Genomic DNA, 57130 nt, shown 5'->3' with positions numbered 1-57130 from the left:
GCGCGGGGACGTTCATCGGGATGCCGGCCTTGACGGCCGCCTGGCGCGCGGGGATCTGGCCGGCCCCGGCCTGGAGCACCTGACCCATGATCACGTACTGCACCTGGTCGCCGCCGATGCCGGCCCGGTCCAGGGCCGCCTTGATGGCGAACCCCCCGAGGTCTGCACCGGAGAAGGACTTGAGGGAGCCGAGCAGTCGGCCCATGGGCGTACGGGCGCCCGCGACGATCACTGAGGTGGTACCGGTCGTTCCAGACATGAGGCACGGCCCCTTGGGAGGTGAGGGTGTGAACGAGGGTTTACTTCGAATGTACTGAGCGGTACTGCCCACGTCACCGGGCAGCCGGTGTGATCGCGCGCACGTTGCGTAATCACCCCTGCGAGCGCTGCACTGGACCCATGCTGACGCGAATCGACCACATCGGGATCGCCTGTTTCGACCTCGACAAGACCGTCGAGTTCTACCGTGCGACGTACGGATTCGAGGTGTTCCACACCGAGGTCAACGAGGAACAGGGCGTGCGCGAGGCCATGCTCAAGATCAACGAGACCTCCGACGGCGGGGCCTCCTACCTCCAGCTCCTGGAGCCGACCCGCGAGGACTCCGCGGTCGGCAAGTGGCTGGCCAAGAACGGCGAGGGCGTCCACCACATCGCCTTCGGCACCGGGGACGTCACGGCCGACTCCGAGGCCATCCGCGACAAGGGCGTACGGGTCCTGTACGACCAGCCGCGCATCGGTTCGATGGGCTCGTCGATCACGTTCCTGCACCCCAAGGACTGCCACGGCGTGCTCACCGAACTCGTCACTTCCGCCCCGGAAGGCACCACCGCCCACTGAGCCCGCACGGTGGAGGCCGGACCTCCGGATACTCGGCCCGGTACAGTGGGCGGTTCCGGGCCGGGGTCGGGTCGGGGCCTGGGACCCACGCCCCTGTTTTGATCTGACACCATTCACCGGGGGCCCGTCCGCTGTTACTCGCGGTCGGACGGCGCTCGTACGGGCAGTGTTCGCGACCAGGGGACGGATGGGACCGCGCAGTGCGGGGCTACGAACGCCAGGAGAGCCAGAGCCACCGGCCTGACGACCACCTCTCGCGGTTCGAGGCCGAGATGGAGCGGCTGAAGACCGAGCGGGAGAAGGCCGTTCAGCACGCCGAGGATCTCGGCTACCAGGTCGAAGTGCTGCGCGCCAAGCTCCACGAGGCGCGCCGCAATCTCGCGACCCGTCCCGCCTACGATGCGGCGAACGTCGGCTACCAGGCCGAACAGCTGCTCCGCAATGCCCAGATGCAGGCCGAGCAGCTGCGCACCGACGCCGAGCGCGAGCTGCGCGACGCCCGGGCCCAGACCCAGCGGATCCTCCAGGAGCACGCCGAGCACCAGGCGCGTCTCCAGGCCGAGCTGCACGCCGAGGCCGTCAATCGCCGCCAGCGCCTGGACCAGGAGCTGGCCGAGCGCCGGGCCACCGTCGAGTCGCACGTCAACGAGAACGTGGCGTGGGCCGAACAGCTGCGCGCCCGCACCGAGTCGCAGGCCCGCCGGCTCATGGAAGAGTCCCGCGCCGAGGCCGAGCAGGCGCTCGCCGCGGCCCGCGCCGAGGCGACGCGCATCGCCGAGGAGGCCCGCCAACGGCTCGGCGCCGAGGCCGAGTCGGCCCGCGCCGAGGCCGAGGCCACGCTGCTGCGCGCCCGCAAGGACGCCGAGCGGCTCCTGAACGCGGCCTCCACGCAGGCCCAGGAGGCCACCTCCCACGCCGAGCGGCTGCGTACGACCACCACCGCCGAGGCCGACCAGGCGCGCCAGCAGGCGGCCGAGCTGAGCCGGGCCGCCGAGCAGCGGATGCAGGAGGCCGAGGCCGCGTTGCGCGAGGCGCGCGCCGAGGCCGAACGGGCCGTCACCGAGGCCAAGGAGGCCGCGGCCAAGCAGCTCGCGAGCGCCGAGTCCGCCAACGAACAGCGCACCAGGACCGCGAAGACCGAGATCGCCCGGCTCGTCGCGGAAGCCACCAAGGAGTCCGAGACCCTCAAGGCCGAGGCCGAGCAGGCGCTCGAGGACGCGAAGGCGGAGGCCGAGCGGCTGCGCACGGAGGCCGCCGAGTCGGCGCGCTCCAGCGCCGCCGAGGACACCGCGGCCCAGCTCGCCAAGGCCGCGCGCACGGCCGAGGAGGTGCTGACCAAGGCGTCCGAGGACGCCCGGGAGACCACCCGCAAGGCGTCCGCGGAGGCCGAGCGGATCCGCCACGAGGCGGAGGCCGAGGCGGAGCGGCTGCGCGGCGAGGCGGCCGAGCAGGCCGACGAGCTCAAGGGCGCGGCCAAGGACGACACCAAGGAGTACCGGGCCAAGACGGTCGAGCTCCAGGAGGAGGCCCGCCGGCTGCGCGGCGAGGCCGAGCAGCTGCGCGCCGAGGCGGTCGCCGAGGGCGAGCGCATCCGGGGCGAGGCACGGCGCGAGGCCGTGCAGCAGATCGAGGAGGCGGCCAAGACCGCCGAGGAGCTCCTCGCCAAGGCGAAGGCCGACGCCGACGAGCTGCGGACGACCGCGGGCAACGAGTCCGAGCGCGTACGCAATGAAGCGGTCGAGCGGGCCAACACGCTGCGCAGGCAGGCCGAGGAGACGCTGGAGCGCACCCGCGCCGAGGCCGAGCGAATGCGCACGGAGGCCGAGGAGCAGGCCGAGCAGACCACAACGGACGCCGAGCAGGCGGCAGTTGAGCTCCGCGCGGAGACCGAGCGGGCCATAGCGGCCCGTCAGGCCGAGGCCGCCGAGGAACTGACCCGTCTGCACACCGAGGCCGAGCAGCGCCACGCCGCCGCCGAGCAGGCCCTCACCGACGCCCGCGCCGAGGGCGAGCGGATCCGGCGCGAGGCCGCGGAGGAGAGCGAGCGGATCCGCACCGAGGCCGCCGAGCGCATCCGTACGCTCCAGGCGCAGGCCGAGCAGGAGGCCGAGCGGCTGCGCACCGAGGCCGCTTCCGATGCGGCGACCGCCCGTTCCGAGGCGGAGAACGCGGCGTCCCGGCTGCGCGCCGAGGCGTCCGCGGAGGCCGAGCGGCTCAAGTCCGAGGCGCAGGAGACGGCCGACCGGATGCGTGCGGAGGCCGCGGCCGCCGCCGAGCGCGTCGGCGCCGAGGCCGCCGAGGCACTGGCCTCCGCCCAGGAGGAGTCCGCCCGGCGCCGCCGCGAAGCCGAAGAAACGCTCAACTCGGCGCGCGCGGAAGCCGATTCGGAGCGCGCCCAGGCCCGCGAGCAGAGCGAGGACCTGCTCGCCTCCGCCCGCAAGCGGGTCGAGGAGGCGCAGGCCGAGGCGCAGCGGCTCGGCGAGGAGGCCGACCGGCGCGCAACCGAGCTGGTGTCGGCGGCCGAGCAGACCGCCAAGGACGTACGGGATTCGGTGTCCGGGCTCCGCGAGGAGGCCGAGCAGGAGATCGCCGGTCTGCGCAGCGCGGCCGAGCACGCGGCGGAGCGCACCACGACCGAGGCGCAGGAGGAGGCGGACCGGGTCCGCGCCGACGCGCACGCCGAGCGGGAGCGCGCGAGCGAGGACGCGGGCCGGGTCCGGGCCCGTGCCCAGGAGGAGTCCGAGGCCGCCAAGGCGCTGGCCGAGCGGACCGTCGCGGACGCCATGGCCGAGGCGGAGAAGGCCCGTTCGGACGCCTCCGAGTACGCGCAACGCATGCGCACCGAGGCCTCCGACGCGCTCGCCTCCTCCGAGCAGGACGCGGCCCGCACCCGGGCCGAGGCCCGCGAGGACGCCAACCGCATCCGCTCCGACGCCGCGAGCCAGGCCGACCGCCTGGTCACCGAGGCGACGGCGGAGGCCGAGCGGCTCGCCGCCGAGTCGACCGCCGAGGCCGAGCGCCTCACCACCGAGGCCCAGCAGGTACGGGTCGAGGGCCAGGCCGAGGCCGACGCGCTGCGCGCCGAGGCCCGCGAGGAGGCCGACCGGGTCACCTCCGCGGCCCTCGCCGAGGCCGAGCAGGTCACGACGGCCGCCCGCGAGCAGGCCGAGCGGGTCACCAGCAAGGCCGAGGCGGACGCCGAGCGCACCACGAACGAGGCCAACGCTTACGCCGAGTTGGTCACCACCGAGGCGCGCGCGGACGCGGGTTCCACGCTGGGCGCGGCCAGTGCCGAGGCCGAGCAGACCATAAACGAAGCCCGCGCCGAGGCCGACCGGATCCTCGACGAGGCACGCCGGGCCGCCGACAAGCGGCGTACGGACGCGGCCGCCCAGGCCGACCAGCTCATCGCGGAGGCGAGCGGCGAGGCCGAGCGGCTGCGCGCCGAGGCCGCCGACACGGTGGGCTCCGCCCAGCAGGCCGCCGAGCGGATCCGGGCCGAGGCCGAGAAGAACAAGGCCCGTACCGAGGAGGCCGCGGAGAAGACCCGGGCCGAGGCCCGCGAGGAGGCGGACCGGCTGCTCGACGAGGCCCGCACGGCCGCCGCCAAGCGGCGTGCGGACGCGGCCGAGCAGGCCGACCAGCTCATCAACAAGGCCCAGGAGGAGGCGCTGCGCGCCGCCACCGAGGCCGAGGAGCAGGCCGACACGATGGTCGGCGCGGCCCGCAAGGAGGCCGAGCGGATCGTCGCGGAGTCGACGGTCGAGGGCAACTCCCTGGTGGAGAAGGCCCGTACGGACGCCGACGAGCTGCTCGCCGGTGCGCGCGCGGACGCCACCGCCATAAGGGAGCGCACCGAGGAGGTGCGTTCGCGCACCGAGGCGGAGATCGAGGAGCTGCACGAGCGGGCCCGCCGCGAGAGCGCCGAGCAGATGAAGTCGGCGGGCGAGCGCGTCGACAAGCTGGTGAAGGCCGCCACCGAGCAGGCCGCCGAGGCCGAGGCCAAGGCCAAGGAGCTGGTCTCCGACGCCAACTCCGAGGCGGGCAAGGTGCGTATCGCCGCGGTGAAGAAGGCGGAGGCGCTGCTCAAGGAGGCCGAGACCAAGAAGGCCGAGCTGATCCGCGAGGCCACCGCGCTGCGCGACGAGGCGGCCGCCGAGGCGCGCCGCACGGTCGAGGAGGGCAAGCGCGAACTCGACGTCCTGGTACGGCGGCGCGCCGACATCAATGCCGAGATCTCCCGCGTCCAAGATGTACTTGAGGCTCTGGAGTCGTTCGAGGCGCCGGGCGGGGGCGGCAAGTCCGCCTCGGGCGGTGGTTCCTCCGCAGGTGTGAAGGCGGGTGCCGCCGCTGGAGCAACTCGTTCGAGTGGCAAGTCCTCCGAGGGGTAGCCACTCAAAAGGCTGGACATTCTCCAGATCAAACCGGCATCCGCTCGATGACACGCCGCTTGGGCCCCTAGGATTCCCCCTATCACCTCACCGGTCTCATTCGACAGGAACCCCATGAGCGACACTTCCTCCCCCTTCGGCTTCGAGCTCGTGCGGCGTGGTTACGACCGCGGTCAGGTGGATGACCGCATTACCAAGCTCGTCGCCGACCGTGACAGTGCTCTGGCACGGATCACTTCTCTGGAAAAGCGCATCGAGGAGCTCCACCTCGAAACGCAGAACGCCCAGGCCCAGGTGAACGACGCGGAGCCGTCGTACGCGGGTCTGGGTGCGCGTGTCGAAAAGATCCTGCGGCTCGCCGAGGAAGAGGCGAAGGACCTGCGCGAGGAGGCCCGCCGGGCCGCCGAACAGCACCGTGAGCTCGCCGAGTCGGCCGCCCAGCAGGTGCGCAACGACGCCGAGTCGTTCGCCTCCGAGCGCAAGGCGAAGGCCGAGGACGAGGGCGTACGGATCGTCGAGAAGGCGAAGGGTGACGCCTCTCAGCTCCGTTCCGAGGCGCAGAAGGACGCGCAGTCCAAGCGCGAGGAGGCGGACGCGCTCTTCGAGGAGACCCGCGCCAAGGCCGCCCAGGCCGCCGCGGACTTCGAGACGAACCTCGCCAAGCGCCGCGAGCAGTCCGAGCGCGACCTGGCGTCGCGTCAGGCCAAGGCCGAGAAGCGCCTCGCGGAGATCGAGCACCGCGCGGAGCAGCTCCGCCTGGAGGCCGAGAAGCTGCGTACGGACGCGGAGCGCCGGGCGCGCCAGACCGTGGAGACCGCCCAGCGCCAGGCCGAGGACATCGTGGCCGACGCCAACGCCAAGGCGGACCGGATCCGTTCGGAATCCGAGCGCGAGCTGGCGGCGCTCACCAACCGCCGCGACTCGATCAACGCTCAGCTGACCAACGTCCGCGAGATGCTGGCGACGCTGACCGGTGCGGCCGTGGCCGCCGCCGGCTCCCCGGTCGACGACGAGCCCGTCTCGCGCGGCGTCCCGGCGCAGCAGTCCCGCTAGTCCCCGCAGCCCTTCCCCCGTGGGCTGCGGTCGAGGGTCGCGAAGCCCCCTGCCACTCCGGTGGCAGGGGGCTTTGCGCACCCTTAGCGTGGTCGCATGATCGAGCTAGAGGGCCTCACCAAGCGCTATGGCAGCAAGGTCGCCGTCGATCACCTGTCCTTCCAGGTCAAACCCGGTGTGGTGACCGGATTCCTGGGGCCCAACGGGGCCGGCAAGTCGACGACCATGCGCATGCTGCTCGATCTGGACAATCCGACCAGTGGGACCGTACGCATCGACGGCAGGCACTACCGGGAGCTGGCCGAGCCGCTGAAGTACATCGGGGCGCTGCTCGATGCCAAGGCGATGCACGGCGGCCGCACGGCGTACAACAACCTGCTGTGCCTTGCCGAGTCCAACCGGATTCCGGCCGCGCGGGTCTCCGAGGTGCTCGATACGGTCGGGCTCTCCGCGGTGGCGAAGAAGAAGGCGAAGGGCTTCTCGCTGGGTATGGGGCAGCGCCTGGGAATCGCCTCCGCGCTGCTCGGTGATCCCGAGATCCTGATGTTCGACGAACCCGTCAATGGTCTGGACCCCGAGGGAATTCACTGGATCCGCAATCTCATGAAGCAGCTCGCGGGTGAAGGGAGAACGATCTTCGTTTCGTCTCACCTGATGAGCGAAATGGCACTCACCGCGGATCACTTGATCGTTATCGGGCAGGGCCGACTGCTCGCCGATACATCGATGGCCGATTTCATCCGGCAGAACTCGCGGAGTTTCGTCAGACTGCGTTCACCGCAGTGGGAACGCCTCCTCGACGTGCTGAACCAGAACAGCGTCCCCTTCCTCCAGACCGGCGACGGCGCCATCGAAATCGACAACGGCAGGATCGAGGCGCTCGGCGAACTCGCCGCCCGGCACCAGCTCGTCCTGCATGAACTGTCGGGCCAGCAGGCCTCCCTGGAAGAGGCGTTCATGCAGATGACGGCGGGTTCGGTGGAGTACCACGCACACGGCGCCACCACCCCCGGCGGGCCGCCCCCGCCGCCGGACCGGGGCGCCGGGCGGCAGGCGCCGAACTGGGGCGCGCACGATCAGGGCCGGGGGGTCTGAGCCATGGCATCGCTCCCCGCGGTCCTCAAATCCGAGTGGACCAAGATCCGTACGGTCTCCTCGACGACCTGGACGCTGGCCTGCGCCCTGATCGTCACGGTCGCCATCAGCGCCGCGCTGTGCGCGCTGATGAGGTCACAGTTCGACGACCTCAAGCCGGCCGAGAAGCTGACCTTCGACCCGACGTTCATCAGCTTCTCCGGGATGATCCTCGGTCAGCTGGCGATGGTCGTCTTCGGCGTCCTGGTGGTCGGCACCGAGTACAGCTCGGGCATGATCCGCTCCTCGCTGGCGGCCGTGCCGCGCCGGGGCACGTTTCTGTTCGCCAAGCTGACCGTGGCGACGCTGCTCGCACTGGTCGTGGGCATGGCGACCAGCTTCCTGTCGTTCTTCCTCGGCCAGGCGCTGCTCGGCCCGCACAGGACGACGATCGGCGAGCCCAATGTGCTGCGGGCGGTCGTCGGCGCCGGGCTCTACATGGCGCTGATCGCGCTGTTCTCGATGGGTGTCGCCACGATGCTGCGCAGCTCGATGCTGTCGCTGGGCATCCTGATGCCGTTCTTCTTCCTGATCTCGCAGATCCTCTCCGCCGTGCCGGGCGCCAAGAACGTGGCCCGCTACTTCCCCGACCGGGCCGGCTCGCAGATCATGCAGGTGGTCCCGGACGCGATGAACAGCGATCCGGCGCCGTACGGGCCCTGGGGCGGCCTGGGCATCATGGTGCTGTGGGTGATCGCGGCGCTGGCCGGCGGCTATCTCGTCCTGCGCAAACGGGACGCCTGACCGGCCTGCGCAGACGCGACGACTTAGCCGGAACCGTCAAGGCCTGGATAAGCTCCTCACTCATACGGGGGCATGCCGGCCGTAGGCCGGACACCGCCCCGACGACCCAAAACCGTCGATGGGGCTGGAGAATGATCGAGGCAGTCGGCCTGACGAAGCGCTACGGCGCCAAGACGGCCGTGCACAACCTTTCCTTTCAGGTACGACCCGGCGCGGTCACCGGTTTCCTGGGGCCCAACGGCTCCGGCAAGTCCACGACCATGCGCATGATCCTCGGCCTGGACCAGCCGACCGCCGGCCATGTGACCATCGGCGGCCACCCCTTCCGCAACCTCCCGAACGCCCCGCGCCAGGTAGGCGCGCTGCTCGACGCGAAGGCCGTGCACGGGGGCCGCAGCGCCCGCAACCACCTGCTCTCGCTCGCCCAGCTCTCCGGCATTCCCGCCCGCCGGGTCGACGAAGTGCTCGGTGTGGTCGGCCTCCAGGAGGTGGCCAAGCGCCGCTCCAAGGGGTTCTCGCTCGGTATGGGCCAGCGCCTCGGCATCGCGGCGGCGCTGCTCGGCGACCCGCAGGTGCTGCTCTTCGACGAGCCGGTCAACGGCCTCGACCCCGAGGGCATCCTGTGGGTGCGCAACCTGATGAAGCAGCTCGCCGCCGAGGGCCGCACCGTGTTCGTGTCCTCGCACCTGATGAGCGAGATGGCGCTGACCGCCGACCACCTGATCGTGATCGGCCGCGGCCAGCTGCTCGCGGACATGCGGATCACCGACTTCATCTCGCACAACTCCGCCGACTTCGCCCGGGTGCGCACCCCCGGCACAGACCCCGCCCAGCGCGAGAAGCTGACCTCCGCGCTGACCGAGGCGGGCGGCCAGGTGATGCCCGAGCCGGACGGCGCGCTGCGCGTGACCGGCCTCGCGCTGCCCCGCATCAGCGACGTCGCCCATGAGGCGGACGTACGCCTGTGGGAGCTGTCCCCGCACCAGGCCTCGCTGGAAGAGGCGTACATGCGGATGACGCAGGGCGCGGTCGACTACCGCTCGACGGCCGACCAGAAGGCGGGCCTGCAGCCGGCCATGCCGCCCGGGTACGCGCCGCCGCAGGTCGTCCCCGAGGTACCGCAGCACGGCTGGTACGCACCGCCGCCGCCCGGCCAGAACCCGTACGCGGCCGCGCCCCAGCAGGCGCCGGTGCAGCAGCCGCCGGTGCAGCAGGCACCGCAGCCCCAGCCGCCCGCCGCTCCCCCGGTTCCGCAGGCCCCGGCCGCGCCTGCCGCCCCGACCAAGCCCGAGGACGCCCGATGAGCACCCCCTACCAGCAGCAGCCGCACCCCCAGCAGGCGCCGGGCGGCCCGCTCGGCACGTACACCTCGCCGATCGCCGTGCGGCGGGCCACCTTCGGTGACGCGCTCGCCTCCGAGTGGACCAAGATCCGGTCAGTGCGTTCCACCATGTGGACATTGGGTGTGCTGATCGTGCTCCTCCTCGGCCTCGGTCTGCTCACCGGCATCGTCGTGCGGTCCAGCGACGCGCACATGGGCGACAACTCGGTCCTGCTGCTCGGCTTCTACGGAGTACTGCTCGGCACGATCTGCGTGATCACCCTCGGCGTGCTGACCATCGCGTCCGAGTACGGCACCGGCATGATCCGTACGACCCTGACGGCCTGCCCGAGCCGGGGCCGGATCCTGGCCGCCAAGTCGGTCGTCTTCTTCCTGCTCGCCTTCGTGATCGTGACGGCCATGACGACGCTGGTCGCGGCCATCCAGAGCGCCCTGCTGCCGGACGCGAGGACGCCGAGCGGCGGCGAGTGGCTGCGTGCCACCGTCGGCGTCGGCCTCTACATCGCGATGCTCGGGCTGCTGTCCCTCGCGGTGGGCGCGCTCATCCGGCACTCCGCGGGCTCGATCACGATCATGATCGGCGTGGTGCTGCTCCCGCTGGTGCTCGCCCTGTTCATGTTCACCCCGTCGCTGGAGGGCGTGCGGAACTTCCTCCTGGAGTACTCGATCCCGAGCCAGCTGAGCGCCTTCTACGGAGAATCGATCTCGGGCTCCGGGCCGGCCGGCTGGGACCCGCTGTGGATCATCACGGGGATCACCGCGGTCGCCCTGGGCGGCGCGTTCCTGTCGCTCAACTCCCGCGACGTATAAGGACGTATGGGGGCGTTCGTCCCTCTGCCGAGGGCGTTCAGTACCTCGGCGCGTTCCTGGACCGCTGCACCCGCGTGGTGCGGCGGTCCTTCGCGTTCCAGCACGCCTTGTGCCAGTGCCGGCGCTCGTCGACGCCCGCGTACTCGGGCCATGCGACCAAGTGCGGTGCGCCGGAGGGGATCTCCTGGTCGCAGCCGGGGCAGCGATACCGCTTGCCCGCGGCACTGGCCCCCGCCACATGCCGCACCGACCACTCCTCGCCCTGCCAGGACTCGGTGCCCTGCAGCCCGAAACGGTCGCCGCCCTCCGTCCGGTTCTCGGACTCGGTCGGCTTCTCGCCGCCCTTGGGGCGGTTGCGGCGCGGGGACACGTAGACACCTCACGGGGCGGGTCGGACGTTTCTCTCCAGCCTAGGCCCATGCACGACGGGTACCCGCCCGGGTAGGGCGTGCCAGAGTCACCCGTTAGAGGGACTCTTAGCCGACAATCGCAAGAAGTTGGCGTCAGACCGTGCCTTTGGCACTTGTCAGACGTTCTTGCCAGTAAGAGGGGGAGAACTGCGTCGGCCGCAAGGAGGCAGAAGGCCATGCATGTGGGAACTTTTGTACTGGCAGCCCAGTTCCCGGGCCAGGGGCAGGGAGAAACGCTCCATCGTGCGGTCAGGTCCGCCGAGGTGGCCGAGGAGGCCGGGCTTGACTCGGTGTGGCTGGCCGAACACCACTTCGTACCGTACGGCGTGTGCCCGTCGGCTGTGACGCTGGCGGCGTTATTGCTCGGGCGTACGAAACGGATCAGGGTCGGCACCGCGGTCACCGTGCTGCCGACCGCACACCCGGTGGCGCTCGGCGAACAGGCCGCGCTGCTGCACCTCACCTCCGGCGGGCGGTTCACGCTCGGCGTGGGGCGCGGCGGGCCCTGGGTCGACCTGGAGGTCTTCGGCTCGGGCCTCAGGGCGTACGAGGAGGGCTTCCCGGAATCGCTCGATCTGCTCCTGCGCTGGCTGCGTGAGCCCCGCGTGGCCGGCTTGGGGGAACGATTCACCTTCCGGGAGGTCCCGGTCGTGCCGCGGCCCGACGAGATCCTGGACGGCGGTCCCGACGACGCCTGCCCCGAGGTGATCGTGGCCTGTACGTCACCGAGGAGCGTGAAGCTGGCCGCGGACCGCGGGCTGCCGATGCTGCTCGGGATGCACTGCGGCGACGAGGAGAAGGCCGAGATGGTCGCGCTGTGGCGCCGGGAGGCGCGGGCGGCGGGCCACACACCGGAGAAGGTGGCGACGGCGGGCCATGTGTCGGCCGGCGTCGCCCAGATCGCCGACCGCCGCGCCGAGGCCGCTGAGACGCTCCTGAAGTCGATGCCGGGCTGGCTGAAGCAGGGGCTTGACGCCCATGTGACGGTCGACGGCCGCCATCGCGCGATGCGTGATCCGGTGGCGTACACCGAACTCCTCTGCGGTCTGCACCCGGTCGGCACACCGCGCCTGGCCGCGGACCGCCTGGCCGCCACCTCCGAGCGCACGGGCATCACCCGCTTCGCCCTCCTGGTGGAGGGCTCGGGCGACCTGGCGGCGACGGAGGAGAACGTACGGCGCCTTGGCACGGAGGTGCTGCCGATGCTGAGCTAGCGCATGCCGGGCGCCGTGGCCCGAGTAGCCACCGCCCCGCGTCAGTTGCACCTCCCGCGACGCGGAGCGGCAGCGAAGACGTCAGCAGTCCCGAAGCTCCGGAGACTGGTTGAGCAGCTGACCCCTGATCGAGGTGAAGCGGGCGAGCCGCTCATCGGACGAGGGGTCCAGAGGGAACACCGCGACACGGTGGCAGTTCTGGAACGCCAGACGGACACCGAAGTGCCGCTGGAGCGCACCGCGAATGGCGTCACTCGCAAGGGCACGCAGCAGCTGGCCGCGCGCCTGCTCGTCCGGCGGTGGCGTCTGGTTGTCGGCGAACTCTCCGCCGTCGACCTTCAGCTGGGCCACCAGAGAGCTGATCATCTCCCACGCGTAGGGCAGGGAGGTCCGGACGCAGTCGACGAAGGCGGCTTCGTCGACCTCGCCTCGCTCGGCCTGTTCGAGTAGGGCCGGTGAGACGTCGAGCGACATGGTTTCTCCTCTCGCGACCCCGGGGAGCGGGGCCTTACGGGCAGGGAAAGGGAGCATGACGGCCGTCTCTCCCGACAACGCAGCGTGCGCGGCCGACAACCTCCCGCTTCCACGGTAGGCGCGATGTCCGGCCCGCGGCAGGTACTTGGCACATAACCGGCCAATAACGAACAGTGCACTCCTGGGCGAATCGCGTTCGGCGGGGGGAGTCGAGTAGCGTTGCCCACCATGCGTCTCGTCATCGCCCGCTGCTCCGTCGACTATGCGGGCCGCCTCACCGCCCACCTGCCCTCCGCCCCCCGTCTCATCCTCGTGAAGGCGGACGGCAGCGTCTCCATCCACGCTGACGACCGGGCCTACAAGCCCCTCAACTGGATGTCTCCGCCGTGCACCCTCAAGGAGGGCTCGGGGGACGACGAGGGCGTCTGGACCGTCATCAACAAGGCGGGCGAGAAGCTCATCATCACGATGGAGGAGGTCATCCACGACTCCTCCCACGAACTCGGCGTCGACCCTGGCCTGATCAAGGACGGCGTGGAAGCGCACCTCCAGGAGCTGCTCGCCGATCGGATCGAGACGCTCGGTGAGGGATACACCCTGATCCGCCGCGAATACCCCACGGCCATCGGCCCGGTGGACATCCTGTGTCGGGACGGTGACGGCAAGACCGTCGCGATCGAGATCAAGCGGCGCGGCGAGATCGACGGCGTGGAGCAGCTGACCCGCTATCTGGAGCTGCTCAACCGCGACCCGCACCTCGCTCCGGTCCAGGGCGTCTTCGCGGCCCAGGAGATCAAGCCCCAGGCCCGCGTGCTCGCCACCGACCGCGGCATCGGCTGCGTCGTGCTGGACTACGACGCCCTGCGCGGCATCGAGGACGACAAGCTCCGGCTGTTCTGAGCGTACGTACGAGAAGGGGCCCGCAGAGTGCTGCGGGCCCCTTCTCGTGCTGTACGGGGTCTTGCGCGGGCCCGGTGGCGACCGAGGGTGTCTAGGTCGCCGGGGCGCTCTTGGTGGGGCCGGTCGACGTCGGCGGCGGCTTGGAGGCGGCCGGCGCGCTCGACGTCGGGGATGTGGAGGCCGGGCTCGACGGCGGCGGCTTGGTGGAGGGTGGCGGCGGGCTGCTGCCACCACTGCTCGCCGGCGACGACGGAGTGGTCGGCGTCGAGGGGGTGGACGACGGGGTGCTGTGGGTCGGCGTCGGCGTGGGCGACGTCGGGTGCGACGGCTTCCCCGAGGTGGAGGGCTTGCCCGGCGTCGACGGCTTGGACGGCGTGGACGGCCCGGTCGACGGCTTGCCCGGGGTGCTCGGGCTGCCGCTGGTGCCCGGGACCGGCTGTCCGGAGGCGCCCGGCTTGCTGCTGGCGCCGGGCTTGCTCGGGCTCGCGGGGCCGCCGCCCTTGTTGTCGCCCGGCTTGGCACTGCTGCCCGGGTCGTTGGGGTCGGCGTTCAGGCCGCCGCTGCCGTCGTCCTCGTTGGCCGACTGCTGCTGCTTGACATGGCCGCCCTGGCCGTCGCCGTCGTTGTTGGAGGTCGCACCCAGCGTGACGACCGTGCCGAGCACCGCGGCGAGCAGCGCGCCGGCGCCGGCCGCGATGAGGTTGCGCCGGGCACCGCCGAACAGCGTGCGCCGCGCCTTGGGCATGGCGGCGCCGACCGGCGTGTCCCGCCGGGTGATCAACGTGGCTCCGGGGTCCGGGAGTTGGGCGGTCACCGCGGCCGGGGGAGCACCCACGGGCGGCGCCTTGGGCTCCTGGCGGCGGGCCGGCGGAGCCGGTTCCCCGGCGGGGGCGCGCCCGCCCGGGAGCAGCCCGCCGGAGCGGTCCTCGACCAGCGCGAGCGCCCGGCGGCCGGCGACGGTGCCGCGCTTGTCGGCGAGGGCGCCGCGCAGGCCGATGGAGGCCTCCAGCTCGGCGCGGGCCCGGTCCAGGCCGCCGCTGCAGAGCGCGAGGATGCCCAACTCGTGGTGGAAGTAGGCCTCTTCGGCCACCTCTCCGGTGAGCCGGGCGGCCTCGGACCCGACGCGCAGGGTGCGCTCCCAGGCGCCCCAGTGCAGGCCGGCGGCGAAGGCGGGCGCGGCGGTGCGGGCCAGCTTGACCGCGGTGGCGGGGTGTTCGCTCTGCTCGCCCGGTACGAGCGCGCTCATCGAGGCGAGCACCGCGTCCGCCTCGACGGCGGCCCGTTCGGGGGTGACCGAGGGGTGCCCGGTCCACCAGGTGTAGTGCTGGGCGGCGGCATGGGCCCGCTCGGCGGAGTCGGTGGCGTACCCGGTGCTCTCCAGCTGGGCGAGGACTCCGGCGGCGAGCCGGTAGCGGGAGCCGACCGGGGACAGGAGTCCGCTGTCGAGGAGTTCGCCGAGGGCGGCGTCCGCGTGGGTGTCGCCGACCAGGGCGGGCAGGTGCGCCTGGTGCGGCACCTCGCCACCGAGTGCGACCGCGAATCGCAGGGTGGCCCGGGCAGCCTCGCTCAGCCGGGAGGCGAGCAGGGCCGCGGGGGCCGCGCCCTCGCCCAGCGTGGGCAGCGCAATCTCGCGGCCCTCGCCCGAGAACACCGAGACCTCGCCGGGCTCCTCCGTCGGAAAGCCGTACGGATCGAGGGAGTTGGGCTCGCCGCGCAGGTGGTCGCGCTGCCGCAGCAGGGCGCCGGCCTGGACGAAGCGCAGCGGCAGGCCCTCGGACTCGAACCAGAGGTCGCCCGCCCAGTTGGCCTCCTCGTCGGTCAGCGCCCGGTCGACGGCCCGCTCCAGGAGTTCGAGCGAGGCGCTGCGGCCGAGGCCGGACAGGAAGACCTCTTCGACGTGCGAGTCGGACTGCGGCGCGGGCACGTCGGGGGTGGCGGCAAGGACGTAGGCGCACTCGGGCGTGGCCATGAGCAGCTCTTCGAGGGTGGCCCCGCCGAATTCGAGGTCGTCGAGCACGACGACGGCACCGATCTCGTGCACCCGCTCCAGGAGCGTGGCCCGGTCGGGCCGGTGCAGGGGCGCGTGGAACACCGTGGTGTACAGCTCGTGAAGGAGCTCGGTGGGGGTGCGGCGGTGGCCCGACAGGCGTACGACGCCGTCGGGGGCGAGCTCGGCGCAGTCACCGGCGACGGCGTCGAGCAGGGCGCTGCGCCCGGAGCCCGCGGGCCCGGTGAGCCGCACGGAGCGGCCGCGGCCGAGGAGGCGTACGAGCCTGGCGCGCTCCTCCTGCCGTTCGAGGAGGGCGGGGGTGGGCGTCATCAGGCCGGGTGGCAGCGGCGGCCGGGCGGCTCTCTCGCCCTCGGCCCGCTCGGCGGCGCTGCGCCGCACGGCACGGCCGGGTATCGCGCCCGGCGGGCAGTTCTCGATCTCGCTGCCGTCGACCGGATTGACGGTGAGCAGGAAGTCGCCGGAGACGAGCTGGACGGTGCGGGCGAGTCCTGCCGCGCGCGGTCCGAACTCGGGTGTGGCGGGCTCCCTGTCGCGCGGCGGGCGCTGCGGTCCGGCGCCCGGTTCCGCGTGTGCGCCCGCAACGCCGACCGTGTCGTCGGCATGGTTGAACTCTTCCGGTCCCCGGTTCATCGGGTCCATGGTGAAAGCCCCCCAGATGCGTGGTGCGTAAGGAATGCCCCTCCCGGCCCTTACGCACTTCGCTCTTCGCTGTCGCTTCTGGTCCGGTGCCCGCCGTGTGGGTTCGTCGATCGGCGGGAAGCCGAACCCTAGACCTGCGGACAGTATCTACGAACAGGCGGGGTGCCGCCCCGCCCAAGACGTCACAGTCTCGTGAGGATTGCGCGCGGAGTCCGTTTCCCTCGGCCCTGTCACGACAACTCCCCGGTTTCTACACGCGGGGCAGGGCCTCGGCGACGATGCCGCCCTCGATCGCGAGGATGCGGTGCAGCCGGGTGGCGACCAGGAGCCGCTGCATCTGGGGCGGTACGCCGCGCAGCACCAGGCGCCGGCCGCACCGCCCGGCCCGGCGGTGCGCTCCCATGATCACGCCGAGTCCGGTGGCGTCCCACGAGTCCAGTTCGGTGAGGTCGAGCACGAGGTCTCCGGCCCCGTCGTCGACCGCCGAGTGCAGGGCCGTACGGGCGTCCGCCGCGCTGCGGACGTCGAGGCGGCCCCCGACGACCAGCTCGACGTGGTCGCCCCTGATGTGCATATGCGCTCCCGAGAGTGCTCTGGCTTTCCAACCGACTCAACAACTGACTGCCCCACGGCCGCAGAAGTTGCCGCCCGTGAGCGAACCGATACCTAATTCACCCCTTGGAGTTAGGGTTTCGGGCTGTCGGCGGTTCAGTGCTTGTAGAAGCCCTGCCCGCTCTTGCGACCGATGTCACCCGCGTCCACCATCCGGCGCATCAGCTCCGGCGGGGCGAACTTCTCGTCCTGGGACTCCGTGTAGATGTTGCTGGTGGCGTGCAGCAGGATGTCGACGCCCGTGAGGTCGGCGGTGGCGAGCGGGCCCATCGCGTGGCCGAAGCCCAGCTTGCAGGCGAGGTCGATGTCCTCGGCGGTGGCCACGCCCGATTCGTACAGCTTGGCCGCCTCGACGACGAGTGCCGAGATGAGGCGGGTGGTCACGAAGCCGGCCACGTCGCGGTTGACCACGATGCAGGTCTTGCCGACCGACTCGGCGAACTCCCGCGCGGTGGCGAGGGTTTCGTCGCTGGTCTTGTAGCCGCGCACCAGCTCGCACAGCTGCATCATCGGGACCGGCGAGAAGAAGTGGACGCCGACGACCCGCTCGGGGTGCTCGGTGGCCGCCGCGATCTTGGTGATCGGGATGGCCGAGGTGTTGGAGGCGAGCACGGTGTCCGCGCGCACGATCTTGTCGAGCGTGCGGAAGATCTCGTGCTTGACCTCCAGCTTCTCGAAGACGGCCTCGACGACGATGTCGGCGTCGGCGGCCGCGTCCAGGTCGGTGGTCGTGGTGATGCGGGCGAGCGCGGCCTCGGCGTCCTCGGCGGCCAGCTTGCCCTTGCTCACGAACTTGTCGTACGAGGCCTTGATGCCGTCGGTGCCCCGGGTGAGGGCTTCGTCGGTGACGTCGCGCAGGACGACCTCCCAGCCCGCCTGGGCCGAGACCTGCGCGATACCGGACCCCATGAGTCCGGCTCCGATGACGGCGAGCTTCCTGGCCACGACACTTCCCTCCAACAGGTTTCCACCCAAGCCTTCTTGGCGGAGGCTATCGGCCGGGCGGCATTCTGGGAGTGCTAAGAGATGCGCGTCACGTCTCAGATGACGGACATCACACCGGACGGCGTGAGGTGGGTCTCAGCGGGCGCCCCGTACGGCGTAGTTGAGCACCTTGTCCCCCAGGAGTCCCTCCATCTCGTCGATCAGGACGAGCACCTCGCGGGAGACCACCTTGGGATCGCGGCCGGCCATCATCTCGCGGCTGATGGCGGCCATCGCCGCCTGGTGGACCCAGCCGATCTGACCCGCGACCAGTGAGGGCAGCGCCTCCTCGGGCGGCGCCCCGACTTCCTCGCGCAGGGTCACGTCCAGGTTGTCCAGGACCTCCTGGCCCACCGCCCACAGCCGGGCCTTGAGCGCGGGCGAGTCGTGGATGACGGCCATGAACCGGCTGTAGCCCTCCATCAGGCCGACCCGGGGCGAGACCGACTCGACCTCGGCGCGCAGCTCGCGCAGCACCGCCCCGGCGGCCGACTCCCCCTCGTCGCGGCCACGCACCCAGCGCGAGAGCCGGTCGACGATGCCACTGCTGCGGTCGAAGAACAGGTCCTCCTTGGCGGGGAAGTAGTTGTAGACGGTGTTCACGGACACGTCGGCCACCTCGGCGATCTCGGCGATCGTGACCGCCTCGAAGCCGCGCTCCAGGAAGAGCCCGGTGGCCAGGTCCGAGATCCGCTGCCTGGTCTCGCGCTTCTTCCGCTCCCTGAGTCCTTCTGTCATGGCTCCAGCGTAGGCGACCCCCTGCACTCTCTTAAATTTTGGTGCCATTGCAAAATTTAAGTCCCTCTGTTTTTCTTGACCCATGGCAATCATCAGCACGGCCGGGCTCGCCCGGACCTTCCCCAGCAAGGCAGGACCGGTCGAGGCGGTGCGCGGCATCGACCTGACGGTGCGGGCCGGCGAGATCCTCGGCTTCCTCGGCCCCAACGGCGCGGGCAAGACCACCACGCTGCGGATGCTCACCACGCTGCTCCCGCCGACCGGGGGAGCCGCGACCGTGGCCGGCCACGACCTGGTGCGCGACCCCGCCGCGGTGCGGCGGGCCTGCGGTTACGTGGCCCAGTCCGGCGGCGTCGACCCGAACATCTCCGTACGCGAGGAGCTGGTCACCCAGGGCCGCCTCTACCGGCTCGGCAAGGCCCAAGCCGCCCTGCGGGCAGGAGAGTTGGCGGCAGACCTCGGCCTCTGCGACCTCCTGGACCGCAAGACGTCGACGCTCTCCGGCGGACAACGGCGGCGCCTCGACATCGCGATGGGCCTGATGCACCGGCCCGCCGTGCTCTTCCTCGACGAGCCGACCACCGGCCTCGACCCGGGCAGCCGGACCGACCTGTGGGACCTGGTCCGCAGGATCCGGGCCGACCACGGCACCACCGTCTTCCTCACCACCCACTACCTGGACGAGGCCGACGCGCTCGCCGACCGCCTGGTGATCGTCGACAAGGGCGTGATCGTGGCCGAGGGCACGCCCACCGACCTCAAGACCCAGTACGCGGGCGGCCCCGACGCCTCGCTCCAGGACGCCTTCCTCGCCATCACCGGGCGCAGCGCCGCGCCGCAGGAATCCACCCCCGTAGCCGTCTAGGACTCCCCCATGACCGCCTCACCGCTGCTCTCCGACACCGCGCTGATCTTCGGCAGGTACGCCCGCCAGACCTTGCGCTCGAAGTTCCAGATCCTCTTCGGCATCCTGATGCCGCTGCTCTACCTGCTCTTCTTCGGCCCGCTCCTGACCGGAATGCCGCTGGGCTCGACCGGCAGCTCCTGGCAGGTCCTGGTACCCGGCCTGTTGCTCCAACTCGGCCTGTTCAGCGCCTCGTTCGCGGGGTTCGCGATCATCATCGAGAACGGCTACGGCGTCGTGGAGCGTATGCGCGTCACCCCCGTCTCGCGCCTGGCCCTGCTCCTTGGCCGGGTCCTGCGGGACGCCGCACTGTTCGTCTTCCAGGCCGTACTCCTGGTCCTCGCCGCGCTGGTGATGGGCCTGCGCGCCCCGCTGGCCGGGATCCTGATCGGCTTCGCCTTCGTGGCGCTGCTCACGCTGTCGCTGGCCTCGCTGTCCTACGCGCTGGCCATGAAGGTGCGCACTCCGCAGGGGTTCGGCCCGGCGATCAACTCCATCGCCATGCCGTCGATGCTGCTCTCCGGCCTGATGCTGCCCATGACGCTCGCGCCCGCCTGGCTGAACGTGCTGTCCCACTTCATGCCGTTCCGCTATCTGGTGGACGCGGTGCGCTCGGCCTATCTCGGCTCGTACGCCACCACGACCATGCTGTACGGGGGCCTGGTGGCGGTCGGTTTCGCGGTGCTGGCCGTGACGGTGGGCACACGCGTCTTCCGGACGGCCGGAGCGTAACTACTCTGGCCGCATGGTCAATCTGACGCGCATCTACACCCGCACCGGCGACCAGGGCACGACCGCCCTCGGCGACATGAGCCGGACCGCCAAGACCGATCTGCGGATCTCGGCGTACGCCGACACCAATGAGGCCAATGCCGTCATCGGCACGGCCGTCGCGCTCGGGCAGCTCCCCGAGGAGGTCGTGAAGGTGCTGGTCCGGGTCCAGAACGACCTGTTCGACGTGGGCGCGGACCTCGCCACGCCGGTCGTCGAGAACCCGGAGTACCCGCCGCTGCGGGTGGAGCAGTCCTACGTCGACAAGCTGGAGGCGGACTGCGACCGCTTCCTGGAGGACCTGGAGAAGCTGCGCAGCTTCATCCTGCCCGGCGGCACGCCCGGCGCGGCGCTGCTGCACCAGGCGTGCACGGTGGTGCGGCGCGCGGAGCGCTCGACGTGGGCGGCGCTCGAAGTGCACGGCACCGTCATGAACCCCCTGACGGCGACCTACCTGAACCGCCTCTCCGACCTCCTGTTCATCCTGGCCCGCACGGCGAACAAGGAGGTGGGGGACGTGCTGTGGGTGCCCGGTGGTGAGAGGTAGGGCTCGGGGGGCTGTGTGGTGCAGGGGGTGGCTCCCCGAGGCCCTTTGCGCAGTTCCCCGCGCCCCTGGACCCGTTTTCGGCCGCGGGCCGTCGTGGTTGCTCGCGCAGTTCCCCGCGCCCCTGGCAGCGCTGATGCCGGGCCGCTAGCGATCCGCCTGCGTATCTGCGTCCGCGGCCGCCGCCGCCGATTCCGCGTCGCTCACCTTCTTTTCCATCTGCTGCTCGGAGCCGGACGACGACCCGGACCGGGTCTGGGGGTGCGAGTGGGCGCAGCCCGTGGCGAGCGCGGCCGTCAGGGCCGCGGCCGCCACGGCGAGCGCCACGCCGCGGGCCCGCATCACTTGGCCCCGTTGTTGTTGGCCGCGCACCAGGAGGCCACGTCCTTGAGGTCCTTCTGGCGCTGCTGAAGGGTCGTCACCAAGCCCTTGCGGTAGGTGAGCTTGTGGTCGAGGTAGGTGGCGATTGCCGTGTGGCCCTCCTTCTTCGCGTTGTCCTCCCGCTGCTGCATCCGCGCCACCGAACCCGGCGTGTCCGCTCCCCCGCCGAGCCGGTTCAGGGCACGTTCGATGCGCTTCTCGGCCTTGGGCTCGCGCTTGCAGATGCCCTTGGCCCCGTCGCCGGTGGGAGCCTTCGCGGTGGCGGCCGGCGAGGGCGTCGAGTCCGCGAAGGCGCTGGGCGCGGTGACGGTCAGTACGGCCGTCGCGGCGAGGGCTGCCGCCGCGACCCGGCGGCGGTTGAAGATGGCGTTGCGCATGACTTGCCTCCGTGACGTACGGATTTCCGGTACGCCCCGGAGGCTAGGAAGGCTCTTTGTGGGAACTCTGTGATCGCTCGGCGGTAACCGTCAACCAGTCCCGCCGGGCCGGAAGTTCGCCCTCCCGGGCAGGCCCCCCGGCGGGCAGCCGCACCGTGCACCGGGTGCCCGTACCGCCCGGCCCCTCGCCGAGTTGCGCGGTGCCGCCGTGCAGCGCCGCCTGCTGGGCGACCAGGGTCAGACCGAGCCCGGACCCGGTGCTCGCGGGCCCCCGGCGGAAGCGGCGGAACACCTCCTGGCGGTCGGCGGGGGCGATGCCCGGACCCCGGTCGTCCACGGTGAGCAGCACCTGGCCGCCCTCGATCCCGACGGCGACCGCGATCTCGGCCCGGCCCTCCGCATCCCGCCCATGGGCCAGCGCGTTGCCGAGCAGGTTGTCCAGCAGAATCCGGATGCCGGGCTCCCAGCCGTGCACCGGCGCGGGCCCCGCGCTGAGCGTGATCACCGCGTCCGGGGCGCGCCTGCGGGCCTCGGCGACGGCGGCGTCGGCGACCTCCGCCACGTCGAGCACCCGGAACGCGTCGGCCTCGACCAGGTCGCCGCGCCCCAGCTCGCGCAGCGCCACCAGCATGCCGAGCAGCCGCGCGTGCTCGCGGCGCAGGTCCTCGACGACCTCGGCGCGGTCGGCATCGGGGAGCCCGGGGTGGGCCAGGACGTCGAGGTTGGTGCCCATGCTCATCAGCGGGTTGCGCAGTTCGTGCGAGGCGGCCGCGGAGAAGGAACGCGCGGTGTCGAGGGCCTGCGCGGTGCGGGCGGCCTGCTCGTCGTAGCGGGCCAGAACCGTCTGGAGGGTGGCGGCCAGGTCGTCGACCTCGGCGACGCGGGTGGGCCGGTGTTCCAGACGTACCGTGGTGGTCCGGGGGTCGAGCCCGGCCGCCGCCTTGCGCAGCCTGCCCAGCGGGCGGGTCGCGCCGCTCGCGATGGCCCAGGCCAGCAGCGCGGACAGCGGGGCCGCGAGCAGCGCGGTGGTGACGACGCGGTTGCGGACCAGGGTGAGCTGGGCGCGGCTCGCGGTGTCCGGCGCGAACACCCACAGGGTGCCGGAGACCTGCGCCCCCTTGACCGGCTGCGCGTACGCCCGCCAGCTGCGGCCCCCGCCGTGGACGGTGACGGGCCCCTTCCCGGGAGCGGGCAGCGCCACCGAGGCGTCGGGCTGGGGACCGCCGCTGAACGTGCCGTCGGGTCCGATGAGCCGCACGCCGACGTCGAGCGCCGCGTTGAACAGGCGGCGCCGGCGGTTCTCCTCGGCGGTGGGCTGGTCGTTGGCCGCGGCCCTCAGCAGCGTGCGGGCGTCCTGGGCGATCGCGGTGGCCCGGGCCCGCAGGTGGCTGTCCTCCTCGCGGTGCAGATCGCGGGCGACCAGGGTGACAAGGAGCCAGCCGCAGGCCAGGACCAGGAGCGGCACGGTGATGCCGACGGCGAGGGCGATCCGGGTGGAGAGCTTCACGGCTGCTCCCGCAGGACGAAGCCGATGCCGCGCACGGTGTGGACGAGCCGGGGCGCGCCGTCCGCCTCCAGCTTGCGGCGCAGATAGCTGACGAAGGTGTCGACGGCGTCGGTGCGTACGTCGAAGTCGTACCCCCAGACGCGTTCGAGCAGTTGGTCCCGGCTGAGGACGAGGCCGGCGTTGCGGGCCAGGACTTCGAGGAGTTCGTACTCGCGCCGGGTGAGGTCGAGGGGGCGGCCGTCGCGCTCGGCGGTGCGGGCCGCCGGGTCGATGACGAGGCCGCAGGCGCGGACCACGTCGTGCGGGGCGGGCGGGCGGCGGCGCAGCAGGGCGTGCAGGCGCAGCACCAACTCCTGAAGAGCGAACGGTTTGACCAGGTAGTCGTCGCCGCCCGCCTGGAGCCCGGCGATCCGGTCGGCGGTCTCGTCCAGCGCCGACAGCATCAGGACGGGCAGGTCGTGCCCGGCCTCCCGCAGCGTCCGGCACACCTCGATGCCGCTCATGCCGGGCATGGACACGTCCAGGACGAGCACATCGGGCGGGCTCTGCCCGATCTCGGCGAGCGCGGCGCGTCCGCCAGCGGCGGTGCGGACCCGGAAGCCGTTCAGCCTGAGCCCCCGGTCGAGCGAGCGGCGCACCGCATCGTCGTCGTCGACGACCAGGACGTCCCCGGGACGGCTCGGCCCGCTCATCCGCGCTCCCTCACTTCATCCGGCTACCGCCGGGTCAGCGTACGGCCCTCGCCTGTGTGCGCCCCGGGCCTGTCCGAAGCGGGCTTCAGGAGCCGGTCGAGCACCGAGGGCTTCGCCTCGGCCTCCGCCACCTTCTTCGGGAACAGCGTGTAGCTCAGCGCGATGATCACGTTGATGCCGATCACGTACAGCATCTTCTGCTGCCACATCCGCAGCGAGTCGGTGCTGCCGTCCCCGCCGACGTACCAGATCGCGGCCTGGAGCAGGGCGATCGCGATCAGGGACGCGACGGTGAAGCGGCCCGCCGTCTTCCACTCGTACGCGGTCCTGGCGCTGCCTCCCCTGGGTGCCTTGGCGGGCCTGGGGCCGCCCGCGAAGCGGTAGGCGACCCAGGCGTCGGCGCGGGTCACCATGTGGTGGCCCATCCCGGCCGAGAAGCCGATGTAGACGGCGGCGAGGCCGTGCTTCCAGTCCGGCTGCGCGCCGTTCTTCAGGTCGACGGCGGTCACCACGAGCAGCACCACCTCCAGGAGCGGCTCGCACAGCAGCACCGCCACGCTCGTCCTTGGCATCTTGGCGAGGTAACGCAGGGCGAGACCCGCGGCCAGCAGGACCCAGAAGCCGACTTCGCAGGCGATGATCAGCGTGACGATCACGGTGGTCTCCTCTCGTACTCCTCAAGGCTCGCCCGCGTCCGGCGCCCCTTCGTCGTCGCCAGTGACGAAACGGGACTGCATCCTTCGATGTAGCGGCGGATCACCTGGTGTGGGGAGGCCCGGGGCCCGGCGGCCGTGTTGGATGGGACCGTGAAGCCGCTCTCCCGACCAGACCGCGACGACGTCCTGATCGCCGGCGCCGGGCTGCTCGGCGGGCTCGTCCTGTGGGCCGTCGGCCTGCACACCCAGGGCAACCGCCCGCTGCCCGACGCCTGGGTGCTGGTGCCGCTGGTCCTGATGGCGGGCCTGGAGCTGCTCCGCCGCACGGCACCGCAGGCAGCGCTGGTCCTCGGCACCTGTGTGCTGATGGCGGACCAGTTCACGCCGGGCAGCCTGGCGACGGTCGTGATGTTCACCGACCTCGTGTACGCGGCCGTCGTCTACGGCTCGCCCTCCGCCGCGCGCCGCATCCCGGTCACCACCGGCCTGATCACGGTCGGCGTGACGATCGGGTTCTACGCCTGGTTCCACAAGCCGCAGGCGCTGCTCCTCGGCGTGGTCACCGGCCTGATCTCGTTCGCACCCGCGACCACCGGCGTCCTTGTGCGCAACCACCGCGAGGCCGCCGACAGCGCCCGGCTGCGGGCCGAACAGACCGCGCTGCTCGCCGAGATGGACCGCAGCCAGGCCGTGGTCACCGAGCGCGCCAGGATGGCCCGCGAGCTGCACGACATGGTGGCCAACCACCTCTCGGCGATCGCCATCCACTCCACGGCCGCGCTCTCCCTCGACGATCCCGCGACGACCCGGCAGGCGCTTTCGGTGATCCGCGAGAACAGCGTGGACGGGCTCGCCGAGATGCGCCGGCTCATCGGCCTCCTTCGCGACACCAGCGGACGCGACGAGCCCACCGCGGCGCCCACCCTGGCCGGGCTCGACGCGCTGCTCGCCCAGGCGCGCACCAACGGGGCCGACAGCGGGCTCGGCTTCACGCTCGACGACCGCCGTACCGAGGACGGGCCGCTGCCCGCACCGGTGGAGCTGGCCGCGTACCGGATCGTCCAGGAGTCCCTCACCAACGCGCTCAAGCACGCGGTGCCCGGCACCGTCGAGGTCGTCCTCACGCGCCCGGACGGGCTTCTCACGGTGTGCGTCACCAGCCCGTACGGCGACCGTCCCGGCCCGCGCGCGCCGGGTTCCGGGGCCGGGCTCATCGGAATGCGCGAGCGGACGGAACTGCTCGGCGGGACCTTCGCCGCGGGGCCCGAAACGGCGGCCGACGGCACCAAGACATGGCAGGTGCGGGCCCAACTGCCCGCAGAGGAAGGGATGTTGAGCACATGACGATCCGGGTTCTGGTCGCGGAGGACCAGTCGGCGGTGCGGGCCGGGCTCGTCCTGATCCTCTCCAGCGCCCCGGACATCGAGGTGGTCGGCGAGGCCGCCGACGGCGAGCGGGCGGTCGCGCTCGCCCGCGAACTGCGCCCCGACCTGGTCCTGATGGACGTGCAGATGCCGAAGCTGGACGGGGTCTCGGCGACCGCCGCCGTGACCGGCGAGCAGCTCGCCGACGTCCTGGTCCTGACCACCTTCGACCTCGACGAGTACGTCTTCGGGGCGCTGCGCGCGGGCGCTTCGGGCTTCCTGCTCAAGAACACGGACGCGAAGGACCTGATCGAGGCGGTGCGGACGGTGGCGCGCGGCGAGGGGCTGATCGCCCCGGCCGTGACCCGCCGCCTCATCGCGGAGTTCGCCGCGGCCCCGCGCCAGGTCGCCCCACCGCGTCCCGCCGCGCTCGACAGCCTGACCCGCCGCGAGGGCGAGGTCCTTTCGTGCCTGGGCCGGGGCCTGTCCAACGCGGAGATCGCGGTGCGCCTGGACATGGCGGAGGCGACGGTGAAGACGCACGTCAGCAGGCTCCTTGGCAAGCTGGGGCTGCGCAGCAGGGTCCAAGCGGCGGTACTGGCACAGGAGTTGAGCCTCTAGAGCGGGATGGGCTGTCGGAGGTCTGGACCTCTTGACGGTTGGTACAGACCTTTCTACGCTCACCGCACACTGCTGGTGGGCGTGCCGTCACTGAGGCGCACCCATCGGACGGAGCAGGGTCCCACCCCCACCACCGTCGCACCATTCGGGAGCAGCCTTGAGAACCGCACGTCATCTCCGAACGCGCTTCAGATCAAGAGCCGCAGCGGCCCTGACCGCACTCGCCCTCCCCCTGGCCGCACTCGTGGGCCTCGCCTCCCCCGCCGAGGCCGCCACCTCGGCGACCGCCACGTACGCCAAGTCCTCGGACTGGGGTACCGGATTCGGGGCCGGCTGGACCATCAAGAACACCGGCACCACCGCGCTGAGTTCCTGGACCGTGGAGTGGGACTACCCCTCGGGTACGTCCGTGACCTCGGCCTGGGACGCGGACGTCACCAGTTCCGGCACCCACTGGACCGCCAAGAACAAGTCCTACAACGGCACCCTCGCCCCCGGCGCCAGCGTGAGCTTCGGCTTCAACGGCGCGGGCCCCGGCTCGCCCTCGGGCTGCAAGCTCAACGGCGCCTCCTGCGACGGGGGTTCGACCCCGGGCGACAACCCGCCGTCCGCCCCCGGCACCCCGACCGCGAGCAACGTCACCGACACCGGCGTGACACTGTCCTGGTCGGCCGCGACCGACGACAAGGGCGTCAAGAACTACGACGTCTACCGGGGCTCGGCCAAGATCGCGACCGTCACCGGCACGACGTACACGGACACGGGCCTCACCGCCGGGACCACCTACACCTACAGCGTGACCGCGCGCGACACCGCCGACCAGACCGGCCCGTCCTCGGGCTCGGTCACCGTGACGACCACCGGGGGCGGCGGCAACCCGAACCCGGGCTCCACGGTCAAGCTCGGCTACTTCACCGACTGGGGCATCTACCAGCGCAACTACCAGGTGAAGAACATCGTCACCTCGGGCTCGGCGAGCAAGCTGACCCACATCAACTACGCGTTCGGCAACGTCACCAACGGCGCCTGCGCCATCGGTGACGCCTACGCCGACTACCAGAAGACGTACGACGCGTCCTCCAGCGTGGACGGCACCGCCGACACCTGGGACCAGCCGGTCGCGGGCAACATCAACCAGCTCCGTGAGCTGAAGAAGAAGTACCCGAACATCAAGATCCTCTGGTCGTTCGGCGGCTGGACCTGGTCCGGCGGCTTCGGCGCGGCCGCGGCCAACCCGACGGCGTTCGCGAACTCCTGCTACTCCCTGGTCAAGGACCCGCGCTGGGCCGATGTCTTCGACGGCATCGACATCGACTGGGAGTACCCGAACGCCTGCGGTCTGTCCTGCGACACCAGCGGGCCGGCCGCCCTGAAGAATCTGCTGGCAGCGCTGCGTGCGAAGTTCGGCGGCTCGGCGCTGGTCACCGCCGCCGTCACCGCCGACGGCTCGGCGGGAGGCAAGATGGACGCGGCCGACTACGGGGGCGCGGCGAGCTACGTCGACTGGTACAACGTGATGACGTACGACTTCTTCGGCGCGTGGGACGCCCAGGGCCCCACGGCTCCGCACTCCCCGCTCACCTCGTACAACGGCATCCCGATCGCGGGCTTCAACACGGACGCGGCGATCCAGAAGTACAAGTCGAAGGGCGTCCCGGCGAGCAAACTCAACCTGGGCATCGGCTTCTACGGCCGGGGCTGGACGGGCGTGACGCAGGACGCCCCGGGCGGCACGGCGACGGGCCCGGCCCCCGGCACGTACGAGCAGGGCATCGAGGACTACAAGGTCCTCAAGACCGCCTGCCCGGTGACGGGCACGATCGCGGGCACGGCGTACGCCCACTGCGGGTCCAACTGGTGGAGCTACGACACGCCGTCGACGATCACCGGAAAGATGGGGTACGTGAAGAACCAGGGGTTGAGGGGGGCGTTCTTCTGGGAGTTCAGCGGGGACACGTCGAACGGTGAGCTGCTCTCGGCGATCGACAGCGGCCTCAGGTAGCCCGGGCCGCCCCAGGAACCCCGGAGGCGGGCCCGTCCCCCACCACCGGGGTTTCCGGGCTTTTGACCGCGGACCGTGCGTGGCTGGGCGCGCAGTTCCCCGCGCCCCTTGGCAGCACTGGTGCTGGCCGGCACCGGCATCTTCAGCCCGTCCGACGATTACGGACGTCAGCCCACTCCCAGCCCGTCCGGCGTTTGAGGACGAGCGCCCTTCAGGCGCGATACGGGGTCTGGGGCGGAATCCCAGGAATGGGGAAAGGGCTAGGCCACGTTCACCCGCTGGCCCGGCGGCGCCGCCTCCAGCCACGCCAGGAACCCCGTCAGCGCATCCTCGGACATCGCCAGCTCAAGCCGCGTGCCCCGGTGCGTACAGCCCAGGATGATCGCGTCGGACAGCAGGGCCAGCTCTTCCTCGCCCTCCGGCAGGCGCCGGGCCACGACATCGATGGCCGACCGCTCAAGAATGCGCCGCGGCCGAGGCGCATAGGAAAAGACCCGGAACCACTCGATCCGGTCACCGTTGTAGCGGGCCACCCCGTACACCCAGCCCTTGCCGCTGGTGTCCGGCGTCTCCGGAAGACCCCAGCGCAGACTGCAGTCGAACGTGCCGCCCGAGCGCTGGATCAGCCGCCGGCGCAGACCGAAGACGAAGAGTCCCAGCAGTACCAGCGCGACGACCAGGCCACACACAAGCAGAGCGAGAGTCATCTACACCGACCTCCTCGCTCAACCAGTAATCCAGCAACGGAAAAATCTGCCTGCATCGCCTCAGCCGCGACCGGCTCCGGAAAATTCCGGACCGAGCCGCGGCTGAGGGAAAATCTCCGGCGGGGGTGCTAGCGCACCGCCACCGCGCGCAGTCGTACATCGGCGCGCCGCTCGGCGGCGGCGTCCGACTCCGACTTCGCGCTCTCCAGCGCGCGCTCGGCACGCTGGACATCGATCTCGTCCGCCAGCTCGGCGATCTCCGCCAGCAGCGAAAGCTTGTTGTCGGCGAAGGAGATGAATCCACCGTGCACCGCCGCGACGACGGTGCCGCCCTCGCTCGTACGGATCATCACCGGGCCCGACTCCAGCACACCAAGGAGCGGCTGGTGACCGGGCATGACGCCGATGTCGCCGGACGTGGTGCGCGCGACGACCAGGGTGGCCTCGCCGGACCAGACACTGCGGTCCGCGGCGACGAGCTCGACGTGCAGCTCAGTAGCCATGGTTGGCTCCTCGGGTCACCACCCGGCGGAACGGCCGGGTGTTGGGACAATTCTAGTCAGTTCTTGAGTGGCGATACGCAGAGGGGCGGGACACACCCGCCCCTCCACGCGGTCGGGCGCGTCAGGAGACGCCCAGCTCCTTGGCGTTGGCCTTGAGGTCTTCCAGGCCACCGCACATGAAGAACGCCTGCTCGGGGAAGTGGTCGTACTCGCCGTCGCAGATCTGGTTGAACGCCGTGATCGACTCGTCCAGCGGGACGTCCGAACCGTCGACGCCGGTGAACTGCTTGGCGACGTGCGTGTTCTGCGACAGGAAGCGCTCCACGCGGCGGGCGCGGTGCACGACCAGCTTGTCCTCTTCGCCGAGCTCGTCGATGCCGAGGATGGCGATGATGTCCTGGAGGTCCTTGTACTTCTGCAGGATCGTCTTGACGCGCATGGCGGCGTCGTAGTGCTCCTGCGCGATGTAGCGCGGGTCCAGGATCCGGGACGTGGAGTCCAGCGGGTCCACGGCCGGGTAGATGCCCTTCTCGGAGATCGGACGGGAGAGAACCGTCGTCGCATCCAGGTGGGCGAAGGTGGTGGCCGGGGCCGGGTCGGTCAGGTCGTCCGCGGGGACGTAGATCGCCTGCATCGAGGTGATCGAGTGACCACGGGTCGAGGTGATGCGCTCCTGGAGGAGACCCATCTCGTCGGCCAGGTTCGGCTGGTAACCCACCGCGGAGGGCATACGGCCGAGCAGGGTCGACACCTCGGAACCCGCCTGGGTGTACCGGAAGATGTTGTCGATGAAGAAGAGGACGTCCTGCTTCTGGACGTCACGGAAGTACTCCGCCATCGTCAGACCGGCCAGGGCGACCCGAAGACGCGTGCCCGGCGGCTCGTCCATCTGACCGAAGACCAGGGCGGTCTTGTCGATGACGCCCGAGTCCTGCATCTCCTCGATGAGGTCGTTGCCCTCACGGGTGCGCTCGCCGACACCGGCGAACACCGACACACCGTCGTGGTTGTTGGCCACGCGGTAGATCATTTCCTGGATGAGGACGGTCTTGCCGACACCGGCACCACCGAACAGGCCGATCTTTCCACCCTTGACGTACGGGGTGAGAAGGTCGATGACCTTGACGCCGGTCTCGAACATCTCGGTCTTGGACTCGAGCTGGTCGAAGTTGGGCGCCTTGCGGTGGATCGGCCAGCGCTCGCCGATGTTGGCGTTCTCCTCGGGCTTGTTCAGCACCTCACCGAGGGTGTTGAACACCTTGCCCTTGGTGAAGTCGCCGACCGGCACCGTGATGCCGTCGCCCGTGTCGGTCACCGGGGCCTGGCGGACCAGACCGTCGGTGGGCTGCATCGAGATCGCGCGGACGATGCCGTCACCCAGGTGCTGGGCGACTTCGAGCGTCAGCGTCTTGAGCTTGCCGTCCTCGGCCGGGTCGGCCACCTGGACGTGCAGCGCGTTGTAGATGTCCGGCATCGCGTCGACGGGGAACTCCACGTCGACGACCGGGCCGATGACCCGGGCGACGCGGCCCGTGGCAACGGCCGTCTCAACAGTGGTCGTCATTACTCGTCACTCCCCGCGGTCGCGTCGGCCAGCGCACTGGAGCCACCGACGATCTCGCTGATTTCCTGGGTGATTTCGGCCTGGCGGGCCGCGTTGGCAAGCCGGGAGAGGCTCTTGATGAGCTCCCCGGCGTTGTCGGTGGCCGACTTCATCGCGCGGCGGCGGGCGGCGTGCTCGGAAGCAGCCGACTGCAGCAGCGCGTTGTAGATGCGGCTTTCGACGTAGCGCGGCAGCAGGGCGTCGAGGACGTCCTCCGCCGACGGCTCGAAGTCGAAGAGCGGCAGGATCTGGTCCTTGCCACCCGTCTCCTCCTGAGCCTTCTCCAGCGACAGCGGCAGCATCCGGTCGTCGACCGGCGTCTGCGTCATCATCGACACGAACTCCGTGAAGACGATGTGCAGTTCGTCCGCGCCGCCCTCGGCCGTCTCCGTCTGGATGGCCTCGATCAGCGGCGCGGCGACCTGCTTGGCGTCCGCGTAGGTGGGGCTGTCGGTGAAGCCCGTCCACGAATCCGAGACCTTGCGCTCACGGAATCCGTAGTAGGCGACACCCTTGCGGCCGACGATGTACGTGTCGACCTCCTTGCCCTCGCCGCGCAGCCGCTCCGAGAGCCGCTCCGCCGCCTTGATGGCGTTGGAGGAGTAGCCGCCGGCCAGACCGCGGTCGCTCGTGATGAGCAGGACCGCGGCGCGGGCCGGGGCCTCGGCCTCGGTGGTGAGCGGGTGCTTGGTGGTGGAGCCGGTCGCCACCGCGGTCACCGCACGGGTGAGCTCGGTCGCGTACGGCGTGGAGGCCGCCACCTGGCGCTGCGCCTTGACGATGCGCGAGGCGGCGATCATCTCCATCGCCTTGGTGATCTTCTTGGTCGCGGTGACGGATCGGATGCGACGCTTGTAGACCCGGAGCTGCGCTCCCATGAGTCAGGTCCCTTCCGTCGTCGTCACTTGCTGGTGCTGACCGGCGTGTCGTCGCCGAGGAGCTTGCCGTCCGAGGTCTCGAACTGACGCTTGAAGCCGGCGATGGCGTCAGCCACCGACTGCAGGGTGTCGTCCGACATCTTCGCGCCCTCGGCGATCGAGGTGAGGAGCTCCTTGCGCTCGCGGCGCAGGTACTCGAGCAGCTCGGCCTCGAAGCGGCGGATGTCCTCGACCGGGACGTCGTCCATCTTGCCGGTGGTGCCGGCCCAGATGGAGACGACCTGCTCCTCGACCGGGAACGGCGAGTACTGCGGCTGCTTCAGCAGCTCGACCATGCGCTTGCCGCGCTCAAGGGAGGCCTTGGAAGCGGCGTCCAGGTCGGAACCGAAGGCGGCGAACGCCTCCAGCTCGCGGTACTGGGCGAGGTCGACACGCAGTCGGCCGGACACCTGGCGCATGGCCTTGTGCTGCGCGGAACCACCGACTCGGGAGACGGAGATACCGACGTTCAGCGCGGGGCGCTGACCGGCGTTGAACAGGTCCGACTCCAGGAAGCACTGGCCGTCGGTGATGGAGATGACGTTGGTCGGGATGAACGCCGACACGTCGTTCGCCTTGGTCTCGACGATCGGCAGACCCGTCATCGAACCGGCGCCCATGTCGTCCGACAGCTTCGCGCAGCGCTCGAGCAGACGCGAGTGCAGGTAGAAGACGTCACCCGGGTAGGCCTCGCGGCCCGGCGGGCGGCGCAGGAGCAGCGACACGGCGCGGTAGGCGTCGGCCTGCTTCGACAGGTCGTCGAAGATGATGAGGACGTGCTTGCCGTCGTACATCCAGTGCTGGCCGATGGCCGAACCGGTGTACGGGGCAAGGTACTTGAAGCCGGCCGGGTCGGACGCGGGCGCGGCGACGATCGTCGTGTACTCCAGCGCGCCGGCCTCTTCCAGGGCGCCACGCACGGAGGCGATGGTCGAGCCCTTCTGGCCGATGGCGACGTAGATGCAGCGGACCTGCTTCTTCGGGTCGCCCGAGCGCCAGTTGTCGCGCTGGTTGATGATCGTGTCGACGGCCAGAGCGGTCTTGCCGGTCTGACGGTCACCAATGATCAGCTGACGCTGGCCACGGCCGATCGGCACCATCGCGTCGACGGCCTTGTAACCGGTCGCCATCGGCTCGTGCACCGACTTACGGACCATGACGCCCGGAGCCTGCAGCTCCAGGGCGCGGCGGCCGTCGGTCTCGATCTCGCCGAGGCCGTCGATCGGGTTGCCGAGCGGGTCGACGACGCGGCCGAGGTAGCCCTCGCCGACGCCGACCGAGAGCACCTCACCGGTGCGCTGCACCGGCTGGCCCTCTTCGATTCCGCTGAACTCGCCGAGGACGATCGCACCGATCTCGCGCTCCTCGAGGTTGAGGGCGAGACCAAGGGTTCCGTCCTCGAACCGCAGCAGCTCGTTCGCCATGGCCGAGGGAAGACCCTCGACCTTCGCGATGCCGTCGCCGGCAACGCTGACCGTACCGACCTCCTCGCGCGAGGCCGCGTCCGGCTGGTACGACTGGACAAAGGTCTCCAGCGCGTCCCGGATCTCCTCCGGCCGGATCGTGAGCTCCGCCATCTGGGTTCCCTGCTCTCCTTGTTGGGCCCGAAGTTTCTAAGGGGGTCTGGGGGCCGACCCCCAGGAATCTTCTGCAATTTCTGCACGGCCCAACCGGGCCGCTGGTGTTGCTAATTCAGTTGCTGTGCCGACCGTGAGGTCAGCGCGCCAGCCGCCGGTTCGCCTCTTCGAGGCGCTCCGCGATGGTGCCTTCGATGACCTCGTCGCCGACACGCACCGAGATCCCGCCGAGGACCTCGGGGTCCACGTCGAGGTTCAGGTGCATCCGGCGGCCGTAGATCTTCGCCAGAGCCGCGCCGAGGCGCTGCTTCTGGACGTCGGTCAGCGGAACCGCCGAGGTGACGACGGCGACCATCCGGTCCCGGCGGTGCGCGGCGAGCTTGGAGAGGGACTCGAGTCCCGCTTCCAGGCTACGTCCACGCGGCCGGGTCACAAGACGGCCGATCAGACGCTCGGTGACCGGGTTCGCCCTGCCGCCGAGCAGGCTGCGCAGCAGCTCGCTCTTGGCCGCGACCGTGGCGGTGCGGCTGGTGAGCGCGGAGCGCAGCTCGGTGCTGGAGGTGACGATGCGGCCGAACCGGAACAGCTCGTCCTCGACGTCGTCCAGCGCGCCCGACTGCTGCGCGGCGGTGAGGTCGGCGGTGGCCGCCAGTTCTTCCAGCGAGTCCACCAGGTCACGGGACTGCGACCAGCGGGAGCGGACCATGCCGCCCACCAGGTCGACGGTCTCGCCGCCCACCTGGCCGCCGAGCAGACGCCCGGCCAGCTCGGCCCTGGCCTCGCCGGCCTGCGCCGGGTCGGTCAGGACCCGACGCAGCGAGACCTCGCGGTCGAGCAGCGTGGTGACGGCGGCCAGCTCGTCGCCGAGCTTCGCCGCGTCGACGGACGTGTTGTCCATCAAGGCGTCGAGACGCTCGCGTGCGGCGGCCAGTGCCTCGCGGCTCGCGCCGTTCATCGGACGGCCTCGGCCTTCTCCTCGAGCTCGCCGAGGAAACGGTCGATGGTGCGGCTCTGGCGGGCGTGGTCCTCGAGGGACTCGCCGACCAGCTTGCCGGCCAGGTCGGTCGCCAGCTTGCCCACGTCCTGACGGAGCGAGTGCGCGGCGGCCTTGCGGTCGGCCTCGATCTGGGCGTGGCCGGCAGCGATGATCTCCTCACGCTGCCGCTGGCCTTCCGCCCTCATCTCCTGGATGAGCGCGGTGCCCTGCTCGGTCGCCTCCTGGCGCAGGCGCGCAGCCTCGTGGCGGGCCTCGGCGAGCTGCGCCTTGTACTGCTCAAGGACGCTCTGGGCCTCGGTCTGAGCGGCCTCGGCCTTCTCCATCCCGCCTTCGATGGCCTCGCGACGCTCGTCCAGAACCTTGTTGATGTTCGGGAGGAGCTTCTTGGCGAGGAAGCCGAAGACGATGACGAAGGCGATGAGGCCGATGACGAGCTCAGGCCACGGCGGAACGAGGGGGTTTTCCTTGCCCTCGGCCGCCAGCTGAACCATGGTGAGGTTCACATCAGTGCCTTTCGTCGGTCGGTCTGGTCGTGGTTCGTCTTAGTAGACGAACGGCATGACGAGGCCGATCAGGGCCAGCGCCTCACAGAACGCGAAACCGAGGATCTGGTTGGCGCGGATCAGGCCGGCCGCTTCGGGCTGACGGGCAAGAGCCTGCGTGCCGTTACCGAAGATGATGCCGACGCCGACGCCGGGGCCGATCGCGGCGAGGCCGTACCCGATGGAGCTGAGCGAGCCGGTGACGCCATCGGAGGCAGCGAGGATCTGGGACATGCCAGTTCTTCCTTCTCTTTCACGGACCGGTGGGGGTTGGCCACCGGACGACTGGGGGTATGGAGGGGGCGGACGGTCAGTGGTGCTCGGCGACGGCGCCCTGGATGAAGACGCAGGCCAGCAGCACGAACACGTATGCCTGGACGGCCTGGATGAAGAGCTCGAACGCGGTCATCACGACGACCATCACGAAGGAGACGCCGGAGTACGCGATGCCGATGCCGTTGAGCATGTACCAGCTGGCGATCGTGAACAGCAGCAGCAGGGTGTGACCGGCGAACATGTTCGCGAAGAGTCGCACCGCGTGCGTGAAGGGGCGGACCAGCACGTTCGAGAAGAACTCGATGACCATGACCAGCGGCAGCACGCCGCCCAGGGTCTTGTCATAGCCGGTCAGGTTCTTGAAGCCGCCGACGAAGCCGTGACGCTTGAACGTGAGCGTCATCCAGATCACGTAGACGATCGCGGCGAGCACCGCGGGGTACGCGATGATCGACGTCACCGGGAACTGGGCGACGGGGACGATCGACCAGAGGTTCATCATCCAGACGAAGAAGAAGATCGAGACCATGAGGGGGACCCACTTCTCGCCCTCCTTCTTGCCGATCGTCTCGTAGACGATGCCGCGGCGTACGAAGTCGTAGCCGGCCTCGGCGACCATCTGGAACTTGCCGGGAACAAGCTTCGGCTTGCGGAAGGCGGCCCAGAAGAAGCCGACGATGATCAGCGAGCCCAGCAGGGCCAGCAGCATCGGCTTGTTGAAGTACACCCCGTCGGTGTCGCCCCAGAGCGGCTCGAAGAGGAACGAGTGCAGGCCGGGACCCTCGAAGCCACAGCCGTTCGACTGGAAGATGTGGCAGCTCGGATCGAAGGCGAGCACCTGCGTCGGGTCAGCACTCACCGCGGGCTCCTTCAGCGTGGCGCATAGGTACGGCAACCTCGTTGTGTCGGCGCGGCGCGCAGCCGCGGTTCGGCACTGGACTGGTGTTTCGGATGATGGGGCGGCGGTCGGGCATCAAGCCTCGCGAATGAGCAGGCGTCAGCTCAGATGCCCGCGCCCGCAGTGCCGCAGTTGGCACCGGACGATAGCAGGGTCCTGAACTCGCATTTATTCCGGCCCTACCGTTCACGACGACGGCCCCGTCTTTTCGGGCTTGTTGCCCTCAGCGGTATCCGGTTCGACGTAAAGGATCTTCGCCTTCATGTGCGCACGCGCCTGCGCGCCGATCCAGACGAGGGTCAGCGCGACGAGGGTTGCGGCGAAGCACTTCGGGTTGAACAGCGTCGTGTTCTTGAAGACCGCGACGAAGATGAAGAGCAGGAGCAACTGCGCGGTGTACAGCATCAGCCCCATGGCCTGGAACAGATGCGGAAGCGATTTGGCAGTGCGTTCCAGGACGACGAGTCCGATGCCCATGAAGAGGATCACGACCAGCGTCGCGACGATGGCACCCACCGCCCCCTTGCCGCCCGCGACCACACCGCTGATCACGGCGGCAACAGCGCCCGCGGCAGCGGTGGGTAGGGCGGTCTGGAGAAGAGTGCGTGCGTCGTTGGACGGCATGGCGGCAGCTCCGCTTGCTGGTGGGGGCAAAGTGGTGTCGTCATGGACGAGCGTAAGCCCGGGCCGAGTTGGTCCCTCGGGCCAACGGACCGTCGCACTACGGTCCTTCGGCTCTGTCGCCGGGTCTCGTGAACCGTATCACAAACTATTTGATGAGGTCTTTACCATGGAAGTGTGCTGCCCATCACACTTGAGAGTGGCGCTGCGCGTTTGTGCGCAACAGGCGGCGAGATGTCTGGTATTGGCGTCGACGCGGCAATTCGTCAGCGCGACGCACCGGTCTTCCGTCGGTCGGGGAAACGCGAACGGGGGCCGATCGCGGTCGCCCCGTTGACGCCGGAGACCCCGGCGGCCACAGGAGTGCGCTCGCCGCGCACCTCGTCGTCCTCCTCGGAGGCCAGCGAGTGCACCGTCTCCGGCTCGCTCCGCGCGTGCCGGTAGCGCGGCGGCACGAACCGCTCGGCCCACTGCGGGGCGCGCGGCGCGAACCGCGGCAGCAGCAACAGGACGAGCCCGACCGCGCTCAGCGCGACGATCACCAGCACGATCCACATCGACGCCGAGTGCACCGAGTAGGCGACCGCGCCGAACGCGATGAGCGCCGACCAGAAGTACATGATCAGCACGGCCCGGCTGTGCGAGTGCCCGATCTCCAGGAGCCGGTGGTGCAGGTGCCCGCGGTCCGCGGCGAACGGCGACTGCCCGTTCCAGGTCCTGCGGACGATCGCGAGGACGAGGTCGGCCATCGGGATCGCGATGATCGACAGCGGCATGAGCAGCGGGATGAAGACCGGCAGCATCGCGTGCGTGGCATCGCGGGTGCCGCCGAAGTTGAGCTTCATCGCGTCCGGGTCGACCTGGCCCGTGATGGAGATCGCGCCCGCCGCGAGCACCAGGCCGATCAGCATCGAGCCCGAGTCGCCCATGAAGATCCTGGCCGGGTGCATGTTGTGCGGCAGGAAACCCAGGCACATGCCCATGAGGACGGCGGCGAACAGGGTGGCGGGGGCGGCCGCCTCGATTCCGTACCCGTACCAGAGCCGGTAGGCGTACATGAAGAACGCCGCGGAGGCGATGCACACCATGCCGGCGGCCAGGCCGTCGAGGCCGTCCACGAAGTTCACCGCGTTGATGGTGATCACGACGAGCGCGACCGTGAGCAGGGTGCCCTGCCAGGAGGTCAGCGAGACCGAGCCGATGCCGGGGATGGGCAGCCACAGAATGGTCAGACCCTGCATGACCATGACGCCCGCAGCGATCATCTGGCCGCCGAGCTTGATCAGGGCGTCGATCTCGAACTTGTCGTCCAGGACACCGATCAGCCAGATCAGCGCGGCGCCGGAGAGCAGCGCCCGGGGTTCGTTGGACTGGAAGACCGGATTGAGGCCGTCGAGGTGGTCGGCCACCAGCAGGCCCGCGCACAGGCCGCCGAACATGGCGATGCCGCCGAGCCTCGGCGTCGGTTCCCGGTGCACGTCACGCGCGCGGATCTCCGGCATCGCACCGACGGCGATGGCGAACTTCCGCACCGGCCCGGTGAGCAGGTAGGTCACCGCGGCCGTGACGCAGAGCGTCAGCAGGTATTCACGCACGGGCTGCCCCAGAGGTATCGCTGGCCATCTCAGCCCCACACCCTAGCTTCGCGCGCATGTGGTTGAGGACATTAGGATCCGGCGGATGGTTGCAGGTACCCCGCCGAAGCGGGGATAAGCCCGCATTTCTTCCTTTATGCGAGCCCTGTGAAAAGGTCCCGGGGCGCTGGAAACAGGACCCTCTCAAGGAACCTCAGGGAGGGGGAAATCTTTCCGCGAGTTCCCTTGCCGCCGCCCGCGCCTTGGGATCCTCTCGCATCGCCATCGCGAACAGCACCGCGATTCTGGCCATCTCCGCCTCCCCCATGCCCTGGGTGGTGACGGCGGCGGTGCCGAGCCGGATGCCGCGGGCGTCCAGGTGCGGCAGGGCGCAGCTGTCCAGGACGAGCCCGGCGCCCGCGAGCCGGCCGCGCGCGGTGCGCCCGTCGATGCCGAACGGCGCCGGGTCGGCGAGCAGCAGGTGGGTGTCGGTGCCGCCGGTGACCACCCCGAACCCCTCCGCGAGCAGCCCCTCGGCGAGGGTGCGCGCATTGGCGACCACCTGATGGGCGTACGCCGTGAAGGCGGGGGTGGACGCCTCGCCGAAGGCGATGGCCTTGGCGGCGACCGTGTGCATCTGGGCGCCGCCCTGCGTGAAGGGGAACACGGCCCGGTCGATGCGGGCGGCCAGGTCGCTGCCGCAAAGGATCAGCCCGCCGCGCGGGCCGCGCAGCACCTTGTGGGTGGTGGCGCACACGACGTCGGCGTACGGGACGGGGCTCGGCGCCGCTCCCCCGGCGACCAGGCCCATGGGGTGCGCGGCGTCCGCGATGAGGTAGGCACCCACGTCGTCGGCGATCTCGCGGAAGGCCTGGTAGTCCGGGTGGCGGGGGTACGCGATCGAGCCGCACACGATCGCCTTGGGCCGGTGCGCGACCGCCAGGTCCCACACCTCGCCGTAGTCGATGAGCCCGGTGTCCGGCTCGACCCCGTACCCGACGAAGTCGAACCATCGCCCGGAGAAGTTGGCGGGCGAGCCGTGCGTGAGGTGTCCGCCGAAGGGCAGCCCCATCGCCAGAACGGTGTCTCCCGGCTTCAGGAGCGCCGCATAGGCCGCCAGTACCGCCGAAGTCCCCGAATGCGTCTGTACGTTGGCGTGGGCGGCCCCGAACAGGGCTTTGGCGCGGTCGACGGCGATGCGCTCGGCGACGTCGACGACTTCGCAGCCGCCGTGGTGACGGGCGCCGGGATATCCCTCGGCGTACTTGTTGCCCAGCTGCGAGCCCAGGGCCGCGCGCACGGCCGGCGAGGTGAAGTTCTCGGCGGCGATCAACTGCAGCGAGGCGGCCTGCCGCTCGGCCTCGCCGAGCAGCACGTCGGCCATTTCGGGGTCCTGCCGCCTGAGGGCGTCGAACCCCGCGAGTTCAGTGCCAACTGCGGAGGTGACGGACATGCACCCAGCGTAGGTCTCGGCCGCCCCCCGCGCCCGGTGTGATGGCGCGTCTCAGTGGTGGGTCGGCACGCCCGTCAGGGCCGTGACCACCGGGTCGAGCGCCTGGTTGATCTCGTCGCCGATGGAGCGGAAGAACGTGATCGGGGCACCGTAGGGGTCGTTGACCTCGTCGGCCTCGGCGCTCGGGGCGAGCAGCCAGCCGCGCAGCGCGGCCGCGGCCCGCACCAGGGCCCTGGCCCGCTCCACCATGCCCTCCTGGAGCGGATCGGGCAGCGTGGCGGGGTCTATGGCCCGTACCAGACGGGTGAACTCCTTCAGGGTGAAGGTGCGCAGGCCCGCCGAGTGGCCCATCGAGATGACCTGGGCGCGGTGGTCGCGGGTCGCGGTGAGCACCAGGTCGGCGGTGATCACGTGCTCGTCGAGGAGTTCGCGCCCGGTGAAGCCGGTGGCGTCCGCGCCGAAGTCGGCGAGGACGGCGGCGGCGTTGGCCTCCATCGGAGCGCCCTCGTGCCCCCAGGTACCGGCGCTCTCCACGATGAGGCCGCCCGTGAACGGGTCCCCGAGCCGGTCGCTCAGGGCATGGCGGGTCAGCCGCTCGGTGATCGGCGAGCGGCAGACGTTGCCGGTGCTGACGTGGAGGATGCGGAACGAGTTCCCCGCAGGGTGAACCGTGCCTATGCCACGCCCCTCAGGGGCGGTCAATTGGCCACCTCGAGGTCGGGTACCACCTTGCGCAGCTCGTCCGCGTCGAGGGCGCCCGCGCGCAGCAGGACCGGGACCTTGCCGGTCACGTCCACGATCGACGACGGAATGATGCCCGGGGTCGGGCCGCCGTCCAGGTACACCGAGACGGAGTCGCCGAGCATGCCCTGGGCCGCGTCGCAGTCCTCGGGCGCCGGGTGGCCGGTCAGGTTGGCGGAGGACACGGCCATCGGGCCGACCTCGGTGAGCAGCTCGATGGCGACCGGGTGCAGCGGCATCCGGATCGCGACGGTGCCCCGGGTGTCGCCGAGGTCCCACTGCAGCGACGGCTGGTGGCGCGCGACCAGGGTCAGGGCGCCCGGCCAGAACGCGTCGACGAGCTCCCAGGCCTGCTCGGTGAAGTCGGTGACCAGGCCGTGCAGGGTGTTCGGCGAGCCGATGAGCACAGGGGTGGGCATGTTGCGGCCGCGGCCCTTGGCGTCGAGCAGGTCCGTGACGGCCTGCGAGCTGAACGCGTCGGCGCCGATCCCGTACACGGTGTCCGTCGGCAGCACCACGAGCTCGCCGCGGCGGACGGCGGACGCGGCTTCGCGCAGACCGGTGGTGCGGTCGGTCGCGTCGTTGCAGTCGTATCGCCGAGCCATTAGCGGGCCTCCTCGTACACGTACACGGTCTGGGTGTTACGGCTGATCACGGTGTGGCCTTGCGGGCCGTGGCGAAGCGCGGGCGGTTGTTGAGGTCGGGGTGGTCGGCCGCGTCCGCCCAGCCGGCCTCCTCGTTGAAGATCCACGGCACTTGGCCGCCCTGGGTGTCGGCGTGCTCGATGACGACGAGCCCGCCGGGCCTCAGGAGGCGGTGCGCGGTGCGTTCGATGCCCCGGATGGTGTCGAGACCGTCCTCGCCGGAGAACAGCGCGAGCTCGGGGTCGTGATCGCGCGCCTCGGGGGCGACGTACTCCCACTCGGTGAGCGGGATGTACGGCGGGTTGGAGATGACCAGGTCGACCTGGCCGTCCAGCTCGGGCAGCGCGGTGAGCGCGTCGCCCTGGTGGAGAACGACGCGGGACCCCTCGACGTTCTTCCGCGTCCACTCCAGGGCGTCCTCGGACAGCTCGACGGCGTGCACGCGCGAGCGCGGCACCTCCTGCGCCATGGCGAGCGCGATCGCGCCCGATCCGGTGCACAGGTCGACGATGAGCGGCTCGACGACGTCCATCGCGCGCACGGCGTCTATGGCCCACCCGACCACGGACTCGGTCTCCGGCCGGGGCACGAACACCCCTGGCCCCACTTGGAGTTCGAGGTAGCGGAAGAAGGCGCGGCCGGTGATGTGCTGGAGCGGCTCGCGGGCCTCGCGGCGGGCGATGGCCTCCCAGTAGCGCGCGTCGAAGTCCGCGTCCTTGACGTTGTGCAGCTCTCCCCGCTTGCAGCCGTGGATGTGCGCGGCGAGCTCCTCCGCGTCGAAGCGCGGGGAGGGCACGCCGGCGTCGGCCAGCCGCTGGGTGGCCTGGGCCACCTCGGCAAGCAGCACGCTTCGGGGGCCTGGGGGTCGCCCCCCAGAGTTTTGCTGCACGCTGGTCCTCCGGCAGTCGTACGGGGGTGGGATTACTGGGCGGCCGCGAGCTTGGCGGCGGAGTCCGCGTCGACGCAGGCCTGGATCATCGCGTCCAGGTCGCCGTCGAGGACCTGGTCCAAGTTGTACGCCTTGAAGCCGACCCGGTGGTCCGAGATGCGGTTTTCCGGGAAGTTGTACGTCCGGATCTTCTCGGAGCGGTCGACGGTGCGCACCTGGCTGCGGCGGGCGTCGGCGGCCTCCTGCTCGGCGGCCTCCTGGGCGGCAGCGAGCAGCCGGGAACGCAGGATGCGCATGGCCTGCTCCTTGTTCTGGAGCTGGCTCTTCTCGTTCTGGCAGGAGGCGACGACACCGGTCGGGATGTGCGTGATGCGGACGGCGGAGTCGGTCGTGTTGACGGACTGGCCGCCGGGGCCCGAGGAGCGGTACACGTCGATGCGGAGGTCGTTCATGTTGATCTCGACGTCGACCTCCTCGGCCTCGGGCGTGACGAGCACGCCGGCGGCGGAGGTGTGGATGCGGCCCTGCGACTCGGTGGCCGGCACGCGCTGCACGCGGTGCACGCCGCCCTCGTACTTCATCCGCGCCCAGACGCCCTGGCCGGGCTCGGTCGCGCCGTTGCCGCCCTTGGTCTTCACGGCGACCTGGACGTCCTTGTAGCCGCCCTGGTCGGACTCGGTGGAGTCGATGATCTCGGTCTTCCAGCCGACCCGCTCGGCGTAGCGCAGGTACATGCGCAGGAGGTCGCCGGCGAACAGGGCCGACTCGTCGCCGCCCGCACCCGCCTTGATCTCCAGGAGTACGTCCTTGTCGTCGCTCGGGTCGCGCGGGACCAGGAGCAGGCGGAGCTTCTCGGTGAGTTCTTCGCGCTGCGCGGTCAGGTCCTTGACCTCGGCGGCGAAGTCGGGGTCGTCGGCCGCGAACTCGCGGGCCGTCTCGATGTCCTCACCCGTCTGCTTCCAGGCGCGATAGGTCCCGACGATCGGCGTCAGCTCGGCGTAGCGCTTGTTCAGCTTGCGCGCGTTGGCCTGATCGGCGTGGACCGAAGGGTCGGCGAGCTTCGTCTCGAGATCGGCGTGCTCGCCGATCAGGTCCTCGACCGCTTCGAACATCGGTGGCTCCTGGGTTTCAAACGAAGAAGTAGGGCTGGACGGCAAAGCGCCGGTCGCAGCGCCCCCGGAACGGAGGCGCCGCGGACCGGCGCAGTCGGCTCGCTACTTCGCGGCGGAGCCGGCAGCCTTGCCGAAGCGGGCCTCGAAGCGGGCCACACGGCCGCCGGTGTCCATGATCTTCTGCTTGCCCGTGTAGAACGGGTGGCACTCGGAGCAGATTTCGGCGCGGATGGAGCCGCCGCCGATCGTGCTACGGGTGGTGAAAGCCGCGCCACAGGTGCAGCTGACCTGGGTCTCGACGTACTCGGGGTGGATGTCGCGCTTCAAGGTGTCTCCTAGGTTCGGGAGGGCGCCGGGTCGCAGGCGCGGATTGCGCATACGTGAACCGGGGCCGACGTACCAGTCTGCCAGGACTGGCCGCATCTCCCAAAACCGGGGTGGATGCGCATCTATTCCCGGAGCGTCCGAAAGCCGCTATGCGCGACCCCGGGCCACTACTGGCCGGCTACGTAGCCGCCCGCCGTGCCCTTGTCGCCCGCCGAGCCGGCGGTCGCGGAGGCCGGGATCGGCTGGTCCTTGGCGAGGGCGTCCCAGACCTCCTGGGACTCCTTGGCGAGCGGGCTGACGCGGTTGGGGTCGGCCTTGTCGTACTGCACCGGCAGCGTGATCATCTTGACGTTGGACGCGTCCAGGCCCTTGAGGCCGTTCGCGAAGCCGATCAGGGAGTTGACCGAGCTCAGGTCCGAGTCGGTGGTGATCGCCTTGGTCGCGGCGTCGGCGAGCCCGTACAGCTTGGTCGGGTTGCTGAACACGCCCACGCTCTTGACCTGGCCGATCAGCGCCTTGATGAAGGCCTGCTGGAGCTGGATGCGGCCGAGGTCGCTGCCGTCGCCGACCACGCCGTGCCGGGTCCGTACGAGGCCGAGGGCCTGCTCGCCGTTGAGGGTGTGCTTGCCGGCCGGCAGGTCGAGGTGGCTCTTGTCGTCCTTGATCGGCTTGTTGGTGGTGACGGGCACCCCGCCGAGCTGGTCGATGAGCTTCTTGAAGCCGGTGAAGTCGACCTCGATGTAGTGGTCCATGCGGATGCCGGACATCTGCTCGACGGTCTTGACCGCACAGGCCGGGCCGCCGACCTCGTACGCCGTGTTGAACATCTGGCGCCTGGCACCCGGGTCGGTCTTCCCGCCGGGGACGGTGCACGAGGGGCGGGTGACCAGGGTGTCGCGCGGGATGGAGACGACGCTCGCGGTCTTGTGGCCCTGGTAGACGTGGATGATCATCGCGGTGTCGGACCGGGCGCCGCCCTCGTCCGTGCCGTACTCCTTGTTGGCGCCGGCCCGCGAGTCCGAGCCGAGGACCAGGATGTCCATCGAGCCGTTGTCGACGTTCTGCGGGCGGTCGGTGCCGAGCTGGGCGTTGATGTCGACGCCCTTGAGGTTGCCGTTGAGCTTGAAGTACACGTAGCCGAGTCCCCCGCCGCCGACGAGGACGACGCCTGCCGCGCTCCACGCGGCTATCTTCGCGGCGCGACGGCGCGTGCTGGGCTGCTTGCGGCGCTTGCCCGCCCCGCGTATTCGGCTGCTGCGTGTGCCCTGCTCGCCCATGGTCTCCTCAGTTCTCGGTGCTCCTCCGGTTACCCCCTGCCCAGGTGTTCAGGCACGGTTTGTCGACACTCGTCGGACGCCGAAGCACCAAGCAGGGTTGCACAGGGTTCTAAGAAGGCCATAAGAACGCATCGGGCCCGGACCGCAAGCCGGTCTCGGTCCCACCGCTCTCACCTGCGCGTTCGCGGCGGCCCCGGGCTGTGTCCGGAACCGCCGCGCACGTGATGCGTGTGTCGAATGCCTCAGCCGATGAGGCTGTAGCCGCCCCAGCCGCCGCCGATCTGGTAGCGGTTGCCGAAGGCGCCGCGCCCGTTGCCCGGGTAGAGCCAGAGCACCCCCGCGCTGTCGCGCGCGAAGAGGTCCGCCCGGCCGTCCCCGTCCACGTCGCCGGTGGCGGCGTACGCCGGGAAGGTCCAGCCCGCCGAGCCCGCGAGCGAGCGGTTGCCGAAGGCGCCGTGGCCGTTGCCCGGGTAGAGCCAGAGCTTGCCCGCGGTGTCCTGGGCCAGCAGGTCGGCCCTGCCGTCTCCGCTGTAGTCGCCCTTGCCGACCAGGACCAGCGGGCCCCAGCCACCGCCGAGGGCGGACCGGTTGCCGAAGGTGCCGTCGCCCTTGCCGGGGTAGAACCACAGCTGACCGCTGGTGTCGACCGCGAGCAGGTCGGTCAGGGTGTCGCCGTCGAGGTCGCCCGGCAGCACGACCGACTTCATCGCGCCCCAGCCGCCGCCCAGGTCCTGGTGGACATTGGCGCCCGCGGCCGCGCTGTAGTGGTACCAGTCGAGGTGCCCGCCGGTGGTGCGCAGGACGAAGTCCTGGCGCTGGTCCCGGTCGAGGTCCGCCTGGCGGACCAGGTCGTAGCCGCGCCAGTCGCCGAGCGAGTACCGGTTGCCGATGGTGATGCCCTGCGAGTAGTACGCGAAGCCCTCCCCGGTCGCGTCGCTCCGCGCAAACAGGTCGGCGCGCCCGTCGAAGTTCAGGTCGGTGTCGTCGACGCGGGGACCGACGAGCCCGGCGAAGGTGCTGAGCTTCGAGTACACGCTGTACGAGCCGGCCGCCACGCAGTCCGCGCGGCCCCAGGACACCACGCCCACGATGCGGTTGCCCACGATCAGCGGGCCCCCGGAGTCGCCGTTGCAGGGCGAGACGGTGCCCGCGTCGGCTCCGCTCGCGGGGTTGCCCGCGCATGCCATCTGGCCCGCGACGAAGGAGTTCTCGGGCGCCTGGTTGTAGTACGCGGCGCAGGTGGCGTCGGCCTGGACCGGGATCGTCGCCTTGAGCAGCGACATCGAGACGTCCTGGTTGGTGGAGCTGATGCGGCCCCACCCGTACACCGTGGCCGGGGTGCCCGGCTGGTAGGCGACGCTCTCGTCGGCCGCGGCCGGCTGGAGCGTCTGGTACGGCAGTGGCGCGGCCAGCGTCAGGACGGCCACGTCACCGGTGAGGGCGCCCGCGTCGAACGCGGGGTTCGACCACTGGCGCGCCACGTTGACGAGCTGACCGCCGTGCAGGTCGCCGTTCAGCGGGTATTCGGTGGTGCCGCCGAGGATGACACCGTTCTTCGTCCAGTCCCGGCCCGCCACGCAGTGGGCGGCGGTGAGCACCTTGCCGGGGGCGACCAGGGTGCCGCCGCAGAAGGTGCCCTGGTTGGTGGCCGGGTCGTTGTAGAAGAGCTGGACCATCCAGGGCGCCTCGCCGACCGCGGCGGGCGTACCGCCGATGATCTTCGGGTCCTGGCCGGACGGCGCCTTGGAGGCACCCGGCGTGGGGCTCTGCGCAGCTGCTCTGAAATGGCTGGTTGCGCTCTTGAGGCGGGCCTTCAGTTCTGCTTGGGAGGCCGGTGCCGGTGGTGCCTGGACGCTCTGCTTGCCCGGCACTGGTGGAGCCTGGGATGCCTGGGCCGGTGCGGCCGCGAGGGCCAGCGATCCCAGTGCGAGTACGGCGGTCGCCGCAGGGAGGGCATTGCGCACCCTCCGCCTGCCAGATGTCATTCGATCTCCCCATGGGTTGACCCGTAAATGCGCAGGGGAGTGCAGGCGCCAAAAAGCGAAAAGCCCTGCCCGGCGGTTGCCCAGGGCAGAGCTCAGCAGCTCAGTGGCGTATCAGTAATACGTTCCCCCCACTTACGGCCCGCTGATAGTACTGCGCAAAAAACGCCCCCGTCACCGAAATGACGGGGGCGCTCTCAACTGGCCCTGGTGGAGCGGGAATTGCTAGTCGTTGCCGTTGCCCGGACCCGGAGTCGTCTTCTGGATCTGGAGCAGGAACTCGGCGTTCGACTTCGTCTGCTTCATCTTGTCGAGGAGCAGCTCGATGGCCTGCTGCTGGTCGAGCGCGTGCAGCACCCGGCGCAGCTTCCAGACAACCGCGAGCTCGTCGCTGCCGAGCAGGATCTCTTCCTTGCGGGTGCCGGACGCGTCGACGTCCACCGCCGGGAAGATGCGCTTGTCGGCGAGCTTGCGGTCGAGCTTGAGCTCCATGTTGCCGGTGCCCTTGAACTCCTCGAAGATCACCTCGTCCATGCGCGAGCCGGTCTCCACGAGCGCGGTGGCGAGGATGGTCAGCGAGCCGCCGTCCTCGATGTTGCGCGCGGCACCGAAGAAGCGCTTCGGCGGGTAGAGCGCGGTCGAGTCGACACCACCGGACAGGATGCGGCCGGAGGCCGGGGCCGCCAGGTTGTACGCACGGCCCAGACGGGTGATCGAGTCGAGCAGCACGACCACGTCGTGACCCAGCTCGACGAGACGCTTGGCGCGCTCGATGGCCAGCTCGGCGACCGTGGTGTGGTCCTCGGCGGGACGGTCGAAGGTCGAGGAGATGACCTCGCCCTTCACCGACCGCTGCATGTCGGTGACCTCTTCCGGACGCTCGTCGACCAGGACGACCATCAGGTGGCACTCGGGGTTGTTGTGGGTGATCGCGTTGGCGATCGCCTGCATGATCATGGTCTTGCCGGTCTTCGGCGGGGCCACGATCAGGCCTCGCTGGCCCTTGCCGATCGGCGACACGAGGTCGATGATCCGCGTGGTCAGCACGCCCGGGTCGGTCTCCAGGCTGAGCCGGTCCTGGGGGTACAGCGGGGTCAGCTTGTTGAACTCCGGGCGCCCGCGGCCCGAGTCGGCCGCCATGCCGTTGGAGGAGTCAAGACGCACCAGGGCGTTGAACTTCTCACGGCGCTCGCCGTCCTTGGGCTGACGAACCGCGCCGGTGACGTGGTCACCCTTGCGCAGACCGTTCTTGCGGACCTGGGCGAGCGAGACGTACACGTCGTTCGGGCCCGGCAGGTAGCCGGACGTCCGGATGAACGCGTAATTGTCGAGGATGTCCAGGATGCCCGCTACGGGGATCAGAACGTCGTCGTCGGCGACCTGCGGCTCGACGCCGAACTCCTCGCGGCCACCACGGCGGCCACGGCGGTCGCGGTAACGTCCGCGGCGGCCACGGCGGCTGCCGTCGTCGTCGAAGTCGTCCTGCGGGCCGTTGTTCTGCTGCTGAGCCTGCTGCTGGCCGCCCTGGCGCTGCTGGCGCTGGCCGCCCTGCTGGTCGTCGCCCTTGCCGCCGCGCTCGCCGCGCTGACGGTCTCCGCGCTCGCCCCGCTCACCGCGGTCGCCCCGCTCACCGCGCTGGCGGTCGCGGCGGTCTCCGCGGTCGCCCCGCTCGCCGCGGTCACGGCGCTCCCGGCGGCCCTCGGCGGTGTCGACCGCCTCGGCGGCCTTCGCCTCGGGCTGAGCGGCGCCCTCGGGGGCCTTGACCTCGGCCCTGGCCTCCGTCTTGGTGACGGTCTCCGCAGCGGCCGAGGCGGACTCGGGGCTGCCGGAGGGCGCGGTCGCACGGCGGCGACGGCGCTCGCCGACGGGCTGGTCGTCGCCGGCGGCGGCTCCCTGGTCGGAGACCTTGGGGGACGGCTGGCCGGGGATGTCGATCTGCTGCTGCGCGGGCTGCTTCTCGGCGGCCGCGGCGGCCTCCTCGCCCGTACGGGCCTTGGAGGTGGCGCGGCGCTTCGGCTTGGCCTCGGCATCGGCGGACGCACTCTTGGCCGGAGCCGCGGAACCGCCGCCGGCCTGCGCCTCCTTGATGACCTCGATCAGCTGGCTCTTGCGCATGCGCGCGGTGCCCCTGATGCCGAGGCCGGACGCGACCTGCTGCAGCTCGGCCAGGACCATGCCGTCGAGGCCGGTGCCGGAGCGGCGGCGCCGTGAGGTGGTGCCAGAGGCAGCACCTGCGGCGGGCGCGGCGTTGTCGACAGAGCTGTCGGCAGTCACGCCCATCAGATCGGTGGTGTCGCTCACGAAGGGTCCTTCCCTGGAGCGGACGTCGGCCTGTCTGGCTCGGCGACCGGTTGTGCTGTCCGGCTGCGGCCTGTGATCTTGTCGACCACGGATCGTGCCGGGGCGGTGGCCCGCCGCGTACGGCGGAGAGATAAACGTGCGTGGGTTCCGGCCCGAGGTCCCCCTACTCGGCCCCTGCTGGGAAAAAGCGTGGGGTGTCGTGCCGGTTCCGGAGCGTGCTCGAAACTGCTCAGGCAGGCTGCACAGGCAGTTGGGGAGGCTCTCGGAAGAAAGGCGGTCCCTGAAGGGGACACGAAGCACCGCGCCACGAAGACGACCGATGCAGACTTGAGGTTAACACTACCGGATCCAACAAACATTCCCCCTCTCGTTCACCGGCAAGCCGTGCTCCCTGCGCCCGAACCTACGATCCGAGCGGCAGGACGCTCGCACCCGCGGCGTCGAGACTGAGCCGGTTGGCGGCCCACCCCTCCCCCGCCAGGCGTGCGACCTTGTCGGCCGCACCGTCCTCGACCAGCGCGAGCACCGTGGGCCCGGCGCCGGAGATGACTGCGGGGACGCCGTCCGCACGCAGCCGGTTGACCAGTGCCACGCTCTCCGGCATCGCCGGTGCGCGGTACTCCTGGTGGAGCCGGTCCTCGGTGGCCGCAAGCAGCAGCTCGGGACGCCTGGTCAGTGCCTCCACGAGCAGGGCCGCCCGGCCGGCGTTGGCCGCGGCGTCGACGTGCGGAACGGTGCGCGGAAGCAGGCCGCGGGCCGTCTCCGTCAGGACCGGCTTGCCCGGCACGAAGACCACCGGAACGACGGAATCCGCGGGGTCCATCCTGATCGCGCGGGCCGCTCCGCCGTCCATCCAGGACAGCGTGAATCCGCCGAGCAGACAGGCGGCCACGTTGTCGGGGTGGCCTTCGATCTCGGTCGCGAGCTCAAGCAGGGCCGCGTCGTCGAGGCGGGCGTCACCGCCTATGGTCACGGCGCGCGCCGCGACGATGCCCGCGCAGATGGCGGCGGAGGAGGAGCCGAGGCCGCGGCCGTGCGGGATGCGATTGGCGCAGACGACCTCGAGGCCGCGCGGCTGCCCGCCGAGCAGGTCGAACGCGGTGCGCAGGGACCGCACGAGCAGGTGGCTCTCGTCGCGGGGCAGCGTGTCCGCGCCCTCGCCCGCGATGTCGATGTGCAGGCCGGAGTCGGCGACGCGGACGACCACGTCGTCGTACAGCCCCAGTGACAGGCCCAGGGAGTCGAAGCCCGGGCCGAGGTTGGCACTGGTGGCGGGGACGCGCACCCGTACGGCGGCGGCGCGGAATGCGGGACCGGCCATCGCTCTGATGACTCCTTGTGAGGCTGCTGCTGGTGTCTGCTGCGAGATTTTCGAAGACGTACGGAACACCCGAGGGCCACGTGGGCAACTGCACCACGGCATATGCGGCGGGGCGGGTTGAGTACAGCCTATCGAAGGAAGGTTCTGTGGCGACATAGGGCGCACAGGAGGCGCACGATGCGTGTCGCGAGCCCCCTGTGCCCCTACGTGCGGCCTTGTCCTGCTTTACGTACGCGTCCCGGCGATGCAGGACGCGTACGTCACGGCGATGCGTAAGGGAACTACGCCAGACCGAGGCGTTCGGCCGCGGCCGCCGCATCCACGGGGACGGTGACGGGCTGCGGGGCGCCCGCGACGGCCCAGTCGGGGTCCTTGAGGCCGTTTCCGGTCACCGTGCACACGATCTTCTGGCCCGGGTCGACGAGTCCGCGCTCGGCGGCCTTGAGAAGCCCGGCCACCGAAGCGGCCGAGGCGGGCTCGACGAAGACGCCCTCCTGCGAGGCGAGCAGCCGGTACGCGCGCAGGATCTCACGGTCCGTCACCTCGTCGATGAAACCGCCGGATTCGTCGCGCGCGGCCAGCGCGAACTGCCACGAGGCCGGGTTGCCGATGCGGATCGCGGTGGCGATCGTCGAGGGGTCCTTGACGACCTCGCCGCGCACGATCGGCGCCGAACCCGACGCCTGGAAGCCCCACATGCGCGGGGTGTGCGTCGAGATCCCGTCGGCGGCGTACTCCTTGTAGCCCTTCCAGTACGCCGTGATGTTGCCGGCGTTGCCCACGGGCAGGACGTGGATGTCGGGGGCGTCGCCGAGCGCGTCCACGATCTCGAACGCGGCCGTCTTCTGGCCCTCGATGCGCACCGGGTTGACCGAATTGACCAGCGCCACCGGGTAGTTGTCGGACAGCGAGCGGGCCAGCGTGAGGCAGTCGTCGAAGTTTCCGTCGACCTGGAGGATCTTGGCGCCGTGGATGAGCGCCTGGCCCATCTTGCCGAGCGCGATCTTGCCCTGCGGCACGAGCACCGCGCACACCATGCCGGCGCGCACCGCGTAGGCGGCGGCGGAGGCGGAGGTGTTGCCGGTGGAGGCGCAGATGACGGCCTTCGCACCCTCCTCCTTCGCCCGGGTGATCGCCATCGTCATGCCGCGGTCCTTGAAGGACCCGGTCGGGTTCGCGCCCTCGACCTTGAGGTGGACCTCGCAGCCCGTGCGCTCGGAGAGCACCTGCGCGGGCACGAGGGGCGTGCCGCCCTCGCGGAGGGTGACGACCGGCGTCGTAGCGGAGACGGGGAGCCGGTCCCGGTACTCCTCGATGATTCCGCGCCACTGGTGGGTCATTGCTGGTTACTCCCCTTCAACACGCATGATGCTGGCGACACCACGCACGGTGTCGAGCTTGCGCAGGGCGTCCACGGTCCCGGTGAGGGCCGCGTCGGCCGCGCGGTGGGTGACGACGACGAGAGAGGCCTCGCCGTCCTTCCCCTGCTGGCGGACGGTGTCGATGGACACCCCGTGCTCGGCGAAGACCGTCGCCACCTGGGCGAGCACGCCCGGCTTGTCGGCCACGTCGAGGCTGATGTGGTAGCGGGTCACGACGTCGCCCATGGGGCTCACGGGCAGCTGCGTGTACGCCGACTCGCCGGGGCCGGTCGCCCCGGCGAGCTTGTTGCGGCAGACCGCGACCAGGTCGCCGAGCACCGCCGAGGCGGTCGGAGCGCCGCCCGCGCCGGGCCCGTAGAACATGAGCTGCCCGGCGGCCTCGGCCTCGACGAACACCGCGTTGTACGCGCCGCGCACGGACGCCAGCGGGTGGTCGAGGGGGATCATCGCCGGGTGGACGCGGGCGGTCACCGAGCCCCCGTCGGCGGCCCGCTCGCAGATCGCGAGCAGCTTGATGGTGCAGCCCATCTCCTTCGCCGAGGCGAAGTCGGCGGCGGTGACCTCGGTCATGCCCTCGCGGTACACGTCGTCGAGGCGGACCCGGGTGTGGAAGGCGATCCCGGCGAGGATGGCGGCCTTGGCGGCGGCGTCGAAGCCCTCGACGTCGGCGGTCGGGTCGGCCTCGGCGTAGCCGAGCGCGGTGGCCTCGTCGAGGGCCTCCTGGTAGCCGGCGCCCGTCGAGTCCATCTTGTCGAGGATGAAGTTGGTCGTGCCGTTGACGATGCCGAGCACGCGGTTGACCTTGTCGCCCGCGAGGGACTCACGCAGCGGGCGGATCAGCGGGATCGCGCCGGCGACGGCGGCCTCGTAGTACAGGTCCCGGCCGTGCTCGACGGCGGCCGCGTGCAGCGCCGCGCCGTCCTGGGCGAGCAGCGCCTTGTTCGCGGAGACGACGGAGGCGCCGTGCTCGAAGGCGGTGGTGATGAGGGTGCGGGCGGGCTCGATGCCCCCGATGACCTCGACGACGACGTCGATGTCGCCGCGTTTGACCAGGGCGGTGGCGTCGGTGGTGACCAGGGCGGGGTCGATGCCCTCGCGCACCTTCGAGGGCCGGCGGACGGCGACACCGGCGAGCTCCACGGGAGCGCCGATGCGCGCCGTGAGGTCGTCGGCGTGCGTCGTCATGATGCGCGCCACCTCTGAGCCGACCACTCCACAGCCCAGCAGCGCCACCTTCAGCGGACGCGTACGCATCATCCGACCTCGTTTCCTCTTCAAACCTGGAATGCGAACCAGTCTCACTCACCGGACCGGAGTTTCTGCCCCCGGTCCGGATCCTGAGACAACTATTTCATTTACCCGACATCGAGACGCAGGAGATCTTCCTCCGTCTCGCGCCGGACGATCACCCGCGCCGATCCGTCGCGCACGGCGACGACGGGCGGGCGCAGCGCGTGGTTGTAATTGCTGGCCATGGAGCGGCAGTACGCCCCGGTGGCCGGAACGGCAATCAGATCACCCGGCGCGAGATCCGCGGGCAGGAATGCGTCCCGGACCACGATGTCACCGCTTTCGCAGTGCTTTCCGACCACCCTGACCAGCATCGGTTCGGCGTCCGAGGTGCGCGAGACGAGGGACACCGAGTACTCCGCGTCGTACAGCGCGGTCCGGATGTTGTCGGACATGCCGCCGTCCACGCTCACGTACGTCCGCAGCCCTTCGAGCGGCTTGATCGTGCCGACCTCGTAGAGAGTGAAAGCGGTCGGCCCGACGATCGCGCGGCCCGGCTCGACGGAGATGCGGGGGGCACGAAGGCCGGCGGCGGAGCACTCGCGCGTGACGATCTCGCTGAGCGCCGTGGCGATCTCGTGCGGCTCGCGGGGGTCGTCCTCGGAGGTGTACGCGATGCCGAGGCCGCCGCCGAGGTCGATCTCGGGCAGCTCGACGCCGTGCTCGTCGCGTACCTCGGCGAGGAGCTGTACGACGCGGCGTGCGGACACCTCGAAGCCGGCCATGTCGAAGATCTGCGAGCCGATGTGGGAGTGAATCCCGATGAGTTCGAGACCGTCGAGCTTGAGGGCGCGCCGCACGGCCTCGGCGGCCTGGCCGTCGGCCAGCGCGATGCCGAACTTCTGGTCCTCGTGCGCGGTGGCGATGAACTCGTGGGTGTGTGCCTCGACGCCGACGGTCACCCGGATGAAGGCCTTCTGCACCGTGCCGAGCTCCTGGGCGATGTGCGCGACGCGCACGATCTCCTGGAACGAGTCGAGCACGATCCGCCCGACCCCGGCCTCGACGGCCCGCCGGATCTCGGCCTCGCTCTTGTTGTTGCCGTGGAAGGCGATGCGCTCGGCGGGCATCCCCGCATCCAGCGCGGTGGCGAGCTCGGTGCCGGAGCACACGTCGAGGTTGAGCCCCTCCTCGTGCAGCCAGCGCACCACGGCCCGCGAAAGGAACGCCTTGCCGGCGTAGAACACATCGGCGTCCCGCCCGAAGGCGTCCGCCCAGGCCCGGCACCGGGCACGGAAGTCGGTCTCGTCGAGGAAGTAGGCGGGCGTCCCGAACTCCTCGGCGAGCCGCGACACTTCGAGCCCGCCGACGGTCAGCTCGCCGCCCTTGTCACGGGTGACGGTGCTCGACCAGACCTTCGGGTCGAGGGAGTTGAGGTCGGCGGGCGGCGCGGAGTAGTGCCCTTCGGTCAGCACATCGGCGTGACGGGGGCCGGCGGGGTGCGCGGATCGGCTCATGTTCTTCAGGTCTCTTCTCTCACTACGCGTCTGCGGTCGTGCGCGCCTGACGGGCGATGTCTGCGCATGTCACAGAAACTCGGGGGCGTCGATGCCGAGCAGGGACAGGCCGCCGGCCAGCACCGTCCCGGCGGCCTCGGCGAGGGCGAGCCGGTTGCGGTGGGCGGCCGAGGGTTTCTCGTCACCGAGCGGCAGTACGCCGTGCTGGAAGCGGAGCAGTTCGTCAGCCACGGCTTCGAGGTGCCGCGCAAGCCGGTCCGGCGCCCGGTGCCGGGCGGCGCTTTCGATCACCCCGGGGTGATCGGAGAGGAGCCCGAGCAGCGCCTCGCCATCGGGAACAGGACCGACCTCACCCTCAAACCCCAGCTCAAGCGCATTGCGGGTGAGAGCGCGACTCCGTGAGTACGCGTACCGCACCCGGAAAAGCGCATTGCTCTCCCGCTGAGCAAGCAGTCCCTCTACGTCGGTACGGGGCCGATCGTGGCGGGCGGCCCGGAGATAGGCCCAGCGAGCGGCATCGACACCGGCGAGCGCGGAAAGCCGGGACTCGGGGGAGGCGACAAGAGGAAGCGGCTCCCCCGTCCGGCCAATCCGTGCGACGGCCCCCTGGGACTGAAGCAACCGCACGACGACCTCGGTGACGACCCGGCCGCGCTCCTCGGAAACGTCGGCGAATTCAAAACTCTGGCCGCGCAGAGAATCCCCGTACCCGTACGGAATCGCGGCTTCCAGAATGTCCTGTAGGACCTCGTGCCTGCCGCCCCGGTCAAGGGTGATGTTGAGGAATCCGGGCCCGCTGACCTCGACGAGGGCGATTCCGGGCTGGTCGGCGATCCGCTGCCGCAGTACTTCGGCGACCCGGCGGGGCGGCAGTCCGGCCGCGGCGGCGAGCTTGAGGGCGACCCCGCTGGCGTAGTCGCCGCCGCCTCCGGGCCGGGGCCGCTCGACCTTGACGGCATCGGGCACCGCCTCGCCCGCCACGCTCAGGGCACCCTCGTCGACCGCGCTGCGCACGACGCGCATGACGGTACGGGAGAGCTCTGCGGGGGTCACGGGACCAGCGTATGGGAGAAGGGGGGTCCCTCCGCGAACCGGTTTCGCCATACGGGCAGGGCGGGCGCGCGGGGCCGGCGGAGCGGGGGTCAGCCCCGGGTGCTGCCGGCCCGCCCGGGCTCCCTGCTGCCGTCGGCAGACGGCGGAGCCTCCCGGTGCAGCAACTGCCGTACGACACGGACCAGTTCGGCAGGCTCGAAGGGCTTCGCGAGAAAGGCGTCGACCCCGGCGGCGAGCCCGGTCTCCACCTCGTACTGGGTGCAGGCACTGATGATCGCGACGGGCAGCCGGCTCGTACGGGGATCCGAGCGCAATCGCGCGGCCGTACGGAGCCCGTCGAGCCGGGGCATCACGACGTCGAGGGTGACCACGTCGGGGCTGACCCGGTGTACGACTTCCAGGCACTCGGCACCATCGGCCGCGGTCACGACCTCGAAGCCCTCCAGCTCAAGGTTGACCCTGATCAGCTGCCGGATGACCTTGTTGTCGTCGACAACAAGAACCCGGCCGGACACGCCTGACACACCTTGAGGTTAGGTCCGAGGACGCCGCCGCGTCCGGGTTTTCCCCACTTCCACCCCGCCCGGGGGACACAGCCCGCCGGAGGGACCGAAATACCTGTTCACAGCCACCCCGGGAGAGCTGGTAGGGTTCTACCCGTCGCCGCCGAACGCGGCGGACGCCCCCGTAGCTCAGGGGATAGAGCAACGGCCTCCGGAGCCGTGTGCGCAGGTTCGAATCCTGCCGGGGGCACTCCAGCCGGGACAGCGTGATCAATCCGCTGACCTCACTGAAGTGCCAGACTTCAAGAGCCGGACCCAGTCCTACTGGGTCCGGCTCTTTGTCGTTTCCGTGCCCTGATGTCGTTGCCGTGCAGGACAGACGCGATCTCTGCGCTCGCCTGAACACCACGGCCCGCGCCTACCGAGTCGCCGCCAGAGACGCCGTGCACGCCGCCGCGCGGCACGAGAGCGCAGAGCCGGCGGCCCTGGACGCCTCCAAGGAGGCCTGGGCGGAGGAATACTCCCAGGCGGGACAGATGGCACTGCCCAAGGACGTCCTGGAGGTGGCCTCAACGCTCAACAGGGCCCTGGGAGTCGGCTACGCCGTAGTGAAAGCAGTTGCCCGCGAGCCCGGACCTCTACAGGGCATACAGCCGGGCAAGGACTTGGTTCAGCGAACCGCTGTCCGACGGGGCGTACCTACACTGCGGGTCGCCCTGCGGCATGACCTCGGCGTCGAGACCGAACCCGACTTCGAGCAAACCCGCGGTCCGGCTCCCAACCCTGCGTCTTCATCCGCAGAACGCGAAAAAGCCCCGCACCGTGATCCGTTGATACGGACCTGGTGCGGGGCTTTCCCCACAATTTGTTCGGCGGCGTCCTACTCTCCCACAGGGTCCCCCCTGCAGTACCATCGGCGCTGAAAGGCTTAGCTTCCGGGTTCGGAATGTAACCGGGCGTTTCCCTAACGCTATGACCACCGAAACACTATGAAGTTGAACTCAACCGGAATACGGGAGTTCGTTGCTTCAGAACAAACACAGTGGACGCGAGCAACTGAGGACAAGC

The 57130-nt window shown here is 70.5% G+C and carries 53 protein-coding genes, 1 tRNA gene and 1 rRNA gene (1 of these 55 cut by a window edge); 16 read left to right on the top strand and 39 right to left on the bottom strand.

Annotation, left to right across the window (positions count from 1 at the left end):
* Positions 1-259, bottom strand: partial view of an acetyl-CoA C-acetyltransferase gene (locus IE206_RS19715; RefSeq protein ID WP_189963728.1) — the 5' end (the start) only. Its footprint begins 944 nt before the window's first position; the window shows 259 of its 1203 coding nt (coding positions 1-259); its start codon is at positions 257-259; its stop codon lies beyond the left edge, outside the window.
* 140 nt (positions 260-399) lie between these two features.
* Between IE206_RS19715 and mce the strand changes: the two genes are divergently transcribed.
* From mce to IE206_RS19680, 7 genes are all read left to right on the top strand, one after another.
* A complete protein-coding gene (mce, locus tag IE206_RS19710; RefSeq protein ID WP_189963726.1) occupies positions 400-840 on the top strand; it encodes a methylmalonyl-CoA epimerase in 441 nt (146 codons plus the stop codon).
* Positions 841-1040: 200 nt separating this feature from the next.
* The gene (scy, locus tag IE206_RS19705; protein WP_189963723.1) at positions 1041-5231 is read left to right on the top strand and encodes a polarized growth protein Scy; all 4191 of its coding nucleotides are present in this window, start codon (positions 1041-1043) and stop codon (positions 5229-5231) included.
* A 114-nt stretch (positions 5232-5345) separates the two neighbouring features.
* Positions 5346-6284, top strand: a complete 939-nt coding sequence (locus IE206_RS19700; protein ID WP_114038199.1) for a coiled-coil domain-containing protein — start codon at positions 5346-5348, stop codon at positions 6282-6284.
* Between the two features lie 96 nt (positions 6285-6380).
* Positions 6381-7379, top strand: a complete 999-nt coding sequence (locus IE206_RS19695; RefSeq protein ID WP_189963721.1) for an ABC transporter ATP-binding protein — start codon at positions 6381-6383, stop codon at positions 7377-7379.
* A gap of 3 nt (positions 7380-7382) precedes the next feature.
* A complete protein-coding gene (locus IE206_RS19690; protein ID WP_189963719.1) occupies positions 7383-8162 on the top strand; it encodes an ABC transporter permease in 780 nt (259 codons plus the stop codon).
* Between the two features lie 131 nt (positions 8163-8293).
* Complete coding sequence (locus IE206_RS19685) at positions 8294-9466, top strand: ABC transporter ATP-binding protein (RefSeq protein ID WP_189963716.1); 1173 nt, start codon at positions 8294-8296, stop codon at positions 9464-9466.
* Positions 9463-10314 carry an ABC transporter permease gene (locus IE206_RS19680; protein WP_189963714.1) on the top strand — a complete coding sequence of 284 codons (852 nt, stop codon included), beginning with the start codon at positions 9463-9465 and terminating at the stop codon, positions 10312-10314. The genes IE206_RS19685 and IE206_RS19680 overlap by 4 nt, the downstream gene beginning before the upstream one ends.
* A gap of 37 nt (positions 10315-10351) precedes the next feature.
* On the opposite strand, the gene IE206_RS19675 is transcribed toward IE206_RS19680, so the two are convergent.
* Positions 10352-10684 (bottom strand): Rv1322 family protein, encoded by a 333-nt coding sequence (locus IE206_RS19675; protein WP_189963712.1) that lies wholly within the window; start codon positions 10682-10684, stop codon positions 10352-10354.
* 216 nt (positions 10685-10900) lie between these two features.
* Here IE206_RS19675 and IE206_RS19670 point away from each other — a divergent pair, with 216 nt between their 5' ends.
* Positions 10901-11938: an LLM class flavin-dependent oxidoreductase gene (locus IE206_RS19670; RefSeq protein WP_189963710.1), complete on the top strand. Its 1038-nt coding sequence runs from the start codon at positions 10901-10903 to the stop codon at positions 11936-11938.
* An 81-nt stretch (positions 11939-12019) separates the two neighbouring features.
* On the opposite strand, the gene IE206_RS19665 is transcribed toward IE206_RS19670, so the two are convergent.
* Positions 12020-12412 (bottom strand): SCO5389 family protein, encoded by a 393-nt coding sequence (locus IE206_RS19665; protein ID WP_053727014.1) that lies wholly within the window; start codon positions 12410-12412, stop codon positions 12020-12022.
* A 228-nt stretch (positions 12413-12640) separates the two neighbouring features.
* On the opposite strand from IE206_RS19665, the gene nucS reads away from it, so the two are divergent.
* A complete protein-coding gene (gene nucS, locus IE206_RS19660; RefSeq protein WP_189963708.1) occupies positions 12641-13312 on the top strand; it encodes an endonuclease NucS in 672 nt (223 codons plus the stop codon).
* Positions 13313-13403: 91 nt separating this feature from the next.
* Here nucS and IE206_RS19655 read toward each other — a convergent pair whose 3' ends face one another.
* The 4 genes from IE206_RS19655 to IE206_RS19640 all read right to left on the bottom strand — a co-directional run bounded on the left by IE206_RS19655 (position 13404) and on the right by IE206_RS19640 (position 18296).
* Complete coding sequence (locus IE206_RS19655; RefSeq protein WP_189963707.1) at positions 13404-15962, bottom strand: ATP-binding protein; 2559 nt, start codon at positions 15960-15962, stop codon at positions 13404-13406.
* Positions 15963-16212: 250 nt separating this feature from the next.
* Entirely contained in the window at positions 16213-16536 is a 324-nt protein-coding gene (locus IE206_RS19650) for an STAS domain-containing protein (protein ID WP_100577458.1), read from the bottom strand.
* Positions 16537-16670: 134 nt separating this feature from the next.
* Complete coding sequence (locus IE206_RS19645; protein ID WP_189963705.1) at positions 16671-17519, bottom strand: 3-hydroxyacyl-CoA dehydrogenase family protein; 849 nt, start codon at positions 17517-17519, stop codon at positions 16671-16673.
* A 135-nt stretch (positions 17520-17654) separates the two neighbouring features.
* Positions 17655-18296, bottom strand: a complete 642-nt coding sequence (locus IE206_RS19640) for a TetR/AcrR family transcriptional regulator (RefSeq protein WP_189963703.1) — start codon at positions 18294-18296, stop codon at positions 17655-17657.
* 82 nt (positions 18297-18378) lie between these two features.
* Here IE206_RS19640 and IE206_RS19635 point away from each other — a divergent pair, with 82 nt between their 5' ends.
* Genes IE206_RS19635 through IE206_RS19625 form a run of 3 tightly spaced genes read left to right on the top strand, consistent with a single transcriptional unit; the run spans position 18379 to position 20518 of the window.
* Positions 18379-19161: an ABC transporter ATP-binding protein gene (locus tag IE206_RS19635; protein WP_189963701.1), complete on the top strand. Its 783-nt coding sequence runs from the start codon at positions 18379-18381 to the stop codon at positions 19159-19161.
* A gap of 9 nt (positions 19162-19170) precedes the next feature.
* Positions 19171-19932, top strand: coding sequence for an ABC transporter permease (locus IE206_RS19630; protein ID WP_189963698.1), 762 nt, complete (start codon positions 19171-19173; stop codon positions 19930-19932).
* 13 nt (positions 19933-19945) lie between these two features.
* Positions 19946-20518, top strand: coding sequence for a cob(I)yrinic acid a,c-diamide adenosyltransferase (locus tag IE206_RS19625; protein WP_189963696.1), 573 nt, complete (start codon positions 19946-19948; stop codon positions 20516-20518).
* A gap of 144 nt (positions 20519-20662) precedes the next feature.
* Here IE206_RS19625 and IE206_RS19620 read toward each other — a convergent pair whose 3' ends face one another.
* Genes IE206_RS19620 through IE206_RS19600 form a run of 5 tightly spaced genes read right to left on the bottom strand, consistent with a single transcriptional unit; the run spans position 20663 to position 24128 of the window.
* Entirely contained in the window at positions 20663-20857 is a 195-nt protein-coding gene (locus tag IE206_RS19620; protein WP_189963694.1) for a hypothetical protein, read from the bottom strand.
* Entirely contained in the window at positions 20857-21273 is a 417-nt protein-coding gene (locus IE206_RS19615; RefSeq protein WP_189963692.1) for a hypothetical protein, read from the bottom strand. Before IE206_RS19615 ends, IE206_RS19620 begins: the two co-directional genes overlap by 1 nt.
* Before the next feature lie 43 nt (positions 21274-21316).
* Positions 21317-22780 (bottom strand): sensor histidine kinase, encoded by a 1464-nt coding sequence (locus tag IE206_RS19610; protein ID WP_189963689.1) that lies wholly within the window; start codon positions 22778-22780, stop codon positions 21317-21319.
* Entirely contained in the window at positions 22777-23472 is a 696-nt protein-coding gene (locus IE206_RS19605) for a response regulator transcription factor (RefSeq protein WP_189963687.1), read from the bottom strand. The genes IE206_RS19610 and IE206_RS19605 overlap by 4 nt, the downstream gene beginning before the upstream one ends.
* Positions 23473-23495: 23 nt before the next feature.
* The gene (locus IE206_RS19600; RefSeq protein ID WP_226599842.1) at positions 23496-24128 is read right to left on the bottom strand and encodes a hypothetical protein; all 633 of its coding nucleotides are present in this window, start codon (positions 24126-24128) and stop codon (positions 23496-23498) included.
* 150 nt (positions 24129-24278) lie between these two features.
* Here IE206_RS19600 and IE206_RS19595 point away from each other — a divergent pair, with 150 nt between their 5' ends.
* From IE206_RS19595 to IE206_RS19585, 3 genes are all read left to right on the top strand, one after another.
* Positions 24279-25472 (top strand): sensor histidine kinase, encoded by a 1194-nt coding sequence (locus IE206_RS19595; protein ID WP_226599850.1) that lies wholly within the window; start codon positions 24279-24281, stop codon positions 25470-25472.
* Positions 25469-26113 carry a response regulator gene (locus tag IE206_RS19590; RefSeq protein WP_189963685.1) on the top strand — a complete coding sequence of 215 codons (645 nt, stop codon included), beginning with the start codon at positions 25469-25471 and terminating at the stop codon, positions 26111-26113. Before IE206_RS19595 ends, IE206_RS19590 begins: the two co-directional genes overlap by 4 nt.
* A gap of 157 nt (positions 26114-26270) precedes the next feature.
* A complete protein-coding gene (locus IE206_RS19585; RefSeq protein ID WP_189963683.1) occupies positions 26271-28115 on the top strand; it encodes a glycoside hydrolase family 18 chitinase in 1845 nt (614 codons plus the stop codon).
* Positions 28116-28375: 260 nt separating this feature from the next.
* Here the strand turns inward: IE206_RS19585 and IE206_RS19580 are convergent, their stop codons facing one another.
* The 26 genes from IE206_RS19580 to IE206_RS19455 all read right to left on the bottom strand — a co-directional run bounded on the left by IE206_RS19580 (position 28376) and on the right by IE206_RS19455 (position 56074).
* Positions 28376-28822 carry a DUF2550 domain-containing protein gene (locus tag IE206_RS19580; protein ID WP_189963681.1) on the bottom strand — a complete coding sequence of 149 codons (447 nt, stop codon included), beginning with the start codon at positions 28820-28822 and terminating at the stop codon, positions 28376-28378.
* A 128-nt stretch (positions 28823-28950) separates the two neighbouring features.
* Positions 28951-29325 (bottom strand): F0F1 ATP synthase subunit epsilon, encoded by a 375-nt coding sequence (locus IE206_RS19575; protein ID WP_053726996.1) that lies wholly within the window; start codon positions 29323-29325, stop codon positions 28951-28953.
* Between the two features lie 121 nt (positions 29326-29446).
* Positions 29447-30889 (bottom strand): F0F1 ATP synthase subunit beta, encoded by a 1443-nt coding sequence (gene atpD, locus IE206_RS19570; protein ID WP_053726995.1) that lies wholly within the window; start codon positions 30887-30889, stop codon positions 29447-29449.
* Positions 30889-31806, bottom strand: coding sequence for a F0F1 ATP synthase subunit gamma (locus tag IE206_RS19565; protein WP_189963679.1), 918 nt, complete (start codon positions 31804-31806; stop codon positions 30889-30891). Before IE206_RS19565 ends, atpD begins: the two co-directional genes overlap by 1 nt.
* Positions 31807-31829: 23 nt before the next feature.
* Positions 31830-33422: a F0F1 ATP synthase subunit alpha gene (gene atpA, locus IE206_RS19560; RefSeq protein WP_053726993.1), complete on the bottom strand. Its 1593-nt coding sequence runs from the start codon at positions 33420-33422 to the stop codon at positions 31830-31832.
* 139 nt (positions 33423-33561) lie between these two features.
* Positions 33562-34377: a F0F1 ATP synthase subunit delta gene (locus IE206_RS19555; protein ID WP_189963677.1), complete on the bottom strand. Its 816-nt coding sequence runs from the start codon at positions 34375-34377 to the stop codon at positions 33562-33564.
* Positions 34374-34910, bottom strand: coding sequence for a F0F1 ATP synthase subunit B (locus IE206_RS19550; RefSeq protein ID WP_063802014.1), 537 nt, complete (start codon positions 34908-34910; stop codon positions 34374-34376). The genes IE206_RS19555 and IE206_RS19550 overlap by 4 nt, the downstream gene beginning before the upstream one ends.
* Positions 34911-34961: 51 nt before the next feature.
* Positions 34962-35195 (bottom strand): ATP synthase F0 subunit C, encoded by a 234-nt coding sequence (gene atpE / locus IE206_RS19545; protein WP_053726990.1) that lies wholly within the window; start codon positions 35193-35195, stop codon positions 34962-34964.
* A gap of 76 nt (positions 35196-35271) precedes the next feature.
* Positions 35272-36096, bottom strand: a complete 825-nt coding sequence (atpB, locus tag IE206_RS19540; protein ID WP_189963675.1) for a F0F1 ATP synthase subunit A — start codon at positions 36094-36096, stop codon at positions 35272-35274.
* Between the two features lie 225 nt (positions 36097-36321).
* Entirely contained in the window at positions 36322-36759 is a 438-nt protein-coding gene (locus IE206_RS19535; RefSeq protein ID WP_053726988.1) for a Cg1360 family ATP-synthase-associated protein, read from the bottom strand.
* 263 nt (positions 36760-37022) lie between these two features.
* Positions 37023-38351: an MraY family glycosyltransferase gene (locus IE206_RS19530; RefSeq protein WP_226599852.1), complete on the bottom strand. Its 1329-nt coding sequence runs from the start codon at positions 38349-38351 to the stop codon at positions 37023-37025.
* A 193-nt stretch (positions 38352-38544) separates the two neighbouring features.
* A complete protein-coding gene (gene glyA / locus IE206_RS19525; protein WP_189963673.1) occupies positions 38545-39783 on the bottom strand; it encodes a serine hydroxymethyltransferase in 1239 nt (412 codons plus the stop codon).
* Between the two features lie 51 nt (positions 39784-39834).
* A complete protein-coding gene (locus IE206_RS19520; protein WP_189963670.1) occupies positions 39835-40485 on the bottom strand; it encodes an arsenate reductase/protein-tyrosine-phosphatase family protein in 651 nt (216 codons plus the stop codon).
* Positions 40482-41129 carry an L-threonylcarbamoyladenylate synthase gene (locus IE206_RS19515; protein ID WP_189963669.1) on the bottom strand — a complete coding sequence of 216 codons (648 nt, stop codon included), beginning with the start codon at positions 41127-41129 and terminating at the stop codon, positions 40482-40484. Before IE206_RS19515 ends, IE206_RS19520 begins: the two co-directional genes overlap by 4 nt.
* Before the next feature lie 46 nt (positions 41130-41175).
* Positions 41176-42057 carry a peptide chain release factor N(5)-glutamine methyltransferase gene (gene prmC / locus IE206_RS19510; RefSeq protein ID WP_053726983.1) on the bottom strand — a complete coding sequence of 294 codons (882 nt, stop codon included), beginning with the start codon at positions 42055-42057 and terminating at the stop codon, positions 41176-41178.
* 32 nt (positions 42058-42089) lie between these two features.
* A complete protein-coding gene (gene prfA / locus IE206_RS19505; protein ID WP_189963668.1) occupies positions 42090-43169 on the bottom strand; it encodes a peptide chain release factor 1 in 1080 nt (359 codons plus the stop codon).
* A gap of 102 nt (positions 43170-43271) precedes the next feature.
* Positions 43272-43496, bottom strand: a complete 225-nt coding sequence (gene rpmE, locus IE206_RS19500; RefSeq protein WP_189963666.1) for a 50S ribosomal protein L31 — start codon at positions 43494-43496, stop codon at positions 43272-43274.
* 167 nt (positions 43497-43663) lie between these two features.
* A complete protein-coding gene (locus tag IE206_RS19495; protein ID WP_189963664.1) occupies positions 43664-44773 on the bottom strand; it encodes an LCP family protein in 1110 nt (369 codons plus the stop codon).
* A gap of 242 nt (positions 44774-45015) precedes the next feature.
* Positions 45016-46758 (bottom strand): trypsin-like serine protease, encoded by a 1743-nt coding sequence (locus tag IE206_RS19490; protein ID WP_189963662.1) that lies wholly within the window; start codon positions 46756-46758, stop codon positions 45016-45018.
* 222 nt (positions 46759-46980) lie between these two features.
* Positions 46981-49056, bottom strand: coding sequence for a transcription termination factor Rho (gene rho / locus IE206_RS19485; protein ID WP_189963660.1), 2076 nt, complete (start codon positions 49054-49056; stop codon positions 46981-46983).
* 403 nt (positions 49057-49459) lie between these two features.
* Positions 49460-50377, bottom strand: coding sequence for a homoserine kinase (gene thrB, locus IE206_RS19480; RefSeq protein WP_189963658.1), 918 nt, complete (start codon positions 50375-50377; stop codon positions 49460-49462).
* 281 nt (positions 50378-50658) lie between these two features.
* Positions 50659-51717 (bottom strand): threonine synthase, encoded by a 1059-nt coding sequence (gene thrC / locus IE206_RS19475; RefSeq protein ID WP_053726976.1) that lies wholly within the window; start codon positions 51715-51717, stop codon positions 50659-50661.
* Between the two features lie 6 nt (positions 51718-51723).
* Positions 51724-53016, bottom strand: coding sequence for a homoserine dehydrogenase (locus IE206_RS19470; protein ID WP_189963655.1), 1293 nt, complete (start codon positions 53014-53016; stop codon positions 51724-51726).
* Positions 53017-53114: 98 nt separating this feature from the next.
* The gene (gene lysA / locus IE206_RS19465) at positions 53115-54506 is read right to left on the bottom strand and encodes a diaminopimelate decarboxylase (RefSeq protein ID WP_189963653.1); all 1392 of its coding nucleotides are present in this window, start codon (positions 54504-54506) and stop codon (positions 53115-53117) included.
* Positions 54507-54575: 69 nt separating this feature from the next.
* Complete coding sequence (gene nrtL, locus IE206_RS19460; RefSeq protein ID WP_189963651.1) at positions 54576-55559, bottom strand: ArgS-related anticodon-binding protein NrtL; 984 nt, start codon at positions 55557-55559, stop codon at positions 54576-54578.
* An 89-nt stretch (positions 55560-55648) separates the two neighbouring features.
* Complete coding sequence (locus IE206_RS19455; protein ID WP_053726972.1) at positions 55649-56074, bottom strand: response regulator; 426 nt, start codon at positions 56072-56074, stop codon at positions 55649-55651.
* 166 nt (positions 56075-56240) lie between these two features.
* Between IE206_RS19455 and IE206_RS19450 the strand changes: the two genes are divergently transcribed.
* A tRNA-Arg gene (locus IE206_RS19450) sits at positions 56241-56312 on the top strand.
* 617 nt (positions 56313-56929) lie between these two features.
* Here the strand turns inward: IE206_RS19450 and rrf are convergent.
* Positions 56930-57046: ribosomal RNA gene (gene rrf, locus IE206_RS19445) — 5S ribosomal RNA — on the bottom strand.
* Positions 57047-57130: the final 84 nt, after the last annotated feature.

It is taken from the genome of Streptomyces violascens, assembly GCF_014649955.1.
GTDB classification, from domain to species: domain Bacteria; phylum Actinomycetota; class Actinomycetes; order Streptomycetales; family Streptomycetaceae; genus Streptomyces; species Streptomyces violascens.
This window is presented reverse-complemented; position numbering and strand designations above follow the sequence as displayed.

Coding starts and splice junctions, on each gene's coding strand:
- mce (WP_189963726.1), top strand. CDS start 400: ATGCTGACGCGAATCGACCACATCGGGATCGCCTGTTTCGACCTCGAC.
- IE206_RS19665 (WP_053727014.1), bottom strand. CDS start 12,412: ATGTCGCTCGACGTCTCACCGGCCCTACTCGAACAGGCCGAGCGAGGC.
- IE206_RS19700 (WP_114038199.1), top strand. CDS start 5,346: ATGAGCGACACTTCCTCCCCCTTCGGCTTCGAGCTCGTGCGGCGTGGT.
- IE206_RS19575 (WP_053726996.1), bottom strand. CDS start 29,325: ATGGCTACTGAGCTGCACGTCGAGCTCGTCGCCGCGGACCGCAGTGTC.
- thrB (WP_189963658.1), bottom strand. CDS start 50,377: ATGGCCGGTCCCGCATTCCGCGCCGCCGCCGTACGGGTGCGCGTCCCC.
- IE206_RS19590 (WP_189963685.1), top strand. CDS start 25,469: ATGACGATCCGGGTTCTGGTCGCGGAGGACCAGTCGGCGGTGCGGGCC.
- IE206_RS19625 (WP_189963696.1), top strand. CDS start 19,946: ATGGTCAATCTGACGCGCATCTACACCCGCACCGGCGACCAGGGCACG.
- nucS (WP_189963708.1), top strand. CDS start 12,641: ATGCGTCTCGTCATCGCCCGCTGCTCCGTCGACTATGCGGGCCGCCTC.
- IE206_RS19650 (WP_100577458.1), bottom strand. CDS start 16,536: ATGCACATCAGGGGCGACCACGTCGAGCTGGTCGTCGGGGGCCGCCTC.
- IE206_RS19535 (WP_053726988.1), bottom strand. CDS start 36,759: ATGCCGTCCAACGACGCACGCACTCTTCTCCAGACCGCCCTACCCACC.
- IE206_RS19605 (WP_189963687.1), bottom strand. CDS start 23,472: ATGAGCGGGCCGAGCCGTCCCGGGGACGTCCTGGTCGTCGACGACGAC.
- IE206_RS19640 (WP_189963703.1), bottom strand. CDS start 18,296: ATGACAGAAGGACTCAGGGAGCGGAAGAAGCGCGAGACCAGGCAGCGG.
- atpA (WP_053726993.1), bottom strand. CDS start 33,422: ATGGCGGAGCTCACGATCCGGCCGGAGGAGATCCGGGACGCGCTGGAG.
- IE206_RS19470 (WP_189963655.1), bottom strand. CDS start 53,016: ATGATGCGTACGCGTCCGCTGAAGGTGGCGCTGCTGGGCTGTGGAGTG.
- glyA (WP_189963673.1), bottom strand. CDS start 39,783: ATGTCCGTCACCTCCGCAGTTGGCACTGAACTCGCGGGGTTCGACGCC.
- IE206_RS19670 (WP_189963710.1), top strand. CDS start 10,901: ATGCATGTGGGAACTTTTGTACTGGCAGCCCAGTTCCCGGGCCAGGGG.
- IE206_RS19620 (WP_189963694.1), bottom strand. CDS start 20,857: ATGCGGGCCCGCGGCGTGGCGCTCGCCGTGGCGGCCGCGGCCCTGACG.
- IE206_RS19515 (WP_189963669.1), bottom strand. CDS start 41,129: ATGGCTCGGCGATACGACTGCAACGACGCGACCGACCGCACCACCGGT.
- IE206_RS19630 (WP_189963698.1), top strand. CDS start 19,171: ATGACCGCCTCACCGCTGCTCTCCGACACCGCGCTGATCTTCGGCAGG.
- IE206_RS19685 (WP_189963716.1), top strand. CDS start 8,294: ATGATCGAGGCAGTCGGCCTGACGAAGCGCTACGGCGCCAAGACGGCC.
- atpD (WP_053726995.1), bottom strand. CDS start 30,889: ATGACGACCACTGTTGAGACGGCCGTTGCCACGGGCCGCGTCGCCCGG.
- prfA (WP_189963668.1), bottom strand. CDS start 43,169: ATGTTCGAAGCGGTCGAGGACCTGATCGGCGAGCACGCCGATCTCGAG.
- IE206_RS19565 (WP_189963679.1), bottom strand. CDS start 31,806: ATGGGAGCGCAGCTCCGGGTCTACAAGCGTCGCATCCGATCCGTCACC.
- thrC (WP_053726976.1), bottom strand. CDS start 51,717: ATGACCCACCAGTGGCGCGGAATCATCGAGGAGTACCGGGACCGGCTC.
- lysA (WP_189963653.1), bottom strand. CDS start 54,506: ATGAGCCGATCCGCGCACCCCGCCGGCCCCCGTCACGCCGATGTGCTG.
- IE206_RS19680 (WP_189963714.1), top strand. CDS start 9,463: ATGAGCACCCCCTACCAGCAGCAGCCGCACCCCCAGCAGGCGCCGGGC.
- IE206_RS19690 (WP_189963719.1), top strand. CDS start 7,383: ATGGCATCGCTCCCCGCGGTCCTCAAATCCGAGTGGACCAAGATCCGT.
- IE206_RS19695 (WP_189963721.1), top strand. CDS start 6,381: ATGATCGAGCTAGAGGGCCTCACCAAGCGCTATGGCAGCAAGGTCGCC.
- IE206_RS19635 (WP_189963701.1), top strand. CDS start 18,379: ATGGCAATCATCAGCACGGCCGGGCTCGCCCGGACCTTCCCCAGCAAG.
- IE206_RS19550 (WP_063802014.1), bottom strand. CDS start 34,910: ATGGTTCAGCTGGCGGCCGAGGGCAAGGAAAACCCCCTCGTTCCGCCG.
- IE206_RS19490 (WP_189963662.1), bottom strand. CDS start 46,758: ATGACATCTGGCAGGCGGAGGGTGCGCAATGCCCTCCCTGCGGCGACC.
- IE206_RS19615 (WP_189963692.1), bottom strand. CDS start 21,273: ATGCGCAACGCCATCTTCAACCGCCGCCGGGTCGCGGCGGCAGCCCTC.
- IE206_RS19555 (WP_189963677.1), bottom strand. CDS start 34,377: ATGAACGGCGCGAGCCGCGAGGCACTGGCCGCCGCACGCGAGCGTCTC.
- atpE (WP_053726990.1), bottom strand. CDS start 35,195: ATGTCCCAGATCCTCGCTGCCTCCGATGGCGTCACCGGCTCGCTCAGC.
- IE206_RS19655 (WP_189963707.1), bottom strand. CDS start 15,962: ATGGACCCGATGAACCGGGGACCGGAAGAGTTCAACCATGCCGACGAC.
- IE206_RS19580 (WP_189963681.1), bottom strand. CDS start 28,822: ATGACTCTCGCTCTGCTTGTGTGTGGCCTGGTCGTCGCGCTGGTACTG.
- IE206_RS19495 (WP_189963664.1), bottom strand. CDS start 44,773: ATGGGCGAGCAGGGCACACGCAGCAGCCGAATACGCGGGGCGGGCAAG.